Origin of the sequence: Cupriavidus sp. IDO (assembly GCF_000812465.1) — a bacterium.
In the GTDB taxonomy this organism is placed as follows: domain Bacteria; phylum Pseudomonadota; class Gammaproteobacteria; order Burkholderiales; family Burkholderiaceae; genus Cupriavidus.
This window is the reverse complement of sequence record NZ_JWMA01000005.1, coordinates 1-56,700: the sequence shown is the minus strand read 5'-3', so window position 1 is coordinate 56,700 and position 56,700 is coordinate 1. Positions and strand designations below refer to the sequence as shown.

General features: G+C 66.8%; 53 protein-coding genes (1 of these 53 only partly in view). 26 read left to right on the top strand and 27 right to left on the bottom strand.

Features of this window, described 5'->3' with window-relative positions:
- Positions 1-257, top strand: the 3' portion of a protein-coding gene (locus RM96_RS01640; RefSeq protein ID WP_238587031.1) for a VOC family protein. The gene continues 106 nt to the left of window position 1, outside the view; only the last 257 of its 363 coding nucleotides appear in the window; its start codon lies beyond the left edge, outside the window; the stop codon is at positions 255-257.
- Positions 258-306: 49 nt separating this feature from the next.
- Here RM96_RS01640 and fumC read toward each other — a convergent pair whose 3' ends face one another.
- Together fumC and RM96_RS01630 are read right to left on the bottom strand one after the other, a co-directional pair.
- Positions 307-1,716, bottom strand: coding sequence for a class II fumarate hydratase (gene fumC / locus RM96_RS01635; protein ID WP_039006989.1), 1,410 nt, complete (start codon positions 1,714-1,716; stop codon positions 307-309).
- A 218-nt stretch (positions 1,717-1,934) separates the two neighbouring features.
- On the bottom strand, positions 1,935-2,285 hold the full coding sequence (locus tag RM96_RS01630; protein WP_039006987.1) for a four-helix bundle copper-binding protein: 351 nt from the start codon (positions 2,283-2,285) through the stop codon (positions 1,935-1,937).
- Between the two features lie 309 nt (positions 2,286-2,594).
- Between RM96_RS01630 and RM96_RS01625 the strand changes: the two genes are divergently transcribed.
- Positions 2,595-2,975 (top strand): hypothetical protein, encoded by a 381-nt coding sequence (locus RM96_RS01625; RefSeq protein WP_039006985.1) that lies wholly within the window; start codon positions 2,595-2,597, stop codon positions 2,973-2,975.
- An 18-nt stretch (positions 2,976-2,993) separates the two neighbouring features.
- Here the strand turns inward: RM96_RS01625 and RM96_RS01620 are convergent, their stop codons facing one another.
- Positions 2,994-4,982: a sensor domain-containing diguanylate cyclase gene (locus RM96_RS01620; RefSeq protein WP_039006983.1), complete on the bottom strand. Its 1,989-nt coding sequence runs from the start codon at positions 4,980-4,982 to the stop codon at positions 2,994-2,996.
- 162 nt (positions 4,983-5,144) lie between these two features.
- Between RM96_RS01620 and RM96_RS38360 the strand changes: the two genes are divergently transcribed.
- The 5 genes from RM96_RS38360 (at position 5,145) to RM96_RS01600 (ending at position 13,364) form a co-directional block, all read left to right on the top strand.
- The gene (locus tag RM96_RS38360; RefSeq protein WP_152624019.1) at positions 5,145-5,453 is read left to right on the top strand and encodes a hypothetical protein; all 309 of its coding nucleotides are present in this window, start codon (positions 5,145-5,147) and stop codon (positions 5,451-5,453) included.
- Between the two features lie 679 nt (positions 5,454-6,132).
- Positions 6,133-9,333, top strand: a complete 3,201-nt coding sequence (locus tag RM96_RS01615; RefSeq protein WP_039006982.1) for a bifunctional diguanylate cyclase/phosphodiesterase — start codon at positions 6,133-6,135, stop codon at positions 9,331-9,333.
- Positions 9,334-9,453: 120 nt separating this feature from the next.
- The gene (locus tag RM96_RS01610; protein ID WP_039006981.1) at positions 9,454-10,545 is read left to right on the top strand and encodes a putative 2-aminoethylphosphonate ABC transporter ATP-binding protein; all 1,092 of its coding nucleotides are present in this window, start codon (positions 9,454-9,456) and stop codon (positions 10,543-10,545) included.
- A complete protein-coding gene (locus RM96_RS01605; protein ID WP_039006979.1) occupies positions 10,542-12,299 on the top strand; it encodes a putative 2-aminoethylphosphonate ABC transporter permease subunit in 1,758 nt (585 codons plus the stop codon). The genes RM96_RS01610 and RM96_RS01605 overlap by 4 nt, the downstream gene beginning before the upstream one ends.
- A gap of 45 nt (positions 12,300-12,344) precedes the next feature.
- Positions 12,345-13,364, top strand: coding sequence for a putative 2-aminoethylphosphonate ABC transporter substrate-binding protein (locus tag RM96_RS01600; protein ID WP_039006976.1), 1,020 nt, complete (start codon positions 12,345-12,347; stop codon positions 13,362-13,364).
- Positions 13,365-13,500: 136 nt separating this feature from the next.
- Here RM96_RS01600 and RM96_RS01595 read toward each other — a convergent pair whose 3' ends face one another.
- Positions 13,501-13,803, bottom strand: a complete 303-nt coding sequence (locus tag RM96_RS01595) for a PadR family transcriptional regulator (RefSeq protein ID WP_039006974.1) — start codon at positions 13,801-13,803, stop codon at positions 13,501-13,503.
- A gap of 503 nt (positions 13,804-14,306) precedes the next feature.
- Here RM96_RS01595 and RM96_RS01590 point away from each other — a divergent pair.
- Positions 14,307-15,218: a DMT family transporter gene (locus tag RM96_RS01590; RefSeq protein ID WP_039006972.1), complete on the top strand. Its 912-nt coding sequence runs from the start codon at positions 14,307-14,309 to the stop codon at positions 15,216-15,218.
- Between the two features lie 2 nt (positions 15,219-15,220).
- On the opposite strand, the gene RM96_RS01585 is transcribed toward RM96_RS01590, so the two are convergent.
- Entirely contained in the window at positions 15,221-15,472 is a 252-nt protein-coding gene (locus tag RM96_RS01585) for a hypothetical protein (protein WP_039006971.1), read from the bottom strand.
- 30 nt (positions 15,473-15,502) lie between these two features.
- The gene (fur, locus tag RM96_RS01580) at positions 15,503-15,949 is read right to left on the bottom strand and encodes a ferric iron uptake transcriptional regulator (RefSeq protein ID WP_039006969.1); all 447 of its coding nucleotides are present in this window, start codon (positions 15,947-15,949) and stop codon (positions 15,503-15,505) included.
- 700 nt (positions 15,950-16,649) lie between these two features.
- Between fur and RM96_RS01575 the strand changes: the two genes are divergently transcribed.
- Together RM96_RS01575 and RM96_RS01570 are read left to right on the top strand one after the other, a co-directional pair.
- Positions 16,650-17,078, top strand: a complete 429-nt coding sequence (locus RM96_RS01575) for a PRC-barrel domain-containing protein (RefSeq protein WP_039006968.1) — start codon at positions 16,650-16,652, stop codon at positions 17,076-17,078.
- A gap of 30 nt (positions 17,079-17,108) precedes the next feature.
- The gene (locus RM96_RS01570; protein ID WP_039006966.1) at positions 17,109-17,342 is read left to right on the top strand and encodes a hypothetical protein; all 234 of its coding nucleotides are present in this window, start codon (positions 17,109-17,111) and stop codon (positions 17,340-17,342) included.
- A 27-nt stretch (positions 17,343-17,369) separates the two neighbouring features.
- Here RM96_RS01570 and RM96_RS01565 read toward each other — a convergent pair whose 3' ends face one another.
- Positions 17,370-17,981, bottom strand: coding sequence for a UdgX family uracil-DNA binding protein (locus RM96_RS01565; protein WP_039006964.1), 612 nt, complete (start codon positions 17,979-17,981; stop codon positions 17,370-17,372).
- 833 nt (positions 17,982-18,814) lie between these two features.
- Between RM96_RS01565 and RM96_RS01560 the strand changes: the two genes are divergently transcribed.
- The 3 genes from RM96_RS01560 to RM96_RS01550 all read left to right on the top strand — a co-directional run bounded on the left by RM96_RS01560 (position 18,815) and on the right by RM96_RS01550 (position 20,596).
- On the top strand, positions 18,815-19,453 hold the full coding sequence (locus RM96_RS01560; protein ID WP_052279258.1) for a cytochrome b/b6 domain-containing protein: 639 nt from the start codon (positions 18,815-18,817) through the stop codon (positions 19,451-19,453).
- A 21-nt stretch (positions 19,454-19,474) separates the two neighbouring features.
- A complete protein-coding gene (locus tag RM96_RS01555) occupies positions 19,475-20,248 on the top strand; it encodes a molybdopterin-dependent oxidoreductase (protein WP_039006961.1) in 774 nt (257 codons plus the stop codon).
- 63 nt (positions 20,249-20,311) lie between these two features.
- Positions 20,312-20,596: a pentapeptide MXKDX repeat protein gene (locus tag RM96_RS01550; protein WP_039006958.1), complete on the top strand. Its 285-nt coding sequence runs from the start codon at positions 20,312-20,314 to the stop codon at positions 20,594-20,596.
- A 171-nt stretch (positions 20,597-20,767) separates the two neighbouring features.
- Here the strand turns inward: RM96_RS01550 and RM96_RS01545 are convergent, their stop codons facing one another.
- From RM96_RS01545 to RM96_RS01475, 15 genes are all read right to left on the bottom strand, one after another.
- A complete protein-coding gene (locus RM96_RS01545) occupies positions 20,768-21,814 on the bottom strand; it encodes an SGNH/GDSL hydrolase family protein (RefSeq protein WP_039006956.1) in 1,047 nt (348 codons plus the stop codon).
- Positions 21,815-22,190: 376 nt separating this feature from the next.
- A complete protein-coding gene (locus RM96_RS01540; protein ID WP_063925959.1) occupies positions 22,191-23,306 on the bottom strand; it encodes a branched-chain amino acid ABC transporter permease in 1,116 nt (371 codons plus the stop codon).
- Positions 23,307-23,334: 28 nt separating this feature from the next.
- Positions 23,335-24,201 (bottom strand): branched-chain amino acid ABC transporter permease, encoded by an 867-nt coding sequence (locus RM96_RS01535; protein WP_039006954.1) that lies wholly within the window; start codon positions 24,199-24,201, stop codon positions 23,335-23,337.
- Positions 24,198-24,905: an ABC transporter ATP-binding protein gene (locus RM96_RS01530; protein ID WP_039006948.1), complete on the bottom strand. Its 708-nt coding sequence runs from the start codon at positions 24,903-24,905 to the stop codon at positions 24,198-24,200. The genes RM96_RS01535 and RM96_RS01530 overlap by 4 nt, the downstream gene beginning before the upstream one ends.
- Positions 24,906-24,907: 2 nt before the next feature.
- Entirely contained in the window at positions 24,908-25,630 is a 723-nt protein-coding gene (locus RM96_RS01525) for an ABC transporter ATP-binding protein (RefSeq protein ID WP_039006945.1), read from the bottom strand.
- 16 nt (positions 25,631-25,646) lie between these two features.
- Entirely contained in the window at positions 25,647-26,945 is a 1,299-nt protein-coding gene (locus RM96_RS01520) for an ABC transporter substrate-binding protein (protein ID WP_039006944.1), read from the bottom strand.
- A 118-nt stretch (positions 26,946-27,063) separates the two neighbouring features.
- The gene (locus RM96_RS01515; RefSeq protein ID WP_039006942.1) at positions 27,064-27,426 is read right to left on the bottom strand and encodes a Rieske (2Fe-2S) protein; all 363 of its coding nucleotides are present in this window, start codon (positions 27,424-27,426) and stop codon (positions 27,064-27,066) included.
- Between the two features lie 3 nt (positions 27,427-27,429).
- The gene (locus RM96_RS01510) at positions 27,430-27,741 is read right to left on the bottom strand and encodes a YciI family protein (protein ID WP_039006940.1); all 312 of its coding nucleotides are present in this window, start codon (positions 27,739-27,741) and stop codon (positions 27,430-27,432) included.
- Positions 27,742-27,746: 5 nt separating this feature from the next.
- Positions 27,747-28,634: an intradiol ring-cleavage dioxygenase gene (locus RM96_RS01505; RefSeq protein WP_039006938.1), complete on the bottom strand. Its 888-nt coding sequence runs from the start codon at positions 28,632-28,634 to the stop codon at positions 27,747-27,749.
- Positions 28,635-28,676: 42 nt separating this feature from the next.
- Positions 28,677-29,744, bottom strand: coding sequence for a maleylacetate reductase (locus RM96_RS01500; protein WP_039006936.1), 1,068 nt, complete (start codon positions 29,742-29,744; stop codon positions 28,677-28,679).
- 9 nt (positions 29,745-29,753) lie between these two features.
- The gene (locus RM96_RS01495) at positions 29,754-31,217 is read right to left on the bottom strand and encodes an aldehyde dehydrogenase family protein (RefSeq protein WP_039006933.1); all 1,464 of its coding nucleotides are present in this window, start codon (positions 31,215-31,217) and stop codon (positions 29,754-29,756) included.
- Positions 31,218-31,252: 35 nt separating this feature from the next.
- Complete coding sequence (locus tag RM96_RS01490; protein WP_443112233.1) at positions 31,253-32,278, bottom strand: hydroxyquinol 1,2-dioxygenase; 1,026 nt, start codon at positions 32,276-32,278, stop codon at positions 31,253-31,255.
- Between the two features lie 63 nt (positions 32,279-32,341).
- Positions 32,342-32,833 (bottom strand): hypothetical protein, encoded by a 492-nt coding sequence (locus RM96_RS01485; RefSeq protein WP_039006930.1) that lies wholly within the window; start codon positions 32,831-32,833, stop codon positions 32,342-32,344.
- Positions 32,834-32,961: 128 nt separating this feature from the next.
- Positions 32,962-33,891 carry a LysR family transcriptional regulator gene (locus RM96_RS01480; RefSeq protein WP_039006924.1) on the bottom strand — a complete coding sequence of 310 codons (930 nt, stop codon included), beginning with the start codon at positions 33,889-33,891 and terminating at the stop codon, positions 32,962-32,964.
- A 109-nt stretch (positions 33,892-34,000) separates the two neighbouring features.
- The gene (locus RM96_RS01475; protein ID WP_238587030.1) at positions 34,001-34,921 is read right to left on the bottom strand and encodes a LysR family transcriptional regulator; all 921 of its coding nucleotides are present in this window, start codon (positions 34,919-34,921) and stop codon (positions 34,001-34,003) included.
- A gap of 184 nt (positions 34,922-35,105) precedes the next feature.
- Between RM96_RS01475 and RM96_RS01470 the strand changes: the two genes are divergently transcribed.
- On the top strand, positions 35,106-35,423 hold the full coding sequence (locus RM96_RS01470; RefSeq protein WP_039006920.1) for a high-potential iron-sulfur protein: 318 nt from the start codon (positions 35,106-35,108) through the stop codon (positions 35,421-35,423).
- A 66-nt stretch (positions 35,424-35,489) separates the two neighbouring features.
- Here RM96_RS01470 and RM96_RS01465 read toward each other — a convergent pair whose 3' ends face one another.
- Complete coding sequence (locus tag RM96_RS01465; RefSeq protein WP_039006918.1) at positions 35,490-36,380, bottom strand: LysR substrate-binding domain-containing protein; 891 nt, start codon at positions 36,378-36,380, stop codon at positions 35,490-35,492.
- Positions 36,381-36,587: 207 nt separating this feature from the next.
- On the opposite strand from RM96_RS01465, the gene RM96_RS01460 reads away from it, so the two are divergent.
- Complete coding sequence (locus RM96_RS01460) at positions 36,588-37,607, top strand: DUF1338 domain-containing protein (RefSeq protein ID WP_039006916.1); 1,020 nt, start codon at positions 36,588-36,590, stop codon at positions 37,605-37,607.
- A gap of 48 nt (positions 37,608-37,655) precedes the next feature.
- Here the strand turns inward: RM96_RS01460 and fusA are convergent, their stop codons facing one another.
- Positions 37,656-39,764, bottom strand: a complete 2,109-nt coding sequence (fusA, locus tag RM96_RS01455; RefSeq protein ID WP_039006915.1) for an elongation factor G — start codon at positions 39,762-39,764, stop codon at positions 37,656-37,658.
- 262 nt (positions 39,765-40,026) lie between these two features.
- On the opposite strand from fusA, the gene RM96_RS01450 reads away from it, so the two are divergent.
- From RM96_RS01450 to RM96_RS01400, 11 genes are all read left to right on the top strand, one after another.
- Complete coding sequence (locus tag RM96_RS01450) at positions 40,027-40,656, top strand: response regulator transcription factor (RefSeq protein ID WP_039006914.1); 630 nt, start codon at positions 40,027-40,029, stop codon at positions 40,654-40,656.
- On the top strand, positions 40,653-41,045 hold the full coding sequence (locus RM96_RS01445) for an Hpt domain-containing protein (RefSeq protein ID WP_039006912.1): 393 nt from the start codon (positions 40,653-40,655) through the stop codon (positions 41,043-41,045). The genes RM96_RS01450 and RM96_RS01445 overlap by 4 nt, the downstream gene beginning before the upstream one ends.
- Before the next feature lie 137 nt (positions 41,046-41,182).
- Positions 41,183-42,157: a DedA family protein/thiosulfate sulfurtransferase GlpE gene (locus tag RM96_RS01440; protein WP_039006910.1), complete on the top strand. Its 975-nt coding sequence runs from the start codon at positions 41,183-41,185 to the stop codon at positions 42,155-42,157.
- 167 nt (positions 42,158-42,324) lie between these two features.
- On the top strand, positions 42,325-45,057 hold the full coding sequence (locus RM96_RS01435) for a hypothetical protein (protein ID WP_039006909.1): 2,733 nt from the start codon (positions 42,325-42,327) through the stop codon (positions 45,055-45,057).
- A 176-nt stretch (positions 45,058-45,233) separates the two neighbouring features.
- The gene (locus RM96_RS01430) at positions 45,234-46,271 is read left to right on the top strand and encodes an LLM class flavin-dependent oxidoreductase (protein WP_039006908.1); all 1,038 of its coding nucleotides are present in this window, start codon (positions 45,234-45,236) and stop codon (positions 46,269-46,271) included.
- Between the two features lie 232 nt (positions 46,272-46,503).
- Positions 46,504-48,507, top strand: coding sequence for a sigma-54-dependent Fis family transcriptional regulator (locus RM96_RS01425; protein ID WP_039006906.1), 2,004 nt, complete (start codon positions 46,504-46,506; stop codon positions 48,505-48,507).
- Positions 48,508-48,729: 222 nt separating this feature from the next.
- A complete protein-coding gene (locus RM96_RS01420) occupies positions 48,730-49,809 on the top strand; it encodes an ATP-NAD kinase family protein (RefSeq protein WP_039006904.1) in 1,080 nt (359 codons plus the stop codon).
- 15 nt (positions 49,810-49,824) lie between these two features.
- Positions 49,825-50,829, top strand: coding sequence for a thiamine pyrophosphate-dependent dehydrogenase E1 component subunit alpha (locus RM96_RS01415; protein ID WP_039006903.1), 1,005 nt, complete (start codon positions 49,825-49,827; stop codon positions 50,827-50,829).
- A 40-nt stretch (positions 50,830-50,869) separates the two neighbouring features.
- Positions 50,870-51,886, top strand: a complete 1,017-nt coding sequence (locus tag RM96_RS01410; RefSeq protein WP_039006901.1) for an alpha-ketoacid dehydrogenase subunit beta — start codon at positions 50,870-50,872, stop codon at positions 51,884-51,886.
- Positions 51,886-53,010, top strand: a complete 1,125-nt coding sequence (locus tag RM96_RS01405; protein ID WP_039006899.1) for an acetoin dehydrogenase dihydrolipoyllysine-residue acetyltransferase subunit — start codon at positions 51,886-51,888, stop codon at positions 53,008-53,010. Before RM96_RS01410 ends, RM96_RS01405 begins: the two co-directional genes overlap by 1 nt.
- A gap of 82 nt (positions 53,011-53,092) precedes the next feature.
- On the top strand, positions 53,093-53,836 hold the full coding sequence (locus tag RM96_RS01400; protein ID WP_039006896.1) for a lipoyl protein ligase domain-containing protein: 744 nt from the start codon (positions 53,093-53,095) through the stop codon (positions 53,834-53,836).
- Between the two features lie 10 nt (positions 53,837-53,846).
- On the opposite strand, the gene RM96_RS01395 is transcribed toward RM96_RS01400, so the two are convergent.
- The 3 genes from RM96_RS01395 to RM96_RS01385 form a co-directional block, all read right to left on the bottom strand.
- Positions 53,847-54,617 (bottom strand): DUF3047 domain-containing protein, encoded by a 771-nt coding sequence (locus RM96_RS01395; RefSeq protein ID WP_039006894.1) that lies wholly within the window; start codon positions 54,615-54,617, stop codon positions 53,847-53,849.
- Between the two features lie 183 nt (positions 54,618-54,800).
- Complete coding sequence (locus tag RM96_RS01390) at positions 54,801-55,619, bottom strand: hypothetical protein (protein ID WP_039006892.1); 819 nt, start codon at positions 55,617-55,619, stop codon at positions 54,801-54,803.
- Positions 55,620-56,075: 456 nt separating this feature from the next.
- Positions 56,076-56,465 carry an OsmC family protein gene (locus tag RM96_RS01385; RefSeq protein WP_039006890.1) on the bottom strand — a complete coding sequence of 130 codons (390 nt, stop codon included), beginning with the start codon at positions 56,463-56,465 and terminating at the stop codon, positions 56,076-56,078.
- Positions 56,466-56,700: the final 235 nt, after the last annotated feature.

The following is a 56,700-nucleotide window of genomic DNA, read 5'->3' as shown; positions in this document are numbered from 1 at the left end:
CTGACGCGGAGTTCACCAGTTTCCACGCGGGCAAGGGATATCTCAACCTGATTGCGCAGCCTGCTACCCGGCAATGGTCATGGTGGGGGCGCGTGATTTTCCATGTCGAGGATGTCGACGCCGTCTACGATCGGGCGCTCGAACGCGGGCTGCACCCGGAGGCTGCACCGCGCGATGCCGAATGGGGGGAGCGCTATTTCCATATCAGCGATCCTGATGGCCATGAGCTGAGCTTTGCGAAGCTGTTGGTGCCCTGATCGGCAAGCGGCCGCGCAACGTCGCCATTGTCATTGGCCGTCCAGGCGCTCACACCTCCTTCGTCATCCCCTTCAGATCAATCCACGCATCGAACTGCTCCTCCGTCACATGCCCCGAGGCGATCGACGCCTCGCGCAGCGACAGGTTGCGCTTGACCGCCAGCTTGGCGATCTCGGCGGCCTTGTCGTAGCCGATGTGCGGATTGAGCGCCGTCACCGGCATCAGCGAGCGCGCCAGCAGCTCGGCAATGCGGTCCTGGTCCGCTTCCAGGCCTTCGACCATATGCTCGGCAAAGCTGGATGCCGCATCGGCCAGCAGCGTCACGGACTGCAGCAGGCTGTAGACGATCACGGGCTTGTACGCATTGAGTTCGAGCGTGCCGAGCGCATTGGCCAGCGTGACCGTGGTGTGGTTGCCGATCACGCGGCAGCACACCATCGCCAGCGCTTCGGCTTGCGTCGGATTGACCTTGCCCGGCATGATCGACGAGCCCGGCTCGTTGGCCGGCAGCTGCAGCTCGGCAAAGCCCGCGCGGGGGCCGGAGCCGAGCAGCATGAAATCGCGCGCGATCTTCAGGAAGGACGAGGCGGTGGTATTCAGCGCGCCGGACAGGTCGGCCAGGGCGTCGTGGGCGGCCTGCAGCGCATACCGGTTGGGGGCGGGCTCGAACGGCAGCCCGGTGTAGTCGGCCAGTGCGCGCGCAAAGCCGGCGGCAAAGCCGTGCGGCGCGTTCAGCCCGGTTCCCACCGCGGTACCGCCCTGCGGCACCGGCATGGCGCGCAGCATGGCCTGCTGCAGGCGCGACTGCGCATCGGCCACCTGGGTCATGTAGCCGGAGAACTCCTGGCCCAGGGTCAGCGGCACCGCGTCCTGCAGGTGGGTGCGGCCAACCTTGACGATATCGGCGAAGGCTTCCACCTTGCGCGCGAAGGTCTGCTGCAGTTGTTCAAGCGCGGGCAGCAGTTGCTGCTGGATGGCGCGCGTGGCGGCGATATGCATTGCCGTGGGAAAACTGTCGTTGGACGACTGGCTGGCGTTGACGTGGTCGTTGGGATGGACCGGCTTCTTGCTGCCCACCTCGCCGCCCAGCAGCTGGATGGCCCGGTTGGCAATCACCTCGTTGAGGTTCATGTTGGTCTGCGTGCCCGAGCCCGTCTGCCATACCGACAGCGGGAATTCTTCGGGCCAGCGCCCTTCGATCACTTCTCCGGCGGCCTGTTCGATCGCCTGCGCCAGCTCGGGCTTGAGCACGCCCAGCTCGCGGTTGGCGCGCGCCGCGCACAGCTTGAGGATGGCAAAGGCCTCGATAAGCGCGGGCGGCATCTTTTCGTTGCCGATGCGGAAATTCTGGCGGGAGCGTTCGGTCTGCGCGCCCCACAGGTGCGCGGCGGGCACCGGCACGTCGCCGAGGCTGTCTTTTTCGATGCGGGTGGTGTTGGCGGATGAAGGGTCGGACATTTGCGGACTCCGGTGCAACAAAGCGAAGGGGGAGACTTGTACGACTGGCTCCGCACGGACGGATTCGGAGCACGGCCCTTTAGAATAGCGCCTCACGACGGGCAGTTCCCGCTTTCGGCCCGCAATCCGTTCTCCCGGCATGCTCAAGTCCTGGCGGCGCCAGCGGAACCCGGCGCGCCGGCCTGACTGGAGCGGCCGGCGCGGATGCTGCACTGCGGCTACGCCGTCATCTTCAGGCACTGCTCCATGCACGCCGCGCAGGCGCGCGCGCATTCCTGGCAATGCTCGGCGTCATGCCGCTCGCATTCCTCCTTGCACCACTTGCAGACTTCGGCGCAGTCCTCGCATACCAGCGGCGCGAATTCGCTGTTGCGCAGCATATAGGACGCGGCCAGCTCGGCAATCCCGGCGCAGTCCATGTCCAGCGCGATGCAGCGCGTCATCTTGCGCACGTCGTTCTCTTCCAGGCAGGCTGCCGCGCACTTGAGCGCGGCAGCCGCGGCGGCATGGCAGGCGGCGATGCAATTGGCGTAGCGGGCGGCGTTTTCCTGCACGGTGGGGCGGATCATGAAGCGTCCTCCTTTGGGGGTGGGTGGCAAGCACGGCAAGGCATGCGCCGGGCAGTTCAAGTGCCCGGCGGGCGACTTTCGTGCGGCGCGGGAACGGCTGCCCGCCAGCGCGGCGGCTGGCGCCAGGCAACCGTTATCCACAATAGCAGGCGCGAAACCATCCTGCCGGGCGCGGTATGCGTGACATGGGGTGGTCTACAATGCCGCCTTGTGCCGGTCAGACAAGGCAGGCCGGGCACCTATTGCGGCAATCTCGCATCCAACCGGCAATGGCCGGGGCAAAACAGGCAGTACGAAAGGAAGGACATCATGGGCGAGGCAAAACGGCGCGGTACGCCGCAACAGCGCGCGGAACAGGCACGCGCGAAGATCGAGGCCCTGCGCCCCGCGCAACTGGTCTGCGGCCATTGCAAGACCACATTCAGCGAATTCGACGCCCTCGACGTTCCCGGGCTGCGCGGCATCGATGCCGTGTTTGGCGGCCAGTGCCCCAGCTGCGGCAACGACGTGGTGGTGTTCAAGGGCGAGCCCAACGCCGTGGCCGAGGCCATGATTGCGTGGGAGAAGATGCTGGGCGCCGACGCGCAGCTCGGCTACCAGTCCAGCGACGGCCGCCACGTGCCGTTCGAGCCGGGCGGCGAGGCCGAGGGTGGCGATTCGTCGCCCAAGCCTGGCGGCACCGTGCACTAGGGTCTGCTCATCCCTCAGCTACGCGCTGACTTCCCCGGCCAGCTCGGCCGGGCCGATCTCATATCGCCCGCGCCCCGCGCCCTTGGCGCGGTACAGCAGCACGTCGGCCAGCCTGATCAGCTCGCGGTCCTGCGCCGGGCCGCCGCGGTACAGCGCAATGCCGATGCTGACGTCCACGTCGGCATACACGCCCTCGAAATGAAAGCGCCGGCCGACTGATTCCAGGATCGCCTGCGCCACGTGCCGCGCGGTGTCGGCGCTGGCGATATCTTCCAGGATCACGGCGAATTCGTCGCCGCCCAGCCGGGCCACCGTGTCGTGCTCGCGCACGCAGCGGCGCACGCGCCGGGCGAAGGCCTGCAGCAGCAGGTCGCCGGCGGCGTGGCCGTGGATATCGTTGACCGCCTTGAAGCGGTCCATGTCGAGATAGAGCAGGGCCATCAGGCCGCCGTTCTCGCGGAAGCGCGTCATGGCCGCCTGCAGCTGGCTTTCGAAGGCGCTGCGGTTCATCAGCTGCGTCAGGTGGTCGGTGCGCGAGATGCGCGACAGCCGCATGGTCTCCAGCTTGCGCTGGGTGACGTCCTGCACGTGGATATGCACGCCCACCACCTCGCTGCCGTCGGCGCTCCATTCCGGCCGGTAGCTGGTCTCCATGCAGTGGTATTCGGGATCCGGGTCCTCGGTTTCAAAGGTCACCACTGCCCCGGCAAGCGCGCGCTGCAGGTAGGGGCGCGCCTTCGCGTAGCGCGCTTCGCCCAGCACCTCGCGCACGGTCTTGCCGCGCAGTTCCGACACCGTCATGCCAAAGGTGTGCTCGTAGGCGAGATTGTTGAAGACGTAGCGCTCCTGCGTATCGATAAACGCCAGCAACGACGGCAGCGTGTCGGTGACCGTGCGCAGGCGCCGCTCGCTGCGGTCCAGCTGCTGTCGGCGTTCGCGCACGTCGCGCATGAGCTTGACGAAGGCGCGCGAGAGGTCGCCGATCTCATCGGCATGATGCCGTGCCGGCAGGCGCTCGAAGGCGGAAAGGTCGGCGGTGCTGTCCTGCACCACCTCGTGCAGTCGCGTGAGCGGGGCCAGCAGCCTGCGCACGGCCAGCCAGATCAGCGCGGCCACGATCGCCAGCGCCAGCAGCGCCCACATCAGGAAGCGCTGCTGCATCTGGTGCAGCGGCGCGTAGGCTTCGCGCGCCGGCATCACGGCCACCAGTTCCCAGCCGGTGGTCGACATCAGGCGGCGCGAGATCACCGGCCGCTCGGGCATCAGGAATTCGAACGCGCCGTCGCGGTCGTCCATGCCGCAGGTGTCGCCCACGGCGTGCGCCGGCTGGCGGGCCTGGGCGTGATCGGGGTGCTGCACGTAGACCGGTTCGCGGCCGGCCGACACCAGGCAGTAGAAGCCGGTGGTGCCCAGCCGGTTGTGCAGCAACTCCACCAGGAAGTTCGAACTCGAGAGGTCCAGCCATCCGGCCACCAGACCGACGAAGGCCTTCTGCGGCGACAGCACCGGCACCGCTACCATCACCCCGGTGCCGCCGGTTGTGCGTGAGCGGATGGGCGCAGTCACGACCGGCGCCAGCGTGCGGGCTGCTTCGCGGAAATAGCCGCGATCGGCGACCTCCGAGGTCACGCCGCCGCCGTTGACAGTGGTGCCCTGCGCATCGGCGAGCATCACGGCGTTGAACGTGGCCGGCACCGGCACCGCGCGCTTGAGCGCGGCCAGCGCCTGTGCGCGCACCGCTTCGGCATTGGCGCCGCCGGACTGGGCGAGCAGGCCGCCGAGCTGCTCCGCCTGGTGCGTCAGCAGCATGATCCGGTCCTCCATCGCGGTGTCGATCTGGTCGGCAAAAAGCTTGACGATCGAATCCTGCTGCTCCTGCAGCGTGTCGTGCAGGTCGCGATGGGCACCGTGGAGGGCAGCCAGCACGATGCCGGTGCCGAACACGGCGGCGAGCACCGTGGTGATGAGCGCGATTCGCGCTTTCAGCGTAAGCGAGAAGACAGGCATGCGTGGTGCAGAGGGGCTGGAGGCGGGCCGCCGCAGGCCGGGGCGCGGCCGGTCCCGGGCGTCCACCGCTCGGGGGAGCGCAAAGCAGCGGGCGCTTGCAGCGCAACCCTACCACAGTGGGAGATGTGGTGGCAGCCGGGCAAACCGGGTTGACATGGCCGCATGCAGGGCCTGAAGCTGACCATGGTGCGACCTGTCCTTCGCCATCAGGGGGCGCTTTTTGTTTGGTTCTTCGCCGATTTGTGGGGCTGGGTTGCTGATGTGCCTGACGGTGGTGGCTGCGGTTTGACGCTGTCGAAGGTCGACGGCCCAGGTTTCGCCCTGAAGGGCGAGTCACTTTCTGTCCGAGCGACAGAAAGTAACCAAAGAACGCTTTTTTTGCCCGCCGGGCGGGAGTCTTATCGTAGTCTGCCTGCGTTTTTGTACGGGTATGGGCTTCAGGGCATAGCTACGATGCCTGCCGCGTGGTAACGAGGCGGCGCGTTGCTTGAACAGGCCGTCCTCCCGACCTCGTGAGAGCGGAGTGGCGCGCAGCTTGAGGCCCGGCGGCATCGCAGCCGAATCGCGCACCACGGTTGCCGCGCTGTGACTCTTGCCGCAGGCACGCCGCTCGATCACGGAGCCACTCCGCTCTCACGAGGTCGGGAGGACAGCGCCGTTCCCGGCGTTGCCCCTGGCGATCTGCGCGGCAGGCAGTCCAGCTATGCCCTGAAGCAAATACCCGTACAAAAACACGCGCACACTACGATAAGACTGGCCGTCCGCCGAGGACAGAAGGCGCTTTTTGCTTCCTTTTTGGCGCAGTCAAAAAGGGAGTCGCCGGCTACGCCGGCGAAACAGCCACGCATCCAAGAACCAAAAGAACCAAACCCCGCAATCCGGCGAAGAACCTTTTTTGTGGTGAAGGGGGTTCTGGGAGGCGGTGGCTCCGGTGCAGAATGCAGCGGAGGGTGCGGCCAATGTGCGCCGGCGGACGGTAAGGCGGCTGGTGGGGCTGTCCGGGGGGCCGCATGCCACGGTATAGTGCGCCCGTTGCTGCGATGGTGTGCTTGCCGGTGGTTTGCCCGCCAGTCGATGGCCGGTGGGCAGCCGCAGCCCCGGAATCCTTCACTTGCCGGAAGAAGCGCCGCCATACCCCAGACCGTTCACCATGAGACTGCCTTCGCTATCGCCCGCGTTGCTTTCGCTGCTGGTTGCCGCCGGCGGCGCGCTGCTGACGGCGGGCGCCTGGCAGTTGGCCGACGGGCTGGAGCGGCAGGCTGCCCAGCAGCGCTTTGACGCGCTGCTGGCCGAAGCGGCCGGCGCCTTGCGCGAACGCATGCACGACAACGAAAGCCTGCTGCGCGGCGTGGCGGGGCTGATCGCTGCCAACCCGGCTACCACGCGCACCCAGTGGCGCAACTATCTCTACACGGCCCAGCTCGACGAGTTGCCGGCGGGCACGCAATCGATCGGCTACGCGCCCATTGTCAGCCCTCAGGGCCTCGGGCCACTGGTGGCCTCGGCGCGCCGCGACGGCCTGCACGAATTCGAAGTGCATCCTGCCGGCACGCGCGACACCTACGTGCCGGTCTTCTACATCGAGCCGCTGGCCGGGCGCAATGTGCGGGCCGCGGGCTTCGACATGCTGTCCGAGCCGGTTCGCCGCGCCGCGCTGGAAGCGGCACGCGACAGCGGCGAGCCGCGCCTCACCAGCGGCCTGGAGCTGGTGCGCGAGTCCGAAGCACAGACCCGGCAGCGCGGCGCGCTGCTTTACCTGCCGGTGTACGGCGGCGGCGTGGCCGCCAACACCGTGCCGCAGCGCCGCGAAGCGGTGGTAGGCTATGTCTACGCATCGCTGCGCCTGGGCGACCTGATGCGCGGCGTGACCGCGCCATCCGCGGGCGACCTGGTGCTGACGCTGTTTGAAGGCGACACGGCCGCCGGCGGCACGCTGCTGTCGGGCGAGGGCACCGACGGCGAGCGCCGCAATGACGGAGGCCAGCCCTGGCTGGTGGCGGAGCGCCAGATCCGCTACGGCGGCAAGACCTGGTCCTTGCAGGCGGCCACGCGGCCCGCATTCGAATCTGCCTATGGCGTGCGGTACGGCGGCCTGCTGCTGGTCGCGGGCACGCTCGCTACGCTCCTGATGGCGTGGCTCACGTTCACGCTGGCGCGCCAGGGCCGCAACGCCATGGCCCGCGCGAGCCTGGCGACCCGTTCGCAGCAGGACGACAGCGCGCTGTTGCGCGCGTGCATGGCGCAGGCGGGCGATGGCTTCGTGGTGACCGACGCTGCCGGCACAGTGCTGAACGCCAGCGAGCGCGCGGCCCAGCTGTTTGGCACCACTGCGGCCGAACTGGCAGGCCGGCCCCTGGTGGAACGGGTGCCCGGCGCTTCCGGCATTGCGGCAGCCACCGGCACGCCGGCAGCTCCGGGCGCAGGCCCGGCGCGGCGCGAGCTGGAAGGCGTGCGCGCCGATGGCACCCGCTTTGCGCTGCGTGCCGGCGTGGCCCGGCTGGCACCGGCGGACACCGCCACCGAACCGCGCTGGATGTGGGCCATCACTGATCTCAGCGACGAACGGCGTGCCGGCCACGAGGCGTCGGTGCAGGCGATGCGCTATGCCAGCCTGCTCGATCATGCAGCCTTCTGCGTCATCACCTTCGACGCGGATGGCCGCATCACCGGCATCAACCGCGCCGGCCGGACCATGCTCTGGTACACCGAAGCCGAACTGCTTGGCAGGGCCTATGAGAGCCTGCATGTGCCCGACGAACTGGCGGCGCACGCGCAGGCCCTGACCCGCGAACTGGATGAGCCGGTCCTGCCGGGGCTGCCGGCGCTGGTCGCCAAGGCGAAGCTTGGCCTGACCGATGAACGCGAATGGACCTGGCTGCGCAAGGGCGGATCGCGCATGCCGGTGCAGCTGGCGCTGAGCGCGGTGCCGGATGCGGACCATGCCCGGCCCGCCGGCGGCGGCTTCCAGGCCATCGCCTACGACCTGACCGAGCGCCGCCGCGTGGACGAGTACATCCGCCACCTGGCGCTGCACGATCCGCTGACCGGGCTGCCCAACCGCGCGGAACTCACCGAACGCTCCGAAGCGCTGCTGCTGCACGCGCGCCGGCATGGCGAGCGGGTGGCGCTGCTGCTGCTCGACCTGGATCACTTCAAGCACATCAACGAATCGCTCGGCCACCCGGTCGGCGACGATGTGCTGCGCACTATCGCCGACCGCCTGAAGGCCGCGGTCCGCCCGGGCGATGTGGTCGCGCGCATGGGCGGCGACGAGTTCGCGGTGGTGCTCGGCGAGCTGCGCCACGACAGCGAGGCCGAGCTGGCCGCGGCCAAGATCCTGGCGCGGGTGTCGGAGGAACTCCAGATCGGCGGCCAGCGCCTGCGCGTGACGCCGTCGCTGGGCATGGCCGTGTTCCCGGCGGATGGCGAAACGCTGACCGACCTGCTCAAGTCGGCGGATGCCGCGGTGTATGCGGCCAAGCAGGGCGGGCGCGCGCAGCTGCGCCGCTTTTCCAGCGAGATGGCGGAGGCTTCGCTCGCACGCTTTACCATCGAAGGCCTGCTGCGGCGGGCGCTGGCCGAAGGGGAGTTCCGCCTGCGCTACCAGCCGATCGTCGATGCGGCCACGCTCGCCATCGTGGGCGTTGAAGCCCTGATCACATGGGAAACGCCCGAGCGCGGCCCGATGCTGCCGTCCGAGTTCATCCCCATCGCCGAACAATGCGGGCTGATCGGGCCGCTCGGCGAATGGGCGCTCGCTACCGCCTGCCGCGAGATCCAGTCCCTGCGCGACGCACTCGGCCGGGAGATCGAGGTGGCGGTCAATATCTCGCCGCTGCAGCTGCGGCACGCCGAATTCCCGGATACCGTGGCTCGCTGCCTGCAGGAGGCCGGGCTGCCGCCGGCAAGCCTCACCATCGAAGTGACCGAAGGCATCCTGGTCGACGGCGGCGAGACCACCATCGAGACCTTCCGCCGCATCCGCGACCTGGGCGTGCGCCTGTCCATCGACGATTTCGGCACCGGGTATTCCGGCCTGAACTACCTGACCCGGCTGCCCATCAACAAGCTGAAGATCGACAAGTCCTTTGTCGACGACGTGGCTACCGAGGGTCATGACCAGGCCGTGGCGGCGGCGATCATTGCGCTGGGCCACCAGCTGCAGCTGACGGTCGTCGCCGAAGGCGTGGAGACCATGGCCCAGTTCGAATTCCTGCGCGCGCAGGGCTGCGACGGCGTGCAGGGCTTCCTGTTCTGCCAGCCGGTGGGGCCCGGGGCGCTGCGCCAGGTGCTGGGCAGCGGCTTCGAAAGCATGCTGCCGGCTCCGCGAGGCCTCGAAGCCAGCGCCTGATCGCCCGATCCCCAAAATCCCCCGATGCCCCCATCGGAATAATTTGCCGTATTGCCACATCCCTGGCATATAGCCTGCCTAAGCTTGCAGCCGTTTCGATAGATTTGCGGAGATTCGGTCATGCAGGCAGGCAAGTCCGGGGAAGGCCGGGCGTTCCTGGCAGTGGAGCAGGTGAGCAAGCGCTTCGGCGGCTTCGTGGCGCTGGACGGGGTCTCGCTGTCCGTTGGCCAGGGTGAGCTGCTGTGCCTGCTGGGGCCTTCGGGGTGCGGCAAGACCACATTGCTGCGCATCATTGCCGGCCTGGAGCGTGAAGACGCCGGCCGCATCCATGCCGGCGGCCGCGAGCTGACCGGCCTGCCGCCGCAGGCGCGCGACTACGGCATCCTGTTCCAGTCCTACGCGCTGTTCCCCAACCTGACCGTAGCCGAGAACGTGGCCTACGGGCTGCATGGCCGCGGCATGGGCCGTGCCCACCGCGACGCCCGCGTGGCGGAAATGCTTGAGCTGGTCGGGCTGGCCGGGAGCGAACGCAAGTATCCGGGCCAGATGTCCGGCGGCCAGCAGCAACGCGTGGCGCTGGCCCGCGCGCTGGCGCCGGCACCGTCGCTGCTGCTGCTTGACGAGCCGATGTCCGCGCTGGACGCCCGCGTGCGCGAGCACCTGCGGATGGAGCTGCGCCAGCTCCAGCGCCGCCTGAACATCACCACCGTCATGGTCACGCACGACCAGGAAGAGGCCATGACCATGGCCGACCAGGTCGCGGTGATGGACGGTGGGCGCATCGTGCAGGCCGGCACGCCGGGCCAGATCTACGAGCAGCCCGCCTCGGCGTTCGTGGCCGGCTTTATCGGGCAGGCCAACTGGCTGCCGGGCCGGTGCAGCGGCACAGACCGCTTTATGGTGGGCGAGGGCGGCAATGCGGTGGATTTCACCGTGGATGCACCGCTGGCACCCGAAGCCAGCCGCCTGTGCTGCCGCCCGGAGGCGGTGCGCCTGCATGCGGGCGAGTCCGAGCCGAACCGCCTGCTGGCCCGCGTGGTTGACCAGACCTACCTCGGCAGCCGCTACCGGCTGGCGCTGGAAGCCGACCGCCTGCCTGGCCTGACCCTGTTTGCCGATGTGCCGCGTGAAGCGCGCCACCAGCTGCCCGAGGCCGGCAGCCACAAGTTCTGGATCTCGTTGCCGGCCTCGGCCTTGCAGGTGTTCGCATGACGCGCGCGGTGCACGAGGTGGCTGACGTGGCAACGATCGGCCAGCCGGCCGGCGCGCCGGCACTGCTGTCGCATGGCCATGGCAGCGCAAGCGGCCGCCTGGCGCACGGCGCGCCCGCGGCCATGAAATGGCTGTGGCTCGGCGGGCTGGCCGTGGCGCTGGTGCTGCCGCTGATCGCCCTGTTCGGCCAGGCCTGGTTCGACGCCGCCGGCAACTGGGCGCTGGGCGCGCGCATGGCGGCACTGGTCGCCAATCCGAACTTCCTGCCCCTGATCGGCCGCAGCCTGGCGGTATCGATGACGGTGGTGGCGCTGGTGGTGCCGCTGGCCTTCGGCTTTGCCTATGCCCTGCAGCGCTCGCGCGTGATTGCGCGGCCGTTGTGGCGCGGCATTGCGCTGCTGCCGCTGTTCGCGCCGTCGTTGCTGCCGGCGATCGCGCTGGTCTACCTGTTCGGCAACCAGGGCATCTTCAAGCATGCCTTCGGTGCGGGCGGGATCTATGGCTTCTGGGGCATTGTGCTGGGCGAAGCGTTCTACACCTTCCCGCACGCGCTGATGGTGCTGGTGGCGACGCTCTCGCTGGCCGACGCCCGGCTGTATGAAGCGGCACGCGCGATGGGCGCGAGCCCGTGGCGCACCTTCCACACTGTCACGCTGCCCGGCGCGCGCCAGGGGCTGTTTGCCGCTGCGTGCCTGGTGCTGACGCTGGTCATCACGGACTTCGGGGTGCCCAAGGTAGTGGGCGGTGGTTACCCGGTGCTGGCGCTCGAAGCCTACAAGGCGGTGGTGGGCCAGCAGCAGTTTGACCGCGGCGCGCTGATCGGCATGCTGTTGCTGCTGCCCGCCGTGCTGACCTTTGGCGTGGACATGGCGATGCAGCGCCGGCAGCGCGCGCAGATGGGCAGCCGCGCGCAGGTCTACGTGCCTGGCCCGGACCGCGTCCGTGACATTGCCTGCCTGCTGATCGTGATGCTGGTCTGCGCCGCGCTGCTGACGGTGCTGGCCACCGCGGTGGGCGCCTCGCTGGTGAAGCTGTGGCCATACAACCTGCAGCTCACGCTGGCCCACTACGATTTCGACAATATGGATGGCGGCGGCTGGCTGGCCTACCGCAACAGCCTGAAGCTGTCGGCGCTGACCGCGCTCGCCGGCGCCGTGGCGATCTTCCTCGGTGCCTGGCTGACCGAGCGCACGCGCGGCCCGGCCTGGCTGCACGGCGTGCTGCGGGCCGGCTTCCTGCTGCCAATGGCGGTGCCGGGGCTGGTGCTGGGCCTGGGCTATGTGTTCTTCTTCAACGCGCCCGGCAATCCGCTGCACTTCCTGTACGGGAGCATGGCGCTGCTGGTGCTCTGCAATGTCGCGCACTTCTACACGACCGGCCACCTGACCGCCGCCGCCGCGCTGCGCCAGCTCGATACCGAGTTCGAAGCCGCCGCGCTGTCGCTGGGCGTGGCGCCGCTGGTGACGTGCTGGCGGGTCACGGTGCCGATCTGCCTGCCGGCCATCCTCGACATCTTCCGCTACCTGTTCGTGTCGTCGATGACGACGGTGTCGGCGGTGATCTTCCTGTACAGCCCGGACACCGTGCTCGCCGCGATCTCCGTGCTGAACATGGACGACGCCGGCGATACCGCGCCCGCTGCGGCCATGTCCACGCTGATCCTGCTGACTTCCGTGCTGGCCGCGCTGCTGCTGCATGCGGCCTCGGCCGGCTGGCTGCGCCGCACGCAGGCGTGGCGCCGGCCGGCGCACTGACGCCCGACCCATTCACTACGCACGCTGCACCCCAAAGGAGAATCCATGTCCCGCACCATCCGTACCGCCACGGCCCTCGCCGCGTTCGCGCTGCTGGCCGGCGGCGCCCACGCCGCCACCGTGCTGACCGTCTACACCGCACTCGAAGCCGACCAGATCGCCGCCTACAAGGCTGCCTTCGAGAAGGCCAATCCCGACATCGAGATCAAGTGGGTGCGCGATTCCACCGGCATCGTCACCGCCAAGCTGCTGGCCGAGAAGGCCGCGCCGCGCGCCGACGCGGTGTGGGGCCTGGCCGGTTCCAGCCTGGCCATCCTCGACAAGGAAGGCATGCTTCAGCCGTATGCGCCGAAGAACCTCGGCGCCATCGACGCGCAATACCGCAGCGCGGCCAATCCGCCGGCATGGGTCGGCATGGATGTGTGGGGCGCGGCGATCTGCTTCAACACCGTGGAGGCGCAGAAGCTGGGCCTGCCCAGGCCAACCTCGTGGGCGGACCTGACCAAGCCGGTCTACGCCGGCAAGATCGTGATGCCGCACCCGGCCTCGTCGGGCACCGGCTTCCTGGACGTCAGCGCCTGGCTGCAGATGATGGGCGAGCAGAAGGGCTGGAGCTATATGGACGCCCTGCACAAGAACATCGGCCTGTACACGCATTCGGGCTCCAAGCCCTGCAAGGTGGCCGCGCAGGGTGAGTTCCCGATCGGCATTGCGTTCGAGTACCGCGCGATGAAGTCGAAGAAGGAAGGCGCGCCGATCGATATCGTGCTGCCGAGCGAAGGCCTGGGCTGGGACATCGAGGCCACCGCGATCATCAAGGGCACGAAGAACCTGGAAGCCGCGCGCAAGCTGGCCGACTTCTCGGCCTCGCATGACGCGATGGCGCTGTACGAGAAGAACTTCGCGGTGCTGGCGGTGCCGGGCATCGCCAAGCCGGATGCGCTACTGCCGGCCGACTACGAAAAACGCCTGATCAAGAACGACTTCACCTGGGCGAGCGCCAACCGCGACCGCATCCTGGCCGAGTGGAGCAAGCGTTACGAGGGCAAGGCGGAGAAGAAGTAATCACGCCCTGAAGTTGAGAAAAGCGAAGCCCCGGGCCGGAAGGCGCCGGGGTTTTTTGTTCGCAGACTTGTTCGCAGAAACGGGTACGCCCCGGACTTCCCGTCCGCCCGCTGGCAGTGGGCACGATCAGGCAGGATCACGTGCGGCCGGCGTCGGCGTGCAGCCGGCGATACAGGTCGTCGATGCGCTTGCGGTTGTTCTGCAGCTCTTCCCGGCCGCGTTCGGTGAGCAGATAGACACGGCCGATCCCGTCGCGCAGCACGCTTTCAAGATAGCCTTCCATTTGCAGCGCACGCAGCAGTGGCCGCACGGAACCGATGTCGACCTGGAAGCCGTACTCCATCAGCATATCCGCCAGCATGGCCACGGTTGCGGGCACCTCGAGGGCGAATTGCAGGACATATACGCGCGCGAGCAGGCCAAGGAACTGTTGTTTCATGTGGCAGGCAACGCGGTAGCCGGCGCGGCGGTTGACGCCAGTTTGGCGATGTGCGGAGAACGGGGTGCGGCGGCGCGGCAAATATGCCCCTGGGCAGGATGGGCAGGGCTGGCGCCGAAAAAAAAGAAGCCGCCAGGGTCCTGGCGGCTTGTCGGGAATGCGTCGGAGGGGTCAATTAACTCTGGCGCAGACCAGATTTTAGTTTAATCAAAGTCGCCTTGTCACGCGTCCGTTACACCCTCCCCTCATCCGGGGGGTGAGGTGGAAAGGTTGTAGAAAGAAATGAGACGGAAACGCGGCCTAAGTGGCGTTAAAAGCACCACAAATGTGCATTAAAAGGCGATAACGCCATGCAATCAGTATGGGTTTGTCGGCATTGGTCGGTGGCATTCCGGGGCAGGCAGAGGTCCGAAATCAGCTTGCGGACGTCTTCCGGCAGGCGTCTAATCGCCGCCATCCCCCGCAGCTTCCTCTGGCGCCACGCGCCCTCGCCAGCACCCATCATGAAACCCGCCGATCTTATCCGCCTGCTTTCGCTGGCCGCCATCTGGGGCGCCAGCTTCCTGTTCATCCGCATCGGTGCACCGGTGCTCGGCCCCTTGCCCTCGGCGTTCCTGCGGGTGCTGATCGGGGCGGTGACGCTGGCGGCCTGCCTGCCCCTGCTCGGCCTGCGCTGGGATATGCGCGGCAAATGGCGGGCGGTGATCGTGGTCGGCATCGTGAATTCGGGCATTCCCTTCGTCATGTACGCGATCGCCGCGCTGTGGCTGCCGGCTGGCTACTCGGCCGTGTTCAATGCCATGACGCCGCTGATGGGCGTGCTGATCGGATCGCTGTTCTTCGCCGAGAAGCTGACGCGGGCCAAGGCACTCGGCGTGATGCTTGGCGTGGCGGGCGTGGCGGTGCTGACCCGCACCGGGCCCGTGGCGTTTTCCGCGCAGGTGCTGCTGGGTGCGGCGGCCTGTCTGGTGGCAACCGCTTGCTACGGGTTCGCGGGCTTCCTGACGCGCCGCTGGATCACTGAGCGCGGCGGGCTCGACAGCCGGCTGGTGGCCACGGGCAGCCTAGCCGGCGCGTCATTGTTCCTGCTGCCGTTCTGCGTGGCTGCGCTGGTCCGGCACAACACGCTGGGCGATGCCGGCGCCGGTGTCTGGGGCGCGATGCTCGGGCTCGGCATGGTGTGTACGGCGATCGCGTACATCCTGTACTACCGGCTGATCGCGGACCTGGGACCGGTGCGTTCGCTCACCGTCACCTTCCTGATCCCGCCGTTCGGGATCGTCTGGGGCGCGCTCTTCCTGGGGGAGACGCTGTCGTGGGCGCACCTTGCCGGCGGCGCGCTGATCGGCATGGCGGTGTGGCTGGTATTGCGGCCCGCGCCGGTGGTGGCGGAGCCCTCCGCCGTGCGTAGCTGAAGTCAGGCGCTTGCCGCCACGTTGTAGCGCTCGCGCGCGAGCATCACCACGCGGCGCGCCTGGCGCAGGTTGCGCACCGCTTCGGCTTCGGTGCGCTCGGGAAAATCGACTTCCGCGCTCCAGTTGCAGCCGGTATGGTCGGGCCGGTGCACGCAGACCGCGCGCAGCTGGCAGTCGTGGCAGCCCGGCTCCTGGCGCAGGTAGCGGTTGAGCAGGTGTTTCAGTTCGGATAGCGGCTTGGCCAGGCGGTCCATGGTCGGCTCCAGGTTGACGGCTCCGCGCGCTCAGCTTTCATCCGGGCGCGCCCGGCATCGGGGGCAGACGCCGTACAACACGAGCATGTGTTCGCGCAGCACAAATGAGTGCTCGGTGGCCACCTGGCGCTGGCGCCGTTCGATCCCTTCATCCTGGAATTCCTCGACACGCCCGCAGGCCACGCAGATCAGGTGATCGTGGTGGCCGCCCTCGTTGAGCTCGAACACCGCATGGTCGGATTCGAAGCTGTGGCGCAGCAGGATGTTCGCCTGCACCAGCTGGTTCAGCACGCGATAGACGGTGGACAGTCCGGCGTCGTCGGTCTGCGTCAGCAGGACGCGGTATACGTCTTCGGCACTCAGATGGCGCCGCGCGCTGGTCCGGAACACCTCGAGGATGCGCATGCGCGGCGACGTGGCCTTGAGGCCGGCGCGCTTCAGGTGGATGGGATCGGAGGTCAGGGGTGGCATGGGCATGCGGCAGCTTGCGCCCGCGCGATCGGTGCGACTTGCACGAAGCGCGGGCGATGGTCAGTCATCACGGCGGGTTTGCGGAATTCAGGCTTGCGGAGCGTCCAGGGCAGCCCCTGCTGGGGCGTCCCGGACGGAGCGCCGTGCCTGGACGACGCGCGGAATAAAAAGGTGGCCTGGCTTGCCGCCGGAAGACGCGATCGGGAAAGCGGGGTCTGGATGCTTTCCCGATCTTCCGGCGACTGGCTACTGCCAAACGCTCCGCGGTACGGAGCGGTCCCCACAAAAGTCGGTAACGAACGCCGCGCGGCGGCATCCGGAATGCTTGCCGGCCGGTCCCGCAGGTCTCGCTACGTGCCGTAGCGGCGCCAGGTCTGGCCGTTCTGCCGGTCGGGCTGTGCGCCCTGTGTCAGACAGTGATGCCATGGTAAATGGGAATCGATCTCATTACAAGTGGAATTTTGCAAGCGGCCTGTTCTCTTTTGCGGCGGCACGGGCCGAGGTCCCCCGTTATGCCGCTTTTTGCAATGGCCGGCAGCAAGAATTACTGCGGCATCGTTGCCTGGCCAGCCCTCCGGGCATGGTCCCTTCCCGCTCTGCCGCCCGGCGCGGACAGCATGCCCGGCGGCACGCATAGCGCTGGCGGCGGGCACGCTCATTGCGCATGCACAAGCGTTCTGACCCGCTACCACTCAAGGAGCGCAACATGCAAACGCACACCACCACCAGCAGGCAAGGCGCGGCCATCGTCGGTTCCGGCGTGGGCGCGGGCCCCGGCCCGGAAGTCATGGCGGCATCGAGCCTGGACGGCACCAAGACGTACTCATCCGACGGCGAGCATGTCGGCAAGATCTCGGAAATCATGCTCGACGTGCCACGCGGCCGCATCGCCTATGCGGTGCTGACCACCGGCGGCTTCCTCGGTATGGGCGACACGCTGCACGCGATTCCGTGGAACGCACTTGTCATGGATACCGACGAGAAATGCTTCCGCATCGCCGCGACTGCCGAACGCATCAAGGCCGACCCGGGCTTCAACAAGGACAGCTGGCCGAGCATGGCCGACGCGACATGGGGCCGGACCGTGCACGAGTACTATGGCCGCGACCCGTATTGGGTGAACCCGCCGCTGTAAGGATGCGAATGGTCCGCCCGGAGAAGGGCCATGTCTTCGTCCCGCTACGTGGGTGCCGCGATGTGGCTGGCGGGCGCTGTGTTCCAGCTGTGGTCCGCCAACCGGCGCTCACGGCGCATCGCCGCAGCCGCGCACGCGCCCCCGCGCACGCCGGTGTCGCTGCGTGAGCTGAGCGCACGGCATCCGGCGCTGACGTGGCTGACCCTCGCGGCGCTCCTGCTGGCGCTGTCGCGCGCCAGTCTGCTCGCGGCGAGCAGGCGTTAGCGGCTGCGGATCGACGCCCAGGGCGTGTCAGGCGCCACGCTTGCGCTCAAGCCTTGCGGCGCGACGCAGGCTCGCGACGATCCGCTCGAAGGTAGCCGCGCGCGCTTCTTCCGAGGTTTGCCGCAAGGCAAAGGAGGGATGGTAAGTGGCAAGCACGAGCCTGCCGTCGTGCTCGACGGGCTCGTCCATCATCGCCGAGAGCGTCACGCTCTTGCGTCCCAGCACGGACCTGGCCGCGGTGGCGCCCAGCGCGACGATGACCAGCGGATCGATCCGCTGGATCTCCCGTTCCAGCCAGTAGCCGCAGGCCTCCATTTCCAGCTGAGACGGTGTCTTGTGCAGCCTGCGCTTGCCGCGCAGCTCGAATTTGAAATGCTTGACGGCATTGGTCATGTAGACCGTGTTGCGGTCGATACCGGCCTTGTGCAGCGCTTCATCCAGCAAATGCCCGGCGGGCCCGACAAATGGCGCGCCTTGCAAGTCTTCCTGCGATCCCGGCTGTTCACCGACCAGCATGATGCGCGCGCCACCGGGGCCCTCGCCGGGCACGCCTTGCGTGGCATCGCGCCAGAGCGTGCAGCGTCGGCAGGCATTGAGTTGAGCGCGGCTGACCGGGGGCTTGTTGGCGGGGGCTGGCATTCGGGCCTCCTGAATACTCGGGCGGATATCTTCGTGAAATGCATGAACTGCGCCATCGGCGAAGGGTTGCGGGATTGGTAACCTGAAGCGGGTTCCAAAGGCGATCAGGTTCTTGTCGGCGATTCCTTGCTTTCCTGACTATTGGTTCTATCGTCAAGGCGGGTTGTTGATGTGTCTGAGGGGGGGGCTGCGGTTGGGCGCTGTCGATGGTTTGACGGCCCCGTTTCGCCCTGCCGGGTGAGTCACTTTTGTCCGAGCGACAAAAGTAACCAAAAACGCGTTTGCTGTCCTCGGCGGACGGCCAGTCTTATCGTAGTGTTCGACGGTTTTTGTACGGGTATTGGCTTCAGGGCATAGCTACGATGCCTGCCGCGTTGTGACGAGACGGCGCGAGGCATTGACAGGCCGTCCTCCCGACCTCGTGAGAGCGGAGTGGTACGCAGCTTGAGACCCGGAGGCATGCGCAGCCGAATCGCGCACCACCGTCGTGGTCCAAAACCTCTTGCCGCAGGCACGTCGCTTGATCAGGGTGCCACTCCGCTCTCACGAGGTCGGGAGGACAGCGGTCTTCCCGGCGTTGCCCCTGGCGATCTGCGCGGCAGGCAGTCTAGTTCTGCCCTGAAGCAAATACCCGTAAACCCGCGCCGTCAAAAAGGAGGTCGCCGGCTACGCCGGCGAAACAGCAGCGCATCCAGGAACCCAGACCTGCTACCCCGCGAAGAGCTAAAAAAATTCTTTGTGAGATCCATGTAAGTTCCCGCCGCGCCGGACGACGAACGTGATGTAAGCGAAACGGCGATAGCCGCGAAACCACATCGCATCGGAGAGAGAACGTGAAGACTGCACGGCCATTGGCGGCGATCAGGCCAAAGACTCCCGCACGCCCATCCTCGACGATCCAGCCGGCCTGGCTGCGCATCACGCACTGGCTGAATGCGATCGCGGTGATCATCATGATGCTCAGCGGCTGGCGCATCTACAACTCTTCACCGCTGTTCGCCTTCCGCTTCCCCAACGACATCACGCTCGGCGGCTGGCTTGCCGGAGCGCTGCAATGGCATTTTGCAGCCATGTGGCTGCTGGTGGCCAACGGGCTGTTCTACCTGGTGATGAACGTTGTCACCGGCCGATTCCGGCGGCGCTTCATCCCGGTCTCGATCCCGTCGGCGCTGCATGACGTGGCCGCGGCCTTGCGAGGCAAGCTTTCGCACGCCAACCTCGCCGAATACAACGCCGCCCAGAAGCTGCTTTATCTCGGGGTGGTCGTCGTGATCGTGCTCACGGTGCTGTCTGGTCTTGCCATCTGGAAGTCGGTGCAGCTCCCGCTGCTGCGCATGCTGATGGGGGGCTATGACGCAGCGCGATGGGTGCATTTCATTGGCATGAGCGCGATCGCGCTGTTCATTGTCGTTCATGTGGTGATGACCGTGCTGGTGCCGCGGTCTCTCATCATCATGCTGCGCGGCCGCTAGGCTGCACCTGGAGGAACTGCCGTGAGCACGCCCGAACGAATCATCCGGCTCGACCGCGAGCTGATCCTGCACGATGCCACCCGTGAACTGAGCATGCCGTCCCGCCGGCTGTTCGGCAAGCGTGCCATCACGCTTGGCGGCCTGCTGCTGCTGACCGGCTGCAGCATCACCGACGAACCATCGGTCGAATCCTTCCTGATGGCGGTCTCGCGCTTCAACGACCGCGTGCAGGGCTGGTTGTTCGACCCGCACCGCCTGGCGCCGACCTATCCTGAGTCCATGCTGACGCGGCCGTTCCCGTTCAATGCCTACTACGGCATTGATGAAGTGCCGGAGGTGGACGCCGACGGGTTCCGGCTCGAGGTCGGCGGCCTGGTTTCGCACAAGACGCCGTGGACACTCGAGGAACTGTACGCGCTGCCGCAGACGTCGCAGGTGACGCGCCATATCTGCGTGGAGGGATGGAGCGCCATCGGCAAGTGGGGCGGGACACGCTTTTCCGACTTTCTCCAGCGCATCGGTGCGGATACGACAGCAAAGTACGTGGGCTTTCGCTGCGCCGACGACTACTACTCCAGCATCGACATGGCTACCGCATTGCATCCGCAGACGCTGCTGACGTTCACCTATGACGGCGAACGCCTGCCGCCGAAGTACGGCTTTCCGATGAAGCTGCGCATGCCCACCAAGCTCGGATACAAGAACCCGAAACATATCGTCGCGATGTTCGTGACCAACAAGTATCCGGGTGGCTATTGGGAGGACCAGGGGTACAACTGGTTCGGCGGTTCCTGAGCATCTACCTGTACCTGACCGGTATTCCGCCGGAATCTTACTTATCTGACCAAGGAGAACACTATGAACAAGCGTCTGGTTTTGCTGATTTCCGCCGGCATGCTGCTGGCCGGCAATGCACTGGCACAGGACACGATGAAGAAGGACGAGATGGGAAAGGATGCCATGGGGCAGAGTGGCAGCATGGCGAAAGACACCATGGGCAAGGACGACATGGCAAAGGACAAGATGAGCAAGAGCCACGCCAAGAAGATGCCGGAGAAGAAGGGGGGGATGAGCAAGGACTCGATGGGCAAGGACTCCATGGACAAGGACACCATGGGTAAGGAGCCCACGAAGCAGTACTGAGCGCCTTGCAGGCCGCTCACGCGCTCTCACGCTGACGCAGGACCTGTCGTCTCGATTGCCATGGCTGGTGGTTGAGGCGACAGGTCCTGCCGCATTCCATCTTTGCTACCAGGTCTTGAGGTCGCGCAGGCGGAAGCTCGGGCCTGGCACGAGCGGAGGCCATCTGGCCGCTTATTTATTCGCCGCCTGCACTGCCTGCTCTACCAGGGTCGCAAACAACGCGTGGAGATGCGTCGTCGGGTGCACCTCATCGGCAAACATGTAGGTCTGATCGGCGTCCGGCACGGTGTAGGTCTTAGGTGAGCAAAAGAGTGAGCTCACTTCGATCTCCTTCGACAGCAGCTGCAGGTTGCATCCGGTCCCGGTATTGCTGACCAGGAACCCCTTCGCCTTGAAATTGGCGAGGACATCATTGATGAAGGCGAACTGGTCGACGCTGATGACCTGGTTCTGGATGCCCATAGCCTGGAGCGCGTTCATCAACGCTGAATTGAAGGTTGACGTCAGCCCCGTGAGAACGGTGCCAAGCGCAGCGTTGTTGACGCCGCGCGGCGACATGGCGATATTTCCAACGTTCGAGACAACTATGTGCTTTGCGCCGGATGCGAGGATCTTTGCGGTGATCGCCGCCAGTTGCTGCGCGGCCACAGTCACCGCCTGATTCGCGTCAGCTGGCGCCTCGCTTCCTGCCACCACCGCCTCGGCGTGGATCAGGATGTCGCTGCCGCCTCCCTGGACAAGGACAAGCTGCCCGTCGCTGAAGTTGCCGTGCGCGGAAAGGTGGTTCTGCAGCTGCGTCACAATCGGGACCGTCAACGCGCCAAGTCCGTTCGGCTTGAAACTGATGCCGTTGGGGTCCGTGACACGGGCGCCGCCTTGGGCGTATCCCAGTCCGTCGGCGTGATTTTGCACCGACACGCCATAGCCACCGGTCTGCGCAGCGGTCAGCGTTCCGCCAAAGAAGTTCGCGACATCCTGGGCCCACACCTGTCCAGGATTGGTGGTGAAACGGCCGCCGCCGACCACTTGCGCCACGGGTGCATAGGTTCCTACATCAGAGATGCTGTCGCCAAACGACACCACCTGGAAACTGAGGGGCGGTTTGGTTGCCGGTTTGCCGTCGTCACCCGAACCGCCACAGGCGGCGAACAGCGTCACTGCGACACAAAGTAGTCCAGAGCGGACGTAGCCGGCGAGGGAGTATTGGCGTGCATTCATGGGAGCGCCCCAGGTGGTTAGAGACGCTATCAAAATGAAGCGAAGCGGTTCTGGCTAGGCGCGCGGCCGCAGACAGTACAAGTAGTACGGCAAGGCCGCGCAACGACGCCAGAATCATTTTGATAGCGTCGCTCAGTGCCCCAGCTGTTCGCGCCAATCAGGACGCCAATGAAGTGAGAAACGGTTGTATGGCGTCACGGACAACTTAACTGCCGATCGGCTGTCCGGCAACCACCACTGCACGCGCGTTTGCCCAGCTCCTCTCCGGTGCTCACAATGTCCACAGCCTTGAAACATGCCTTGCCGGTTGTGGATCAGCGAACTCCGCCTAGTAATAATCTGTAAACTATGAGGTTTCACCGGAAAGGCAAGCTGATTAACCAGCGGTGTGGTGTGGGGCAGCGCCGTCAATCAGCGCGCTCGCGGCGTGTCCGTTGCGGCCCTCTTCCTGCACGGCTGCCCCTTCAGCCGGACCATCGCCGGCAAACACCACCCGCCTCCCCACCGGGAACAACTGCAGGCCGAAGCGCTGCGACAGGTAGCCCCAGATGCCGCCGGGAAAATACATCGCCACGGCAATGGCCACGATGCCCAGCCCGATCAGGTACCACGTGCCAAAGTCCGACAGGTATTTGTTCAGCAGGAAGAACAGCAGCGCGCCGATGATGGGCCCTTCGAGCGTGCCCAGCCCGCCGATCAGCACGATGAAGATGCCGAACGCCGTCCAGTTCACCGAGAACGCAGCGTCGGGCGAAATCCGCAGGTTGCCGAGGAAGTACAGGCCGCCGGCGAACGCGGTGCCGGCGGCGGCGACGAGGTACACCGCGAGCCGCACGCGGCGCACGTCGACCCCCTGGCTGCCGGCTGCCACGGCGTTGTCGCGCATCGCGGTCAGCGCCAGTCCGGGCTTTGCGCGCAGGAACCAATAGAGCAGGGCGATGCTGCCTGCAACCGCGGCCAGCGCCAGCCAAAGCGTGAGCGACTCGCGCGTCGCGCGCGGGATACCCTGCAGCGCCGTCAGGCTGGTGCCCGACCCGCCGCCCAGTGCGGAAACATTGGCCACGCCAAGCCGGAAGACTTCCGCGATCACCCACGTTCCCACCGCGAAGTAGCCGCCATCGAGCCGGAATGCGATGCGCGATAGAGGTACGGCGATCAGCATCGCCACGCCTGCCCCCAGTGGCACCGCCAGGAACGGCGACACGCCGCAGAAGTTGGCCAGCACTAGCATCGCGTAGCCGCCGATGCCGAAGAACGCCTGCTGGCCGATCGACACCATGCCGCCGTAGCCGGCAAGCAGGTTCCACATCATCGCGAAGATCAGGTACGACGCGATCTGCGTGAAGTCGCGCAGGGTATCGCGACCGGCCCAGTAAGGTGTGCTGGCGATGACCACCGCTGCCAGCAGCAGGGCAAGCATCGCCACCTTGCTGGCACGGGTGGTGCGGTGCACTTCAAAGCCGTGCACGGGGCGGTTTGCAGGTTCTGCCATTTCAGTGCCTCTCGGGTATCGGGTATCACTACGCGGTCCTGGGCAGGAAGCCCTGGGGCCTTGCCACCAGCACCGCCAGGAACATGACGTGGCCCAGCCAGATGCCCCAGCCGGGATCGAAATAGAAGCCGGCCTGCTGCGCTACGCCCAGCGCGATGCCGCCCAGGAAGGTGCCCCAGAACGAGCCCATGCCACCGATGATCACGGCCTCGAACGCGTACAGCAGCAGGGCCGGGCCATCGGATGGCGAGACCGCGGTGCGCGTGGCGTACAGCGCTGCCGCCACGGCAATCAGCACAAAGGCCACACCCATCGCGAGCGCATAGGTGCGCCGATGCGATACGCCCATCAGCTGCACGATCTCGCGGTCGTCGGAGGTGGCGCGGAACGCCCGCCCGAGCGCCGTCCTGCCGAACAGCCACTGCAGCGCGAAGGTGATTGCAACCGTCGCCAGCAGCGTGAGCAGAGGCAGGTAGCCGACGCTGATGCCGCCGGGCAGCAGCAGGCTTTGCGACTCGAAGCCGCTGGTGCCGACCGAACGCGGATCCGCCGAGAACAGCTCCTGCAGCACGTTCTGGATCACGATCGACAGGCCGAATGTCACCATCAGCGATGGCAACGGGTCACGGCTGCTGACGCGGTTCAGCAAGCCATACTGCAGCACGTAGCCGACGCCGAACGCGATGACCACCAGCAGTGCGATCGCCACCGCCAGCGGCAGGTGCGCGATGCCTGTCAGGGCAAACAGCACGAACACCAGCAGCACGATAAAGTCGCCGTGCGCGATATTGGTCAGGCGCATGACGCCGAACACCAGCGACTGCCCCATCGCAAAGAGCGCATACAGCGCACCGAGCAGCACGCCCTGGGTCAGGATGTTGAGGAGCGTATTCATGCGTGGACTCCGAAATAGGCCTCGGTAATCGCCTCGTCGGAAGCGGCGGCCGATTCGCCCTCGAGGCTCACGCGGCCTTCCTGGAAGCAGTAGAAGCGCGACGAAACCTGGCGCGCCAGCCGCACGTCCTGCTCGACGATGACAGCGCTCATGCCGCCGGCGACGATGGCGGGCAATGCCGCGTAGATCTCGCGCACGATCACGGGCGCGAGGCCGAGGGACAGCTCGTCGCACATCAGCAGCTCGGGGTTGCTCATCAGCGCCCGGCCGATCGCCACCATCTGCTGCTGTCCGCCGGACAGCGCAGTGGCCGGATGATGGCGCCGCTCACGCAGGGCCGGGAACAGGCCTAGCACTGTGTCGAGGTCCCAGCGCCCGGGCCGGCCGCTGTAGGCGCCGAGCAGCAAGTTCTCTTCCACGCTCAGGCTGGAGAACAGGCGCCGGCCCTCCGGCACCAGGGCGATGCCCTTGCCGACGATTTTCGACGCAGGCAATCCGCCGATCGGCTCGCCCTTGTAGAGGATCTGGCCGGAAGCCGGCGGCAGCAGGCCGACGATGGTCTTCAGGAATGTCGACTTGCCGGCGCCGTTGGCGCCGATCAGCGCAACGACTTCGCCGGCGCCAACGGTGACGTCGATGCCGAACAGCGCCCGGAAGTCGCCATAGCCGGCGGCCAGGTTCCGGGTTTGCAGCAGTGTGTTCATGGTCAGGCCTCCAGGCCAAGGTAGACGCGCCGGACCTCGGGGTTGTCCATGACGGCGCCCGGCGCGCCTTCGGCCAGCTTCTTGCCGAAGTTGATCACCAGCAGGCGGTCGGCCACGGCCAGCAGCGCGTGCACGACATGCTCGATCCAGACGATGGTGACGCCTGCCGCCTTCACCTGGCGGATTTCATCAACCAGCTGGCGGGTCTCCGGCTCCGTCAGGCCGCCCGCGATCTCGTCGAGCAGCAGCAGCCGGGGTTGCGTGGCCAGCGCGCGCGCCAGTTCCAGCCGCTTGCGGTCGAGCAGCGTCAGGCTGCCGGCCAGGCTGTTGGCCCGGGGCTTCAGCCCGGTGCGCGCCAGCACGTCCACGCAGATGCCGTAGGCGTCGCGTTCCGGCTTCTGGCCGCCAAAGGTGGCCGCCACCAGCAGGTTCTCGAACACAGTCATGCCGCCAAAGGGGCGCGGCACCTGGTACGAGCGGCCGATGCCGGCCACGCAGCGCCGGTGCGGCGGCAGGTGGCCGATATCCGCGCCGTCGAAGTACACGGTGCCCTGGTCGGGGCGGATATCGCCGCTGATCAGGTTGAACAGCGTGGTCTTGCCCGCCCCGTTCGGGCCGAGGATGCCGTAGGTTTCGCCCGCTTCGACGCTGAGGCTGATGTCGTCAGTGACCTTCAGCGCGCCAAAGCTTCTGGATACCCGGTCAAGTTGCAGCACATGACTCATGATCCGGCTCCCGTGCTCAGCCAATCAGCCTGAGCGGGCCGCTCAGCGGCACCCCGGGCGCGAGCTGGTTGCTGACGATGGCCAGGTCGAACTTGTGCTTCTGGCCCTTCTGGCCCATGACCCATTGCCCGCCCGCCAGCGGTGTCTTGGCGACGTTCCTGACTGGCCCGGTTCCCCATGCGACGTTGCCGACGATGGTGTTCACGCGTGTCGCCGCCAGCGCGTCGCGCACCGCGATATTGGAGTCGATGTCCTTGGTGCGCCGGAACGTATCGACGGCCACCTCGAAGAGCGCATGGGCAAAGCCGAGCGGCTGCGTCCACTGCTTGCCGGTGGCCTTCTCGTAGTCGGCGGCGAGCTGCTGCGCCGACTGGCCCGTGACCGAAGACTTGAACGGGTGGGACGGGGACCACCAGACCTCGGTGGTCAGGCCGTCGCCCAGTTCGCCCAGCGCTTCGATGGCACTCGGGAACAGCAATGCCTTGCCGATCGATATCACCTTGGGCCGGAAGCCTTGCTGGCGTGCCTGCACCAGGAAGTTCCTGGCGTCGGGCGGAATCACCACGCCTGTGATGATCTGCGCATTGGCCTGCCGGAACGCCGCGATCTGCGCGGAGAAGTCCTGCGTCATGCTCTGGAAGCGGCCGGGAACCTTGAGCGTGAATCCCTTCTGCGCCAGTACCGGCGGAAAGCCCACCCTGGCATCGCCCCAGGCATTGCCATCGCCGTCATTCGGAAACAGCCCGCCGACCGCCTTGTTGGTCTGCACCGACTGCCACATGGCGGTGTAGACGCTGATGACATCTTCCAGCCCCCAGAAGAAGTGGTAGGTAAAGTTGAAGCCCTTCTTCGGATCGCCCTTGCGGCCGAAGAACCACGGCTGCCACGGCACCACGGTGGACACGCACGGCGTTTCGTTCAGTTCGCAGGCATCGCACACCGGGTTGGCGGTCTCGGGCGTGCCGGAGACCAGCATGATGTCGACCTTGTCCTTCAGGATCAGGTCGCTCGCCACCTCGCCCGCGCGGTTGGGGTTCGACTGGCTGTCTTTCACCACGATGCTGACCGGGTAGGTCTTGCCGCCCACGGTCGTGCCGTTCTTCAGCGCGGCCTGCATCTGCTGGATGATGAAGCGGTCGGCCTCGCCGAACGGCGCCAGCGGCCCGGTTTGCGGCGAGACGTAGCCAATCTTCAGCGTGCGGGACCCGGCCGCCCGCACCAGCGGCGAGAATATCGGGGCGGTGGCTGCGAGTGCGCCGCCCGCCGCGAGCTTCACGAGCGTGCGGCGCCTGCCGTTGAAATGATGCGCGTCCATGGTTCCTGTCTCCTGTCGTTGTAATGAGGAAAAAAGCTCCCCCTGCGGAGCCGGTTGCGCCGGCGCCGTGTTGCGAGGCGGATGGCCTCTTGCTGCGGATCGTTGCGTGTCGTGCCGCTCAGGGAACCGGCGGGATGCCCGGCGCATTACACGGTGCCAGGCGCACCTCGCCGTCCACCACGCGGATCGCGACCGGCGTCAGCGTGGCGCCGGCACAAGGCCCTTCGATGCAGCGTCCATCCTCGAAGCGGAACAGCGCGCTGTGATGGGCGCACATCAGCACTTCGCCGTCATAGGTCAGCACTTCGCCCGGCTCGTAGTCCAGGCAGACCGAGAAGTGGGGGCAGCGGTTGAGGTAAGCCCAGGCGTCATGGCCGCGGCGAACCACCACCACGCCCGTGCCGCCGGGCTGACTGGCATCGAATACGTGAGCGCCGCCGTCGGGTACGGACTCCAGGTGACAGAGCAGTGCGTCTTTCATGATCTAGACGCGCCGCTCGGGGTTGCCCAGGCTCCAGTCCCAGGGCCGGATCTCGATGCGCTCGAACAGGCCGGCGTGCGTGTAAGGGTCGCCGCGCAGGAAGCGCTCCACATCGTCGATGTGCTCGGCCTCGATCACCAGCAGCGTGCCGTTCATGGCCTCGTCCCGCGCATCCAGCGTCGGCCCGCCCAGCCGCACGAAAACGCTGTGGTCGGAGGCGGTGCGCAGGTAGGCGCGATGGGCCGGGCGGACCCGTTCGCGCACGGCGCGCATGCCTGGCTTGTCGGTGGCGAAGATGGCGTAGAAGCGTGACATGGCGCTCACCGGGGTGCCAGGACGCGGGGTTCCAGGACGAAGTCGTAGCGCGCTTCACGGAACGGCCCGTCGAAGCCGAAGCGGCTGGCCAGCGGATGGCCAGCGTCGCGTTCCTCGTAGGCGACCTGCAGGGACGGCTTGACGCCGAACACCGCATCCGAATCCAGATACGGATCGCCCTGGTTGAACAGGTGCGTCACCAGCGTACGATGGCCGGGGGCATCGATCATGAAATGCAGGTGCGCCGGCCGCCACGGATGGCGGTTGGTGGCCGCAAGCATGCGTCCGACGGGGCCATCGCTGGGAATCGGGTAGCAGACCGGCACGATGGTGCGGATCGCGTAGTAGCCGTCGGCGTCAGTGCGGTAGCGGCCGCGCAGGTTGCCGTGCGGCTGGGCGGTGTCCTGTCCGGAGTACATGCCGTTTTCCGCGGTTTGCCAGATATCGAGCACGGCGTCGCGCAATGGCGTGCCGTCGGCCGAGCAGACGCGGCCGTGCACCAGCGCCGGCGTGCCCGCCGTGGCCGCCATGTTCTCGCCAAAGGCGCGGTCCGGCATGCCGGGAATGTAGAACGGCCCGAACACCGTGGTGTCGGTGGCGCTGCTGGCGTGGCGGTGGTTGATGGCATCGACCAGCATCGACACGCCCAGCGTGTCGGACAGCAGGATGAATTCCTGCCGCACCAGTCCGTCGCACATCTTGCCGGTGTCCGTCAGGAAGCGGATCGCGGCAAACCATTCCTCCTCGGTCGGCTCCACTTCGCGGACATAGGCATGCAGGTGCCGCACGAGTGCCTGCATCAGCGTCTTCAGGCGCGGGTCGGGCGTTCCGGCAAGGCGCGCCACGACCTGTTCGGTGAGGGCGGCCTCGGCAGCGGTGTCGGGTGTCTCCATGATGTTTTTTTCCTGTGGATTCTGCGAGGTCGATGCGACTGCCTAGTCCGGCTGCTCGCCGCGCCAGGCACGGCCGAGCAGGGCGCGAATCGCTTCGCGCTCGACCGGGCGCGGGTTGTAGTACGGGTTGGTGCAGGCCAGCGTGGCGGCTTCGTCCAGCCCCGCTTCCGGCATGCCGATCGCGGCCAGGGACGGAGAAATGCCAAGGGCCTGGTTCAGCCTGAACAGCAGCGGTCCCGCATCGGCGGCCTGATCGCCGCCCAGCGCGCGCGCCGCGCGCTGCAGCGCCTGTGGCGCCGCGGCGTGGTTGTAGTGCGCGGTATGCGGCAGCATCGCGGCATGCGTTTGTGCGTGCGGCAGGTTGAAGGTCCCGCCCAGGGTATGGCAGAGCTTGTGGTGCAGCGCCATGCCCACGGTGCCGAGGCAGACGCCGGCCAGCCAGGCGCCATAGAGCGCGTCGCTGCGCGCGTCGATATCGGCGGGGTTGCGCACTACGGCGGGCAGCGCGCGGGCCAGTGCGCGGATCGATTCCTCGGCCATCAGGCTGATGATCGGGTTCGCATCCTGCGCGTACAGGGCCTCCACTGCGTGAGCCATGGCGTTCATTCCCGATGCCGCCGAGATGGCCGCGGGCAGCGTCAGCGTGAGCGCCGGATCGTAGAGCACGGTGCGTGGCAGCACGCGCGGGTCGCGGCCGGTCTTCTTCAGGCGGCCTTCGGTGAGGCCGTAGATCGGCGTGACTTCCGAGCCGGCGTAGGTGGTGGGCACGGCCAGGATCGGCTGCGCCGATTCGAGCGCGATGGCCTTGCCCAGGCCGATGGTGGAGCCGCCGCCTACGGCCACATAGCAGTCGGCGCCGAGCCGCTGCGCTTCGGCCCGCGCCGCCCGGGCGACTTCGACCGGCACGTGCATCACCGCCTGGGCATAGACACCTGCGGCGCGCGCGCCGAGCAGGGCCGCCACGCGTTCGCCCAGGCCGCGCTGCTCTGGCGTGGTCAGCACCAGCGCGCGTTGCGCGCCGAGTTGTGCCACTTCGTCGGGCAATTGCGCCAGGGCGCCCTGCCCGAAGACGACGCGCGCTGGCGCGCACTGGTAGACAAAGCCTTTCATCGCAGCCTCTCAGCGCTTGAAGTGGGGCGGCACGGCGGCATCCACGTTGACCCACACCGAACGTGCCTCAGTGTAGTCGTGCATGGCCTCGAAGCCCATCTCGCGGCCATAGCCGGACTGGCCCACGCCGCCGAAGGGGCTGCCCGGGTTGACGCGCTTGTAGCAGTTGATCCAGCACATGCCCGCATGAATGGCGCCGGCGAGCTTGTGCGCACGAGACAGGTCGCGTGTCCACAAGCCACTGCCCAGGCCGTATTCCGAGGCATTGGCAATGGCCAGCGCCTCGTCGTCGTTGCCGAAGCGCAGCACGGTGACGAAGGGGCCGAACACCTCTTCCTGCGCCACGCGGTCATGCGGGCGCGCTTCGACGATGGTTGGCTCCACGTAGTAGCCGGCTGACAGGTCGTGCGCGCCCGGGGCCTTGCCGCCGGCCAGCACGCGGGCGCCCTGCTCGCGTGCGATGTCGACGTAGGCCAGCACGCGATCACGATGCTGTGCCGACGTGAGCGGCCCCATCTCGGTTTCCGGATTGAGCGGGTTGCCTAGCCGGATCGAGCCGGCCAGCGCGGTGAAGCGCTCGAGGAATGCATCGGCGATGCGCTCGTGCAGCACCAGCCGCGAGCCCGCGATGCAGGCCTGCCCCTGGTTGTGGAAGATCGCCCAGGCGGCGCCGTTGACGGCGGCATCCAGGTCGGCATCCTCGAATACGATGTTGGCGCCCTTGCCGCCCAGCTCGAGCTGCACGCGCTTCAGGTTGCCCTTGGAGGCCTCCACGATGCGGCGGCCCGTCGCGGTGGAACCGGTAAAGGCAATCTTGCCCACGCCCGGATGCTCGGCCAGCCGCTGGCCGGCGGTATGCCCGTAGCCCGGCACCATATTGACCACGCCTTCGGGAAAGCCCACTTCGGCCATCAGCTCGGCAATCCGCAACGAAGACAGCGGCGTCAGCTCCGATGCCTTGATCACAATGGTGTTGCCTGCGGCCAGCGCCGGGCCCATCTTCCAGCTGGTGAACATCAGCGGGAAGTTCCAGGGGACGATCTGCCCCACCACGCCGATCGGCGCGCGCTGCACGTAGTTGAGGAAGCCGGTTTCCACCGGAATCACCGAGCCCTGCAGCTTGTCGGCCATGCCGCCGAAGTAGCGGAAGCAGGCGGCGGTGCGGGGCACGTCCAGCCCGCGCGAATCGCGGATCGGGTGGCCGGTGTCCAGCGATTCGAGCTGCGCCAGTTCCTCCGTGTGGGCCTCGATCTTGTCGGCCAGCTTCAGCAGCAGGCGCCCGCGTTCGGCGGCGGCCATGCGCGACCAGGCGGGAAAGGCGCGGGTGGCAGCTTCCACGGCTAGGTCGACGTCCGCCGCCTCCGCGGCGCCAATCGCGGTGATCACGCTGCCGTCGTGCGGGTTCAGCACGTCGATGGTGCCGCCGCCGATGGCATCGACAAAGCGGCCGTTGATGAATAGCTTGTTCTGCATGATGTAGTCGTCGTAATGTCGGTCGGAATGGCGCGTCAGAATTCGACCGGATGGGGCTTCAGCTCTCCGCTCTCGTACCGCTTGGGCAGGTTCGGCGTGGCGTTCTCCCACACCAGCAGCATTGAGCGCTTGGTCGAGTAGCCCTGGTGGCGGATGTCGGCCGGCATGGCGCAGATGTCGCCGGCGCGCGCCGTGACGCGGGCACGCGGGGCGCCGGTGTTCTTGTCGCCGATGTCCCAGATGATTTCGTCGGACAGCTGCACGAACCACTCGACGCGGTCGTTGCCGTGGAACACCGGCAGGATGAATTCCTCGGTGGTGGGGCAGAACAGGCTCTGGCCACAGACGGAGGTCACCGAGGGGTTCCAGGTCACGTCGGAGCGCGACAGGTACTTGAACAGGTTGAAGGCGTGCAACTGCCCTTCGAAGCCGGGCTCGGCGTGGATCTCGGGTTCGTCCTGCGGCACGTCATGGAAGGCGCGGTTGACCGGCAGGTCGTCGCGCAGCGGGGAATCGTCGGGCAGGCCCGGCATGCGGCGCGTGGCGATGCGCGTGCGCTCGATGGCGGCGCTGTTCTCGCCATGCTTGCTGCCGTACGCGGTGCCGGTTTCTTCGGGCGCGGCGAACGGGTCGAAGCCTTCATTGGTCCAGTCGTGCAGGATGGCCTTGAAGGTGGCCATGATCAGCGGGGTCTCGAAGGTCTCGGTGTAGTCGACACCGGCTTCCTTCATCACGCCGTTGAAGGCGCCCGCATACATGTCCACTTTGCCGTAATGGTTGCGCGTGCCGATCACATGGTCGAAGTTGACCCAGCCGTAGAAGAAGCCCCAGGCGACATCGCGCATCATCGCGCGCAGGAACGCGTCGGCCGGGATGGCGTGCGTGCGGGTCTGCCCCTGGGCAGGCCACTGGACAGTGGCGAAATAGGCGTCGCGCGAAAAGCGGAAGGCGCCGAGCGAGAAGGTGCGGTAGCCGGTGACGGGGTCTGGCGCGGTTGCCTGCACTTTGTCGGCAGCAAAGCCCTTGGCTTGGGTTTCCGGCTTGTCGGCGAGATCGAGCATGGCCATGAGAGGTCTCCTGAATGGTTTGCGAGGTCGTGGAATGCGGATGGCGTCAGGCGAAGATCAGTGCAGGCAGATCTCGGCCCACTTCTCCACCGAAAGCGCGCCTAGCTTTGTCTGCAACACCAGCGCGCACGCCGCGGGGGCGCGAAAGCGATAGGCACAGCCGGCGGGCAGCAGGCTCTGGTGGCCCTGGCGCAGCAGCACATAGCCCATGCTGCGGCCAGCCGGCTCCTGGCCGGCAAGTACGGCGCCGTTGGCCTCGGCAACGGGCTGCTCCAGCGCGACGAACTCGACGCGCACTTCACCATCCATGGCAACCACGAATTCGTCGTGCGCGCAGGCGAACCACGGCGAATCGCCTTCGGCGCGCAGCGTCTCGACGACGTACTCGAGGTTCTTGCCGACCACGACCCTCTCGTACGGCGCGGCCTTCGAGGCAACCTCGAAGACATTGGAAAACACGTAGTGGCGGGCATCGCCCTGGGTCACCTCGATGCCGCCTTTGCGGTAGTTGCCGAGGGAGCCGAACACGGTCTTGTATGCGGTGGTCATTGCGACTGTCTCCGTTGTCATTGCTGAGTCGTTGGATCAACGATAGGTGCCATCGCATCGCAACAACAATTGGCAAAACGGTGAACGTGGTGTTCGGGGATTCTGAAGAATGACCGCGCGGTGGCGCGTCAGGCGACCCAGCCGCGCGCGAGCAGCGGCACGTCCCAGGCCGGCTCGCCGGCCAGGCGTTCGGCCAGGAAGTCCACCAGCATCCGCACCTTGACCGCATGCCGCTGCGTAGTGGGATAGACCGCTGCGAAGGAGAACGGCGCGAGCGTGTAGTCCGTCAATACGGGCACCAGGCGCCCGCTCTGGAGATCCTCGCTGGCAACCAGCGTCGGCAGGCAGACGATGCAGCCGCCTGACGCCGCGTAATCGCGCAGCAGGTGCACGGAGTTCGAACGCACCTGTCCGGGCAGCTCCAGCGACACCGTCTCGTCGCCACGCGTGAACACCCAGCGGTTGCGCGACGGATAGCCGGCGTACAGGGCGGTCGTATGCTGCAGCAGGTCAGCCGGCACCATCGGCATGCCGTGCCGCGCGATGTAGTCCGGCGTGGCGCAGAACAGCCGCCGCACGGGAAACAGGCGCTTCTCGATCAGTGAACCGGAGATCGGCGGAAAGATCTGGAAGGCAACGTCGAAACCTTCTTCGATCGGATCGACCACGCGGTCATTGACGATGATGTCGAGCTGAATGCCGCCGTAGCGCTGTGTGAACGCATGGAGCAGTTCGCCGAAATGCCCGATCGCATAGCCGGGCAGCATCTGGATGCGCAGGCGCCCGGTGGGAGTGCCATTGAGGTCGCGCATCTGGTCGGTCAGGCTGTTGAGTTGCGAGACCGCCTCGGCGCATTCCCTGTAGTAGGCGTCGCCCAGTTCCGACAGGCGCACGTGGCGGGTGCTCCGATGGAACAGCGGCGCGCCGATGAATTTCTCGAGCTGCTGCACGCGGCTGGTCACGATGGAACCGGCGACCCCAAGTTGGCGCGCTGCTTCGGCGAAGCTGCTGGCTTCCGCCACGCGCACGAAGGCTTCGATGGCAAGAAAGTGGTTCATATTGTCTCCGTCAGAGGCGGGTCTGCATGCCCGCCTTTCTTCGCGATTTCAGAATAATAGGGCGGGCTTTGGCGCCCATTTATCTGAAATTCGGAGCGATCTGATCGGATCAGCCGATGATGGCCGGGGCGTCGTCGGCGCCTCTTGGAAAGACCGAAGTGGCCTTGATCAGTTCGTCCGCCAGCAGACGCGTGGCGGGGCCAGCGAGGTCGGGCTGGCTGTGGACCAGGTAGAGCGTCACGTGGCGGATGCGGCCTTCGCGCAATGGCAGGCGCTGCAGCGTGCTGTCGCGCAGCGGCCCGGCCACCATATGCTCGGGCAGCCAGGCAAAGCCCAGCCCGCCGGCGACCAGCAGGCGCACGGCCTGCATGCTGCTCACGGTCCAGCGCAGCGTGGCGCCAAGCCAGCCGTCGTCGCGTGGATTGGCGTGGCCCGAATCGCGCAGCACGACCTGCAATTCGCGGCTCAGGTCCTCGGCCGTCAACTCGCGGCGGAGCTGGTGAAGCGGGTGAGAGGGGTGGGCGACCGCGACAAAGGGAATATCCAGCAGCCGCTCGCCGAAGTGTCCGGTCGGGATGCGGGTGCCCACGGCCAGCTCGACCTGCCGTTGCAGCAGCGCTTCGTCGGCGCCGGACAGCACCACCTCGGTCAACTGCACGCGCGTCTGGGGCGCGAGCCCGGCGAATTCCCGCAACGCGGACAGCAGCAGCGTGGCGGGCAGGGCGGCATCCACCGCCAGCCGGACTTCGGCTTCCCAGCCTTGCTGCAGGCTGTCGGCCAGCTGTTCGATGCGGTAGGCATCGCCGAGCAGCTCGCCCGCGCGTGCCAGCAGCGCCGCGCCGCTTTCAGTGAGCCGGGCCTTGCGCCCTTCGATCGCGAACAGCTCGACGCCCAGCTGCTCCTGCAGCCGCGCCACCATGTAGCTGATCGACGACTGGCTGCGGTGCAACGCTTCGGCGGCCTGGGCATAGCCGCCGTGCTCGACAATGGCTTGCACGACTCGCCATTGCTCCAGGGTGGTTCGGGGCATTTTCATCGCGGTACGCCGGTCTGGTTGACGGGGCTCGGCAGGATACTGGCGACATTCTCGCTCAGAATGCCCGGCCGGCGACTGCGAGGTTTACCCCTTGCCGGAATCCGAAGTACTCTTGACGCGCTGCGGTCCGCCGTCGGCCGCGCCACCGTCCCCCGAAAGAAGAGCAAGGAGGCAGGACATGCCCTGCAGACGCCAATTCCTGAAAGCCGTACCGCTGGCCATGGCAGGCGGCTTCGCCGTCATCGCCCCGCTGGTTGGTGAGACCGCCCACGCCGCCACGCTTGGCGAACAGGACCCGCAAGCGCAGAAGCTTGGCTACAAGGCAGATACCGCCAGCGTCGACAGCAAGAAGTATCCCAAGCACACCAATACGCAGACCTGCGCCAACTGCCAGCTCTACCAGGGCGACAAGGGCAGCGCCGCCGGCGGCTGCGTGCTGTTCGGCGACAAGGAGGTGACTTCCGGGGGCTGGTGCAGTGCGTGGGAGCAGGGCTAGTCCGTTGAAGGTTTTTCGCGCTGATCCTTCCGGTGTGCGGTGCCGGAATCGCGCTGCAACCAATGCCTACTGCGACAGCCCGAGTATCCACGCCTGGAAGGCGTCGAGCGCTTCCGATGGCGGCCGGCCCTCCGGATAGGCGAAGTAATACCCCTGGCTCGCATCCAGTACCCGGTCTACCGGGATCACCAGCTGGCCAGTCTCCAGCTCGCGCTCGATCAGCAGGCGTGGTGCCAGGCCGATGCCCAGCCCGGCCGCCGCGGCGGCGGTCATCATCGTGAAGAGTTCATAGCGCGGGCCGCGCGATGCCGCGATGTCGTAGTCCCAGCCCTGCGCGGCATACCAGTCGCGCCAGGCATTGGCGCGCGTGCTCAGGTGCAGGTGGCGGCAGTGTGCCAGGCCGGCCGCGTCGCTGACCGGGTTCGCCGCCATGAAGCCGGGGCTGCAGACCGGCACCATGCCGCCTTCGCGGAAGATCATCCCGCCACGCGTGCCGGGCCAGAACTGGTCGCCGTAGTAGATGGCGGCGTCGTAGGCGCACTCGTGGAAAGAGAACGGCTGCGAGCGTGCGCTGAGGTTGACGGTGATGCCGGGATGCCGCTGCGCGAAGTCCGGCAGGCGCGGGATCAGCCATTGCGTGGCGAAAGTGGGCACCACGGCCAGCTCCAGCGTGTAGCCCATGGCGCGGCCGGCACTGATTTCCAGTGTGTCGCGCTGCAGGTGGTCGAGGTGGCGCCGGATGCGGGCGGCGTATTCGCGTCCGGTTTCAGTCAGCACCAGGCGCCGGCGCACGCGCGTGAACAGGGCCACGCCCAGCCGCTGCTCGAGCATCGCGACCTGGCGGCCCACGGCGCTTTGCGTCAGTGCCAGCTCATCGGCGGCGCGCGTGAAGCTGCCGAGCCGCGCCGAGGCTTCGAAGGCCTGGAGCGCGCCAAGGTTGGGAATGTCGTTTCTCATGGGAGGGCTGGGCGCGTGGCCGCTGCCGTGGCGGCGTGGGGCAGACAGTATATACAGCCCGCGGCGGCGGCACTTCCTGCGCGCCACGCACAATGTTGTGCGGAATCGGCGCTTGTCCCGGTGCTGTCCTGCCCACTATCCTGCCCCGCGGATCCGGGCCGGCACGGGGGCGTGCCCGGCCGGGTCCGGCCAAAACGACCTCCCGCCATGAATCCGAACATTTCCGCTCTCCTGACTGCCACCATCGGCGCTGCCCGCGCCAGCCACCTGCTCTCGCTGGTCACCTCGCCGGCCGGCCTTCCGGTCGATGCCGATGGCCGCGCCACCCGCGCGGAAATCGCGCAGGCGCTGAACATCGTGCTGTTCGGCGGCATCCTGGACCGGGTGCCGACCGGCCGTGCCTATACCGACGACGTGGCGGCCGCCGGCGGCAAGGTCACCTTCGACCACGGCGCGCTGCGCACCGTCAAATGGCGCGACAACGGCGCGCTGCCAGAAGGCGAGACCGCCTTTACGCGTATCCTGCGTCCGCTCGGCTACGTGCTGAACGGCACCTATCCGCTTGACCGCATCGGCATGACCGGCCGCTCGTACGCACACGCCGATGCGCCAGAGGAAATCGCGCAGTTCTTCCTGAGCGAGTTCCATCCGGAGCGCTACAGCGAAGCATTCCGCCAGGCCGTGAGCCGGATCACCGGCAGCTCAGCCGATCCGCTGACGCCGCGTGCCCAGTCGCTGCTGTGGCAGCTTGAGCGCGACGGCGCTCTGGCGGTGCAGGAGGGGGCGGAGCTGATCGGCCTGCTGGTGCCGTGCTTCGAACGCCAGCACGCCACGCCGCGCCTGGAAGACTACGAAATCCTGCTGCGCGAATCGGCCGAGATGGCCTGGATTGCCACCGAGGGCAATGCGTTCAATCACGCGACGGACCGCGTCGATGATGTATTTGCGCTAGCCGAGCAGCAGAAGCAGCTTGGGCGCCCGATGAAGGAGAAGGTGGAGGTTTCGCGCAGCGGCCGCGTCAAGCAGACAGCGTTCCGTGCCGACATGGTGAGCCGCGCGTTCGTTGGCGCGCAGGGCGAGCGGGTAGAGCGCGAAGTTCCGGGTTCGTTCTACGAGTTCATCACGCGCGACCGCTATGCCGACGAGCAGCTTGCGCAGCCGCGCTATGACCTGGGGTTTGATGCGGGCAATGCGCAGGGGATTTTCAAGATGACGGCGGCGGCCTGAGGCTGCGCCCGGGATGCCCTCTCCCCGCAGGGGAGAGGGCGTCAGTCATCAGCCGATCTTCTTCGCCGAAATCACTGCCTCCGCCACATTGGCCGGCGCCTCGGCGTAGTGCTTGAACTCCATCGTGAACGTGGCACGCCCCTGCGTCAGTGAACGCAGGGTAGTCGAGTAGCCGAACATCGTTGCCAGCGGCACCTCGGCGCGCACGACCTTGCCGCCGCCGCCGGCAATGTCCTCCATGCCATGCACCATGCCGCGCCGCGAGGAGAGGTCGCCCATCACGTTGCCGGTGAATTCCTCCGGCGTTTCCACTTCGACCGCCATCATCGGTTCCAGCAGCACCGGCTTTGCGCGGCGCATGCCCTCCTTGAAGGCCATCGAGCCGGCCATGCGGAAGGCGTTTTCGTTCGAATCCACGTCGTGGTAGGAACCGAACACCAGCGTCGCCTTGATATCCACCACCGGATAGCCGGCCAGCACGCCGGACTGCAGCGTTTCGCGGATGCCCTTGTCCACCGCCGGGATGAACTCGCGCGGCACCACGCCGCCCTTGATGGCATCGACGAACTCATAGCCGCCGCCGTGCGCCATCGGCTCGAGGTTGAGCACCACGTGGCCATACTGGCCGCGCCCGCCCGACTGCTTGATGAACTTGCCTTCCACGTCCTTGATGGATTGGCGGATGGTCTCGCGGTAGGCCACCTGCGGCTTGCCGACCGAGGCCTCCACGCCGAACTCGCGCCGCATGCGGTCCACCAGGATTTCCAGGTGCAGCTCGCCCATGCCGGAAATGATGGTCTGGCCGGATTCCTCGTCGGTCGCCACGCGGAACGACGGATCTTCCTGCGCCAGCCGGTTCAGGGCGATGCCCATCTTTTCCTGGTCGGCCTTGGTCCTGGGCTCCACCGCCTGCGAAATCACCGGCTCGGGGAAGCTCATCCGTTCCAGGATGATGACCTTGTTCGGGTCGCACAGCGTGTCGCCGGTGGTGGCCTCCTTCAGGCCGACCGCCGCCGCGATATCGCCGGCGCGCACTTCCTTGATCTCGTTGCGCACGTTGGCATGCATCTGCAGGATGCGCCCCAGCCGCTCGCGCTTGCCCTTGACCGGGTTGTAGACCGCGTCGCCGGAATTGACCACGCCGGAGTACACGCGGAAGAAGATCAGCTGGCCGACGAACGGGTCGGTCATGATCTTGAACGCCAGCGCGGAGAACGGTTCTTCGTCGTTCGGGTGGCGCTCGGCCTCGCGATCGTCCTCGGTGTGGCCGAGGATGGCCGGCACGTCGGCGGGCGAGGGCAGGTAGTCGATCACCGCGTCGAGCATGGTCTGCACGCCCTTGTTCTTGAAAGCGCTGCCGCACAGCATCGGCACGATCTCGTTGGCGATGGTGCGCTTGCGCAGGCCTTGCTTGATCTGCGCTTCCGTCAGCGGTTCGCCGGCCAGGTAGAGGTTCAGCAGGGTTTCGTCGGCCTCGGCGGCGGCCTCGATCATCTTGTCGCGCCACTCCTGCGCCGTGGCCAGCAGTTCGGGCGGGATGTCCCGGTATTCGAAGCGCACGCCCTGGCTGGCGTCGTCCCAGACGACGGCTTTCATCTTGACCAGGTCAACCACGCCCAGGAAATGGTCTTCGGTGCCCACGGGTATCTGGATCGGCACGGCGCGGCCCTTGAGCCGGTCGGCGATCTGCGTCTGCACGCGAAAGAAATCTGCACCAACCCGGTCCATCTTGTTGACGAAGGCAATGCGCGGCACAGCGTACTTGTTAGCCTGCCGCCAGACCGTCTCCGACTGCGGCTGCACGCCGCCGACGGCGTCGTACACCATGCAGGCGCCGTCCAGCACGCGCATCGAGCGTTCCACCTCGATGGTGAAGTCGACGTGCCCGGGGGTATCGATGATATTGATCCGATGCTCGGGATAATTGCCGGCCATGCCCTTCCAGAAGGCCGTGGTGGCCGCAGCCGTGATGGTGATGCCGCGCTCCTGCTCCTGCTCCATCCAGTCCATGGTGGCAGCACCGTCATGCACCTCGCCCATCTTGTGGCTGACACCCGTATAGAACAGTATCCGCTCGGTCGTGGTGGTCTTGCCGGCGTCGATATGCGCGCTGATGCCGATATTGCGGTAGCGCTCGATAGGGGTCTTGCGGGGCACGGTGATCTCCTGGATGACACCTGGGCCGATAGAGTAGCACCACTGGAGGATTGCCGCGTTGTCCCTGCGGGCGACAGGGGCAGCCAGGCCCCGTGCAGCCATGTCCGAGTCAATGCTCGGAATTTGCCCGCGCACTATGCAGAGTCCTCCCATCCTCCGCGCGACGGCGCCTCCCTATACTGGCCGCAGGTAAAAACCGCGGTTTCCCCATCCCTTGGCGCCAACCGCGCCGAAGGCGTTCCAGACCGCAACAGGAGATGCATTGACTACCATCCTGATCGTTGACGATCACCCGGCGCTGCGGCTCGTGCTGCGGTCCCAGATCTCGCAGCTGCTTGGCGTCGATGAAGTCCTCGAGGCCGACAATGGCCAGAGTGCGATCGAGCTGGTGCGCAGCCGCATGCCCGACCTGGTCATCCTGGACCTGGACATTCCGCGCATCAGCGGGCTGGATGTGGCGCCACGGCTACGCACCATCCATCCCCAGGTGCGCATCCTGGTGGTGTCGGCGCTCGATCCGGCAGTCTTTGTCGCGCGTGCGTGGCAGGCCGGCATGCAGGGGTTCATCAGCAAGACGCAGGACGTCAAGGAAATCCTGCGCGCCGTGGAGGCGGTGCTGGCGGGCTATACGGTGTTCCCCGCCATGACGCGCGACGGCGCCCCGCGCCTTGCCATGGCGAGAGACGAAGAGAACCTGCGCCGGCTGTCCGACAAGGAAGTGGTGGTCCTGCAGATGCTCGCCCGCGGCATGTCGTACAAGGCGATCAGCAACGAACTCTTTATCAGCAACAAGACCGTCAGCAGCTACAAGTCGCGCATCATGGCCAAGCTGCAGGTCGAATCGCTGGTCGAGCTGGTGGACTTTGCGCGGCGCTGCCGCCTGACGCAATGATGGCGGCCGTGCCGGCGGCGCCGTTGCTGTCCGAGGCGCAAGCGCTGGAGCTGGGCCAGGCGGTGGCCGACCTCGCGGGCGGCAATGCCAGCCTGCGCGATGCACTGCTCGACAGCCTGGTGGAGACCATCATCGCCGACGTCGCGGCCATGCAGACAGCCTGCAAGACCGGTGACCGGGGGCAGCTCCGCGCGGCCGTGCACCGGCTGAAAGGCAGCGGCGGCATTGTTCGCTGCCGGGCGCTGGTCGAATGCATCATGCACCTCGAAGCGGCGGCGGAGGCCGGCGACGCCGGGGCGGTCCCGTACCTGGTCTCGGACTGCGCGCGGGTGGGCGATGCCGTGGCCGGGGCGCTGCTGGCGCTGCGCCAGGACCCTCGGGGAATTTGAAGCTCACATGCAAGTGAGAGCGTGCAGACCGGGCCCGCGGCTGGCAAACTGACGGTCTGGCCCGGCGGCTCGTACAGCGCGGCTCGCGCACTGGCGCCGCCGGGAAACTTGATCGGCGTGCGACGCGGGAGACGGTTGTGGGCGAATTACAGGCCTTGCTGGAAAGCCACGGGCTGATGCTGGTATTCCTGAATGTGCTTGCCGAACAGGCCGGGCTGCCGGTTCCGGCATATCCGATGCTGTTCGTGGCGGGCGCCCTGGGCATGCAGGAATCGGGGCCCTCCATCGGCGCGGTGCTGGGCGCCGTGATCGTCGCCTGCCTGATTGCCGACACGGCGTGGTACTTTGCCGGGCGCCGGCTCGGCCAGCCCATGCTGCGCACGATCTGCCGCGTGTCGATCTCGCCCGACACCTGCATTCGCCAGACCCAGTCGCTCTACCTGCGCGTGGGGCCGCGCTCGCTGGTGTTTGCCAAGCTGCTGCCCGGTGCGGGCGCGTTGTCCACCGCCATGGCCGGGATGACGGCTACGCCGCTGCCGGTGTTCCTGTTCTATGACGCCCTCGGCGCACTGGTCTGGGCGGGCGGCGCCCTGCTGGTGGGTGTGGTGTTCAGCGATTTTGTCGATACCATCCTGGCCGCGTTCAGCGCCTATGGGCATATTGCGGTGCTTGTCTGCGTGGCGGCCTTCGCGCTGTTCATTGCGTGGCGCTGGTGGTGGCGCATTCGCCTGCTGCGCCGCACGCGCCGCGTGCCTCGCATGACGGTGGTCGAGCTGGAAGCCCGCCGCCAGGCCGGCAGCCTGCCGCTGGTGCTGGATGTGCGCGCGCATGGCGTGGAAGACATCGAGCGCATCCCTGGCGCCGTCGTGGTCGATATGCACGGTCCGCTCGACATGCTCGGCGATCATCCGGAATCGGTGGACATCGTCGTCTATTGCGCCTGCCCCAACGAGATTTCGGCCGCCATCCTGGCGGAGCGGCTCAAGGCCAAGGGCTACCAGAAGACCTGGGCGCTGGCCGGCGGCTTTGACGAATGGAAGCGGCTGCACGGCGGCGAGCCTGGTGAACAGCCTGCGTCGCCTCCGGCGCAGGAGAAGCTGCGGGCCGGCTGACGCGCAGGCCGACTGCAAATTGGGCCAAAAGGGAGTGACGATCACATCGCCGACCGGGTGATCGCCGAAGGTCTTTCTCCGGGCGAATTCGGGCGCCATTCCGGTGCGCGGACCGAAATGTCGGGCGACCTATACTTGGCACAGACCGTCTGTCACCGGAGGCCTGTATGCCAGGCGAAGAATACGGATTCGACGATGAAGCAGTCCGGATCGCGCACCGGCGCCGCCAGCTCGGCATCGCGGCGCGGGCCCGCGACGGCACGCGCAACTGGGCGCTGGCCTTGTCCGGCGGCGGAATCCGCAGCGCAACCTTCTGCCTTGGTGTGATGCAGGCGCTCGCCGGCGCGGCGGTGCCGCCCGGTGTGGCGCCTGGCGCCGAGGCTGGTCAGGAAGGGCAGGAGCGCACGCCCGCCACCTCGCTCCTCGGACAGTTCGACTACCTGTCCACGGTCAGCGGGGGCGGCTACCTGGGTGCGTTCTTCGTCAGCCTGTTCGTGCCTGGCCGGCTGCGGCGCGGCTCGAACCCGGCGCAGGCGGCGGGCGACGCGTATCACACGCTCCAGTGCGAACCGCCCGGCCGTATCCGTACCAGCGTCTCCTATGCGGCCGATCCCGGCCGCGGCGCGGTTGCATGGCTGCGCGAGAACGGGCGCTACCTCTCGCCCACCGGTGCGGGCGACAACCTTTATGCCGCCGCGCTCGTGGTGCGCAACTGGCTGGCCATGCACTACGTGATCGGCAGCGCCCTGCTGGTGCTGCTGGCCGCGCTGGCGCTGGGACAGCATGTCGCGGTGGGTATCTTCTACGGACTCGGCCGCCATGAGATGGACCTGCTGCACGACGCGCGGCAGGCCTTCTACCAGGGCGAATGCGCGGTCTGGTGGAGCACGCTGCTGTGGCTGCCGCTGGGCAGCGCGCTGCTGCTGGCGGTGCCGCCCGGGCTGGCCTACTGGCTGGTGTATCCGCGCGCCAGCGATCCGCAGGCCGCGGCGCGGTTCCTTAGCCCCGCCCCGGTGGTCGCTACGCTGCTTGGCCTGATGTTCCTGCTGGCGGCGCGTTGGGCCGTCTCGCTGGGGCCGAACCTGAAGACTGCCTGCCTGTTTTTCGGGCTCGGCGTGCTGACCCTGTTGGGCGTGCTCTGTTGCCTGGCGATGCTGATGCCGCAGCCGCGCACGGTGACGGTCTACCGCGTGCGCGCTACGCGCGCGCTGCGTGGCGCCGTCACCATCACGCTGTGGCTGATCGCGCTTGGCATTGCCGATACCGCCGCGCGCACGGCCTACCTCTACACGCACGTCGCCACGTATCCGTGGGGCGTGGCCGCGCCGGCGGGCCTGCTCGGTGCGCTGGTCTGGCTGGTGCGCTACGGCGCGGGGCTGTTCGATGAAGGCAGGAAGGGCACGGCGGCCTCGCCGTGGCGCGCATTGCTGTCGCGGCTGCCGGTATCGCTGCTGGCAGGATTGCTTGCCGGGCTGCTCGCCCTGCTGGTCTTCGTGCTGTGGTCGTGGCTGGTGCTGTGGGTGCGCTGGAATGGCCGCGAGCCGGTCGACTGGCTGGTCTATGGCAATGCCTATACCGGGCCGGTGCTGGCGACGCTTACGCTGGTGGCGCTGATCCTTGCGCTGGTGGCAGGGCGCTTTGCCGGCTTCCTCAATCTCTCCACGCTGCAACCGTTCTACGCGGCACGGCTGACGCGCGCCTATCTTGGTGCGTCCAATGGCGAGCGCTTTGCCCCGCCGGCCGCGGATGGCAGCGATCCGGATCGCTTCAGCGTGGCCGAGCCGGTGCCGGGCGACCAGCTCAGCCTGAATGCCTACTACGATCCGCGCGTGCTGGCGCCGCTGCACCTGATCAACGTGACGCTGAACCTGACGGTCGATCCCGCCGAACAGCTCGTACAGCGTGACCGCAAGGGCAAGCCCTTATGCCTCGCGCCCGGCCCGTGCGTGGTCCAGCCCGGACCGGCGCAGGCGATTGCGCCGGATGCCTACGCGCGCTTCAGCGTGGACGGCCGCCACTGCTGTCCGGACCTGTCGCATCCGGCGGCCGGCGAGCTGGCGCAGTCCCGCACCGTGGGCGACTGGGTGGCGATCTCGGGCGCGACGATATCGACCGGCCTGGGCCGCGCCACTACGCTCGGCACCTCTTTGCTGCTGGGGCTTGCCAACCTGCGGCTCGGCACATGGTGGCCGTCCTACCTCGCGGATGGTCCGCGCCACGCCAGTGTTCCGCCCGCCGGGCGGCTCCGGCCCGAGCGCATCACGCATCCGGTGCTGGCGCGGTTCATCGCGCTGTTTCGTACCCAGTATTACCTTGGCTGTGAACTGTCCGCGCGCTTCCACGGCACGCGCCGCGGCTGGCAGTACCTGTCCGACGGAGGGCATTTCGACAATACCGGCGTGTACGAACTGCTGCGTCCCGGCCGCAATGTCTCCCTGATCGTGCTGTGTGATTGTGGCAGTGACGGCGACTACCGTTTCGGCGATCTCGCCAACCTGATCCGGCTCGCGCGCATCGACTTCGGGCTGGAGATCGTGGTCGATACCGAGGCCGCCACCACGCACCCGGTGCTCAGCCGGGTCTTCGGCGTGCCCGACGATTTCCTGCCGGGCGCGGCGGGCGCCGACGAATGCGCGGTGCTGCTCAACGTGTTCCGCGCCGGTCCGGATGCTTCGACGACGCGGTCGCCGGTCTGCCGCATCGTACTGGTCAAGCCGCGCCTGACCAACTGGGCGCCGGCCGATGTGCGCCAGTACGGCGCCGGTCATCCCGCCTTTCCGCAGGAGCCGACTGCGGATCAGTTCTTCGATGAAGCGCAGTGGGAAAGCTACCGCGCGCTGGGCCATGCGATCGGGCAGCGCGTTTTTTGCGGTGAGGTGGGGCAGGCCTTGCTGGCCTGAGCCTCGCAGGCGCCGGCATATACCCATTCCGCCCGCAGGGCCGCATCGGCGGCGCCAGCACGTTTGGCCACGGCTCACTACCATGGCGGACATTCTCCACGTCTTAGAACCCATTTCACAATGGGTTCTTAAGCGGCGCCCGCGTGGTGTGCGCACCGCTTTACCACGGCAGACCCATGACATCGACCATTCCCGCAAACTCCCGCATCGCATATTCCCTGCTTGACCTCGCGCCAATTGCCGAAGGCAGCGACGCAGGGCAGGCCATGCGCAATTCGCTCGACCTGGCGCAGCATGCCGAGCGGCTGGGCTACCACCGCTTCTGGCTGGCCGAGCATCACAACATGCCGGGCATCGCCAGCGCCGCCACCGCCGTGCTGATCGGCTACGTGGCCAACGGCACCCGCACCATCCGCGTGGGATCAGGCGGCGTGATGCTGCCGAATCATTCGCCGCTGGTGGTGGCTGAGCAGTTCGGCACGCTGGCTTCGCTGTTTCCGGGCCGCATCGACCTCGGACTCGGCCGCGCGCCGGGCACGGACCAGGCCACGGCCCGCGCGCTGCGCCGGCAGCTTGCGCAGGACAGCGCCGATACCTTTCCGCAGGATGTGGAAGAGTTGCAGGCCTACTTCGACGATGTCCGCCCCGGGCAGCGCCTGCGCGCGGTGCCTGGCGCCGGGCTGAAGGTTCCGATCTGGCTGCTGGGATCGAGCCTGTTCAGCGCGCAGCTCTCGGCGGCCATGGGTTTGCCGTTTGCGTTTGCCTCGCACTTCGCTCCCGGTTTCATGCGCCAGGCGGTCGACCTGTACCGGCGCACGTTCCGGCCTTCCGCACAACTGGACCGGCCCTACGTGATGCTGGGCCTGAATGTGTTCGCCGCGGAGACCGGCCAGGAGGCGCGGCGCCTGTTCAGCTCGCTGCAGCAGCAGTTCCTGGCCCTGGTGCGCGGCACGCCGGGGCAGCTGCGCGCCCCGGTGGACGATATCGAGTCCCTGTGGACCGAGAGCGAGGCTGACCATATCCGGCGCTCGCTGGCCTGCTCGGTGGTGGGCGATCCCGATGCGGTCAGCGCCGGCATGCAGCGATTCGTCGATGACCTGCAGCCCGATGAGCTGATGCTGACCGGACAGATCTACGACCATGCCGCGCGCCTGCGCTCGTTCGGGATCGCGGCCGAGGCCGCCAGGACGCTGAAGTCTGCGGTCCGGGCCTGACGGCGTCTCCGTTCGCGCTGCGGCGCGGCAATATGCGGCGGGCACCACATCCGTCCTGAAATCGCGGCCAACGTGCCGCGATTGCCATTTGCGTGCCCGCGATGGCGTCGGATACATTAGAAGACCGGACAGCCGGAAGAGGCGCGGCATCCAGACCATGCGCCCGCACAGTTCGCCAGGTTCGCGGCCCGCCTTGCGCGTGGCCGCCGGCAGCGACGACAAGGAGACAACGATGGACCTGCGGCAACGCGAGCACATCGAGACGGTGGTCCAGGCCACCACCTACCTACCCCCGCCGGCCGTGCCCGCGGACCGCACCACGCATGACGCCATCATCCAGAATTCATGGCGGCGCTGTGTCCACCAGTACGGACTCGACCCTTCGCGCATGCAGGAGGCGCGCATCCTGCCGCAGACCCGGCTGCGCGAACACCAGCAGCGCATTGACGATTTCGCCCGCATCGCCCGGCACGGCCTGCAGAGCCTCTATGGGCAGGTGGCAGGCATGGGCTACGTGGTGCTGCTGACCGACGCGCAGGGTGTGACGGTGGACTATCTCGGCGATGCCAATACCGATGCCGCATTGCGCCATGCCGGCCTTTACCTCGGCGCGGAGTGGAGCGAGAGCGGCGCGGGCACCTGCGCGGTCGGCACCGCGCTGGTTACCGGGCAGGCACTGACGGTGCACCAGGCAGACCACTTCGATGCGACCCATATCCCGCTTACCTGCACGGCGGCACCGTTGTTCGATTCGCATGGCAGCCTCAATGCGATCCTCGACATTTCCGCGCTGATTTCGCCGCAGGCGAAGGAAAGCCAGGGGCTGGCGCTGCAGCTGGTGCGCATCTATGCCGCGCATATCGAGAACGCCAACTTCCTGCGCGTGCATCACCGCGACTGGATCCTGAAGCTGAATGTGGCACCGGAATTCGTCGACGTGAATCCCGAATACCTGCTGGCGCTGGACGAAACAGGGCGCATCGTCGGGCACAACCATCGCGCGCGGCTGATGCTGGAGAGCGAGCTGCAATGCGCCGGCAATGCCGGCCCGGTGCTGGGGCAATCCTTCGAAGCACTGTTCAACGCGAGGCTGGAGGATCTGGGCCGGTTCGTCTATTCGCGGCCGAGCGAACAGCGCCTGGTGGCGCTCAACCGCAGCGGCGGCCTGCTTTACCTGAGCGTGATGCCGCCTGCGCTGCGCTGGCAGCAAAGCCCGGAACGCGAGCGGCCGGCGGCGCTGCCCGAGCCGCTGGCCGCGCTTTGCGGTGGCGACGCCGCGCTGCAGCAGCAATTGCAGCGCGCCGCGCGGCTGGCCGATTCGCCCATCAACCTGCTCATCAACGGCGAGACCGGCAGCGGCAAGGAGTACTTTGCCAAGGCGCTGCATCAGGCCAGTGCGCGGCGCGGGCAGCCGTTCGTCGCGGTCAATTGCGCGGCCATTCCCGAAACGCTGATCGAAAGCGAGCTGTTCGGCCACCTGCCCAACAGCTTCTCGGGCGCGGGTTCGCGCGGCAAGCGAGGCCTGATCCAGGAAGCGGATGGCGGTACCTTGTTCCTGGACGAAATCGGCGACATGCCGCGCGAGCTGCAATCGCGGCTGCTGCGCGTGCTGGCCGAGGGCGAGGTGCTGCCGGTCGGCGCGGCGCGCCCGGTGCCGGTCAGGCTGCGCGTGATCTCCGCCACGCACCACCGGCTTGAGCAACTGGTTGCGGAAGGGCGCTTCCGCGAAGACCTCTTCTATCGCCTGAACGGCGCACGTTTCGACCTGCCACCGTTGCGCGCGCGCTCGGACCTCGACTGGCTGATCCGCAAGCTGCTGGCTGACGAACGGGGCGCCACGGTGAGCCTCTCGCCCGAGGCGCGCGAGCTGCTGCATCGCCATCGCTGGCCCGGCAACCTGCGCGAGCTGCGCAACGTGCTGGAGTACGCGCGTGCCGTGTGTGCCGATGGCTATATCGGCGCACAAGACTTGCCCGAAACTTTCGGTGCTGCGCCACAACTGCAGGCGCAGCCCGCCGCGCTTGCACCGGCCATTGCTCCGGCTGCGTTCGATCCGCACCAGCTCCCTCCGGAAGGCATGCTGCTGATGCAGTACCTGCGGGCGTCGGGCTGGAACCTGAGCGCGGTGGCGCGGCAGATCGGCGTCAGCCGCATGACGCTGTACCGCCGCATGGAGCGCTATGGCATCCGGTCTCCGAACCGTCGTGACGGTTCGCCCGGAGCAGGCGAGACCTGAGCTACCGGCGAGGCGGCGATACGCCTATACGCCTGTCTCGCCGCTGTACAGCTGTACTGTGACACCTGTCACGCGCTGAACCCTCGGCGCACCGCTTTCCTTCCGGGTTATCCCTTGCTTCCGGCCGCCTGGGCGGCCGTGTTTCGCTGCGTATCGCCATTTCCTGTACTGGCACAGCCATTGCAATAAGCCTGTCACGACAATGACAACAGGAGACAGGCAATGGGCCATGCTGCGGCCGCCGATACGCCATGGGTCGGCATCATCGCCAACCCGATCTCGGCCCGCGACATCCGTCGCGTGATTGCCAACGCCAGCAGCCTGCAGCTGGCGGACCGCGTCAACATCGTGCTGCGCCTGCTCTCGGCGCTGTCGGCCTGCGGCATCGGCCGCGTGATGATGATGCCGGACCGCGAAGGGCTGCGCGTCATGCTGGGGCGCCACCTGGCGCGCCGGCAGGGGCCGGATGCCGGACTGCCGATGGTCGAGTACGTCGACATGCCGGTCACCGCGCGCGTGGACGACACCCTGCATGCCACGCGCTGCATGGCCGACGCCGGCGCGGCCGCCATCATCGTGCTGGGGGGCGACGGCACGCATCGCGCGGTGGTGCGCGAGTGCGGAGGAGTGCCGATCGCGGGACTCTCCACCGGCACCAACAACGCCTTTCCGGAAATGCGCGAGCCCACCATCACCGGACTGGCCACCGGCCTCTACGCGGTCGGCAAGATTCCGGAGAAGAACGCACTGGCCTCCAACAAGCGGCTCGACATCGTCATCCGTGGCGCCAACGGCGAATTCCGCCGCGACATCGCGCTGGTGGATGCCGTGATCTCGCACGAGCACTTCATCGGCGCACGCGCGCTGTGGAAGACCGATACCCTTGCGGCCGTCTACGTCTCGTTCGCCGATCCGCAGGCGATTGGCCTGTCGGCCATCGCCGGCATGCTGGAACCACTGGGCCGGCGCGAATCCGGCGGCCTTGCGATCGAACTGGCGGCGGCAGGCGAAGGCGAATTCGATCTGTGCGCACCGATCGCGCCGGGCTTGCTCTGCACCGTGCCGATCGCCGGCTGGCAGCGCCTCGAGCATGGCAGGCCGCACCGCGTGCGCCAGCGCGCCGGCATCGTCGCGCTGGATGGCGAGCGCGAGCTGGCCTTCGGCTCACAGGACGAAGTCACCGTCACCCTGCACGAGCACGCATTCCGCAGCATCGATGTGGCCGCCTGCATGCGCTATGCGGCGCGTACCCGGCTGATGCGCAGTGATTCAACGCCTGACTTGACCGAGCACCACCACTAACCGAAGGAGACAGATATGACAGCCAGATCCTCGCAATCGGACCCGACCACGCTGCCACTAGACAAAGAGACGCTGCTGACGGTGTATCGCAAGATGCGCACCATCCGCGAATTTGAAGAACGCCTGCATGTGGATTTCGGACGCGGCGACATTCCGGGCTTCGTTCACCTGTATGCCGGTGAGGAAGCGACCGGCGTCGGCATCCTGCAGCACCTCGGCGACGGCGACCGTATTGCCAGCACGCATCGCGGCCATGGCCACTGCATTGCCAAGGGGGTGGACCCGGTGGCGATGATGAAGGAGATCTACGGCCGCAAGGGCGGCTCCTGCAACGGCAAGGGCGGCTCGATGCATATCGCTGACCTGTCCAAGGGCATGATGGGCGCCAACGGCATCCTGGGCGCCGGCGCACCACTGATCTGCGGCGCTGCGCTGGCGGCGAAGTTCCGTGGCAAGGGCGAGGTGGGCATTACCTTCTCCGGCGACGGCGCGTCCAACCAGGGCACCTTCCTCGAAAGCCTGAACCTGGCCGCAGTGTGGAACCTGCCGGTGATCTTCGTCATCGAGAACAACGGCTACGCGGAATCGACCTCGCGCGACTATGGCACCGCCGTGGATAGCTACGTGGATCGTGCAGCGGGCTTCGGCATTCCCGGCGTGACGGTGGACGGCACTGACTTCTTCGCCGTGTACGAGGCGGCCGGCGAGGTCATCCGGCGTGCACGCGAAGGCGGCGGCCCCTCGCTGCTCGAATGCAAGATGGTCCGCTTCTATGGCCACTTCGAGGGCGATGCGCAGACCTATCGCGCTGCCGGCGAGCTCGACGACATCCGTGCCAACAAGGATTGCCTGAAGATCTTCACGCGCAGCGTTACGCAAGGGGGCGTGATCTCGCGTGACGAGCTGGAAGCAGTCGACCGCGAAGTCGGCGCGCTGATCGAGCACGCCGTGCAGGAAGCCAAGGCCGCACCGTTGCCGGGGCCGGAAGACCTGCTGACCGATGTGTACGTGAGCTACTGAGTCGCCGCACCAAGCAATCCATCCAATCAGGAGACAAACCATGGCTCGCAAACTGAGCATCAAGCAGGCGATCAACGAGGCGATCGACCAGGAAATGACCCGCGACCCGAGCGTGATCATGCTGGGCGAAGACATTGTCGGCGGCGCCGGCGCGGACGGCGAGAAAGACGCCTGGGGCGGCGTGCTGGGCGTGACCAAGGGGCTGTACGCCAAGCATGGGGACCGGCTGCTGGATACGCCGCTGTCGGAGTCGGCCTACGTGGGCGCGGCGATCGGCGCGGCAGCCTGCGGCATGCGGCCGATTGCCGAACTCATGTTCATCGACTTCATGGGCGTGTGCTTCGACCAGATCTTCAACCAGGCGGCCAAGTTCCGCTATATGTTCGGCGGCAAGGCCGAGACGCCGGTGGTCATCCGCGCCATGGTTGGCGCGGGCTTCCGCGCGGCCGCGCAGCACAGCCAGATGCTGACGCCGCTGTTCACGCATATCCCTGGCCTGAAGGTGGTGTGCCCGTCCACGCCGTACGACACCAAGGGCCTGCTGATCCAGGCGATCCGCGACAACGACCCGGTGATCTTCTGCGAGCACAAGAACCTGTACGGGCTGGAGGGCGACGTGCCCGAGGGCGCCTACGCGATACCGTTCGGCGAGGCCAATATCGTGCGCGACGGCAAGGACGTGTCGATCGTCACCTATGGGCTGATGGTGCATCGCGCGCTGGAGGCAGCCGCGACGCTGGCCAAGGAAGGCATCGAGGCCGAGGTGGTGGACCTGCGCACGCTGTCGCCGCTGGACATGGACACCGTGCTCGAAACCGTGGAGAACACCGGCCGGCTGGTGGTGGTGGACGAAGCCAGCCCGCGCTGCAATATCGCCACCGATATCGCCGCGCAGGTCGCGCAGCAGGCGTTCGGCGCGCTCAAGGCCGGTATCGAGATGGTGTGCCCGCCGCACACGCCGGTGCCGTTCTCGCCGGCGCTGGAAGACCTGTATATCCCGAGCGCCGCGCAGATCGTGGAAGCGGCCCGCAAGACCATGAAGGGAGGCAAGCACTGATGGCTACCGCACTTTCCCCCACGATTTCCCCGATCGTGATGCCCAAATGGGGCCTGTCGATGAAGGAAGGCACGGTCAACGAGTGGCTGGTCGACGATGGCGCGGAGATTTCGGTGGGCATGCCGATCCTCGATGTGGAAACCGACAAGATCGCCAACGCGGTCGAGGCGCCGGACGCCGGCACGCTGCGCCGCAAGGTGGCGCAGGCGGGCGACGTGCTGCCGGTGAAGGCGCTGCTCGGCGTGCTGGCGCCAGCGGAGGTGAGCGATGCGGAAATCGATGCTTATGTCTCGGCCTACGAGACGCCGGCGGACGACGATGGCGAAGAAGAGGCCGCCCCTGCGTACCAATTTATCGACGTGGACGGCATCCGTGTCCGCTACGCCCGCAAGGGAGACGGCCCGCAGACGGTGCTCTTCATCCATGGCTTTGGCGGCGATCTCGACAACTGGCTGTTCAACCTCGACCCGCTTGCGGACGCGTACACCGTCGTGGCGCTTGACCTGCCCGCACACGGACAAACATCGCCGCGGCTCGCGGGAACGACGCTGGCGGAGATGGCCGGCTTTGTAGGCCGCTTCATGGACGAGGCCGGCATTGCCTCGGCACATGTGGTCGGACACTCCATGGGGGGCGGCATTGCCGCGCAGCTGGCGGTGGATGCGCCGCAGCGCGTGCTGTCGGTCGCGCTGGTGTCGCCGGCGGGGCTGGGCGAGGAGGTGAACAGCGACTACACCGGCGGCTTTGTCAGCGCGCAGTCGCGGCGCGAGCTGAAGCCGGTGATCGAATTGCTGTTTGCCAATGCGGATCTGGTCAGCCGGCAGTTGCTGGACGACCTGCTTCGCTACAAGCGCCTGGACGGCGTGCCGGAAGCGCTGGCCGCGCTTGGCGGCAGCCTATTCGCCAACGGCCGCCAGCGCGAGCAGCCCGGGCTGCGGCTGGCGGACAGCGGCAAGCGCACGCTGGTGGTATGGGGAGCCAGGGACCAGATCATCCCCAGCTCCCATGCGGCACACGCACCGGCCGGGGCCACGGTGAAGATCTTCGACGATGCCGGGCACATGAGCCAGATGGAGAAGGCCGGCGACTTCAACGCACTGTTGCGCCGGCATCTGCAAGGCTAGAACAGTGGCGTTGCAGCGCTCCTGCATGGAGAATGGTGACGGGTGGCCGGTCGGGCTGCCTGTCACTTCCCATGATCCTCATATGCCGTTCGCATTCATCGATCCAGACGCATCCGAGACGGATCCTCTGCAGGCCGAAATGGCCTTGCTCGATCTGGCTGCGCAGGGGCGGCAGGTAGCACAGTTGTGGGAAGCTCCGGTGTCGCTGGTCGTGCCGCGGAGTTATCTGCGGTACGCCGGGCTCGCGGCCGCGCGCACGGACTTCGCGCAACGCGGCTGCCCGGTGTGGCTGCGCATGTCCGGTGGTGGCCTGGTGCCGCAGGGGCCGGGCATTCTCAATCTCAGCCTGGCCTATGCCGTCGGGCGGCCGCCGGGGGCGCTCAGCGATGCCGTCTACCTGCACCTGTGCGAAGTCATCGGCAAGGGGCTGCAGTCGCTGGGTGTCGGCACGCACTGGCAGGCCGTGGCAGGCTCGTTCTGCGATGGCCGCTACAACCTGGCGTGGGGACCGCCGGAGGATGCGCGCAAGATCGCCGGCACGGCCCAATACTGGCGGCGCGCCCCGACCGACGCGCAGTCGCCGGACGGGCAGCGTCATCTGGTGCTGGCCCACGCGGTGTTGCTGGTGACCGCGGATCCGGAGGAAATCAACCAGCGTGCCAACGCTTTTGAGGCTGCGATCGAAAGCGGCCGTCGCTACGACGCAGGCAAGGTGGTCAGCGTACTGGAGGCGCTCGGCGGCGGTACGGACCATCAGCAGACGCTGATGGCACGGGTCTCGCACGCATTGCGCGAAAGCCTGGCGCAGACGCCTGCGCCGCAATAGATCCCGCGGCTCAGGGCGCGGGCAGGAACTTCATGTCCCCGTACCACGCGCGGGCCGTGGCGCCAGTGTTGTCCGTGTCCGTCAGCAGCCCGTAGGCCGTGATACGGCCGGGTTTCTCGTGGAAGACCTGCTCGTAATCCTGGGCGATGTTGCGCCGCAGGCTTTGCCATTTGCCGGCATCGCCCGGCTTGCCCGACACCACGATCATCTGTACGCGGTCCGTATGGGGATTGGGGATGACGCTGCCCGGTGCGGCAGTTTCGGACCAGATATACATCAATGTCGCGTAGGGCAATTCCTCGCCGGCAAGGGTTTTGGCCAGCTGCATGCTGGCACGGTCGCCGAAGGAGAGCTTCCGCTTGTCGCCGTCGAAGAAAAAGACCAGGCGCGCTGGCGAGTCTTCATGCGCGCCCTTGCGATTGTCGGCGCCCTCGATGGGGCTTTCGGCTTTCCAGCGCCACGCGACCACCGGCGTTTGGGCAAGGTCGATATTGCCCTCGTGCATCAGCGCGGAGGCGGAATGGCTCGCATCGGCCTCCAGCACCGTGGTGCGGCCATCTGCCACCAGGCTGTAAAGGGTCATGGCCTTGCCGTGGACCACCGGCAGGTTCTTCCAGCCTGCCGGGAGCGCTTCGCCGGGCTTTGCGGCGGAGAACGCGATGCCGGGCCTGTCAGCTTGTGCCGGCACGGAAGCGGGCGCCAGCAGCATTGCGATCCCAAGCAGGGCGCCTGCGCGTCCGGCTATCCGCTTGCGCGCGCGAGGGATCTGGGAAGGGAGCATTGCAGGCGGTACTCCGTTGCGGGGTACAGCCATTGTAGCGATGCGGATGCGCCAGGATCCGCGGAAAAAAAATCGCGGCCCACACCGGGGCCGCTAATCGGGAATGCGAGGAGGTCAGTTTCCTCAAGAGGAGTTATCGGCGCAAACGCGTGGCCTGAGACCCCACTTTGGTAGGGGCTGCGCCTATGCAATCTGCAGGTCGCCGCCGGCCCCCGGAAGGCTGGCGCGGAGCTGGCGCACGCTGGCCTCCAGCTCGGCGTGGGCGGCATCGAGCCAGCCGATGCGATGCCGGACCGGATCATTGGCGGAAAGGCTCGTTGCTGCGATCTCGCGCAGGAAATAGCGGACCATGCTGCCGGCGCGCGCCGGCACTGGCATCATGCCGAGCAACTGCTGCCTGTCCAGCAGCCGCCGGCTGACCGCGTGGCGCAGGCCAGCCCATGCCGTGCGTCCGAGCGCGATGTAGAGGGCATCGTTACGCATCTGGCGCAGGGCGCCGAGGAACTGCGCGTCGAAGGCTGCGCGCAGCATCGGCGAGGCAAGCAGTTCTTCCAGCGTGCCGTCGAATGCCAGGCCGCGGCGCGTGGTGGCGTAGGGCAGCAGCGCGAGCGGCTGGAGTTTCTCGAAACCCTCGTTCCACAGCGCGGCGGCATGCGGCAGCTCGACCAGTTCGGGTACGCGGAAATGATCGAGCATGCGGATCAGGTTCGGCCTGACCAGCCTGCCGCCCAGTTCCACGCGGCGCTTGTTCTCACGCTGGATGACGCGGCCCGGCGTGCGCGCGATCAGCAACTCTTCCGTGACGGCGGCCGCCAGTCGCACATGGGTATGCCCGGGTGTTGTACTGACCAGGACCAGGCGGGCATTTGCATTGAAATGCTCGTGCGGCACGTAGGTCATGATGTAGGTGTTGTCTTGATCGACCAGAACGGGCTTCCCGACAACGCCTGCTGCTCCCGCGCGCTTGATTCGCGCGCAATACTCTTCGATGTAGTTCGTCAAGGTACCCCCGCTCGACTGCAATTCTTCTTGGCTTGTTGCGTTCTTCTTTTTTATTCATGGTAAGCCGCGCACCGGACGCGGACAAAGCAGCCGGTGCCGTTTTGGGCCTATCGCAACAGAACCTTGGTGGGACAGCGAACAAACGACATCGAACTCCACCCGTACGAGGTACGCGATGCCGGATCTTCCTGCTTTGAACATCGGCGATACCGTACTGCGCGGCATGCGTCAGGATGATGACGTTGAGGGTACGCAGTGAGCGGGCGGTACGCGCGACTGCATCGCGGGTTTCGGATCCTTCAGGGAGGGGGCGGGCGAAGGAAAAAGCCGGACACGCGTCGTGTCCGGCAACCCATTTGCTGACTCAGGTCGTGTCGGACCCTGAGTGTTTAAATGATAACGATTATCATTTGATAGGTCAATTGCCGGGTTGGACGTCTGCCGGTCTTGGCTGGCTCAGGAGATGGTTGTCTCGATCGCCAGCTGTCCGGAAAGCGTCTTGTGGACCGGGCAGCGGTTGGCAACGCGCAGCAGATCGTCCAGGACCGCGGGCGCCAGTTCGCCGGTGACGCGGACTTCGCGCTTCAGTGTATAGGTGCCGTTCGCTTCCTCATGATTCACCGAGACGTGAATTCCGGTGACGGCATAGCCCTTGCGCTTGGCATAGAGCTGCAGGGTGAGGGTGGTACACGCCGCAAGTGCCGAGTCCAGCAGTTCGTGCGGATTCGGATAGCGGGTATCGCCGCCGGCCGACGCATCCAGGTCTGCCTGCCAGCTGGCAGATCCGGTCGTCAGGTTACAGACACTCGTACCTTGGCTTGGCAGCCACGTCGCTTGAATAGTCATCGAACGTCCTTCTCCTTATTTATAGAAGGGGGCCCGGACCGGGCCCGAATTTGGATTCTATACAGCTATTTCCGAATGACTGGTGAAGTGCCTTAAACAACTCTTCTAGTTGATTATCAGATTTTTATGACAAACCACTTGCCAGCCCGGCGTTCGTCCCTTAATATTCGCCCCCTCGCAACACAACGCGGCGCTGCAAGGCAGCACTGGCAAGGGTTGCGGGGTCGGCCGGTGA

Coding starts and splice junctions, on each gene's coding strand:
- fumC (WP_039006989.1), bottom strand. CDS start 1,716: ATGTCCGACCCTTCATCCGCCAACACCACCCGCATCGAAAAAGACAGC.
- RM96_RS01630 (WP_039006987.1), bottom strand. CDS start 2,285: ATGATCCGCCCCACCGTGCAGGAAAACGCCGCCCGCTACGCCAATTGC.
- RM96_RS01625 (WP_039006985.1), top strand. CDS start 2,595: ATGGGCGAGGCAAAACGGCGCGGTACGCCGCAACAGCGCGCGGAACAG.
- RM96_RS01620 (WP_039006983.1), bottom strand. CDS start 4,982: ATGCCTGTCTTCTCGCTTACGCTGAAAGCGCGAATCGCGCTCATCACC.
- RM96_RS38360 (WP_152624019.1), top strand. CDS start 5,145: ATGCAGGGCCTGAAGCTGACCATGGTGCGACCTGTCCTTCGCCATCAG.
- RM96_RS01615 (WP_039006982.1), top strand. CDS start 6,133: ATGAGACTGCCTTCGCTATCGCCCGCGTTGCTTTCGCTGCTGGTTGCC.
- RM96_RS01610 (WP_039006981.1), top strand. CDS start 9,454: ATGCAGGCAGGCAAGTCCGGGGAAGGCCGGGCGTTCCTGGCAGTGGAG.
- RM96_RS01605 (WP_039006979.1), top strand. CDS start 10,542: ATGACGCGCGCGGTGCACGAGGTGGCTGACGTGGCAACGATCGGCCAG.
- RM96_RS01600 (WP_039006976.1), top strand. CDS start 12,345: ATGTCCCGCACCATCCGTACCGCCACGGCCCTCGCCGCGTTCGCGCTG.
- RM96_RS01595 (WP_039006974.1), bottom strand. CDS start 13,803: ATGAAACAACAGTTCCTTGGCCTGCTCGCGCGCGTATATGTCCTGCAA.
- RM96_RS01590 (WP_039006972.1), top strand. CDS start 14,307: ATGAAACCCGCCGATCTTATCCGCCTGCTTTCGCTGGCCGCCATCTGG.
- RM96_RS01585 (WP_039006971.1), bottom strand. CDS start 15,472: ATGGACCGCCTGGCCAAGCCGCTATCCGAACTGAAACACCTGCTCAAC.
- fur (WP_039006969.1), bottom strand. CDS start 15,949: ATGCCCATGCCACCCCTGACCTCCGATCCCATCCACCTGAAGCGCGCC.
- RM96_RS01575 (WP_039006968.1), top strand. CDS start 16,650: ATGCAAACGCACACCACCACCAGCAGGCAAGGCGCGGCCATCGTCGGT.
- RM96_RS01570 (WP_039006966.1), top strand. CDS start 17,109: ATGTCTTCGTCCCGCTACGTGGGTGCCGCGATGTGGCTGGCGGGCGCT.
- RM96_RS01565 (WP_039006964.1), bottom strand. CDS start 17,981: ATGCCAGCCCCCGCCAACAAGCCCCCGGTCAGCCGCGCTCAACTCAAT.
- RM96_RS01550 (WP_039006958.1), top strand. CDS start 20,312: ATGAACAAGCGTCTGGTTTTGCTGATTTCCGCCGGCATGCTGCTGGCC.
- RM96_RS01545 (WP_039006956.1), bottom strand. CDS start 21,814: ATGAATGCACGCCAATACTCCCTCGCCGGCTACGTCCGCTCTGGACTA.
- RM96_RS01540 (WP_063925959.1), bottom strand. CDS start 23,306: ATGGCAGAACCTGCAAACCGCCCCGTGCACGGCTTTGAAGTGCACCGC.
- RM96_RS01535 (WP_039006954.1), bottom strand. CDS start 24,201: ATGAATACGCTCCTCAACATCCTGACCCAGGGCGTGCTGCTCGGTGCG.
- RM96_RS01530 (WP_039006948.1), bottom strand. CDS start 24,905: ATGAACACACTGCTGCAAACCCGGAACCTGGCCGCCGGCTATGGCGAC.
- RM96_RS01525 (WP_039006945.1), bottom strand. CDS start 25,630: ATGAGTCATGTGCTGCAACTTGACCGGGTATCCAGAAGCTTTGGCGCG.
- RM96_RS01520 (WP_039006944.1), bottom strand. CDS start 26,945: ATGGACGCGCATCATTTCAACGGCAGGCGCCGCACGCTCGTGAAGCTC.
- RM96_RS01515 (WP_039006942.1), bottom strand. CDS start 27,426: ATGAAAGACGCACTGCTCTGTCACCTGGAGTCCGTACCCGACGGCGGC.
- RM96_RS01510 (WP_039006940.1), bottom strand. CDS start 27,741: ATGTCACGCTTCTACGCCATCTTCGCCACCGACAAGCCAGGCATGCGC.
- RM96_RS01505 (WP_039006938.1), bottom strand. CDS start 28,634: ATGGAGACACCCGACACCGCTGCCGAGGCCGCCCTCACCGAACAGGTC.
- RM96_RS01500 (WP_039006936.1), bottom strand. CDS start 29,744: ATGAAAGGCTTTGTCTACCAGTGCGCGCCAGCGCGCGTCGTCTTCGGG.
- RM96_RS01495 (WP_039006933.1), bottom strand. CDS start 31,217: ATGCAGAACAAGCTATTCATCAACGGCCGCTTTGTCGATGCCATCGGC.
- RM96_RS01490 (WP_443112233.1), bottom strand. CDS start 32,278: ATGCTCGATCTCGCCGACAAGCCGGAAACCCAAGCCAAGGGCTTTGCT.
- RM96_RS01485 (WP_039006930.1), bottom strand. CDS start 32,833: ATGACCACCGCATACAAGACCGTGTTCGGCTCCCTCGGCAACTACCGC.
- RM96_RS01480 (WP_039006924.1), bottom strand. CDS start 33,891: ATGAACCACTTTCTTGCCATCGAAGCCTTCGTGCGCGTGGCGGAAGCC.
- RM96_RS01475 (WP_238587030.1), bottom strand. CDS start 34,921: ATGCCCCGAACCACCCTGGAGCAATGGCGAGTCGTGCAAGCCATTGTC.
- RM96_RS01470 (WP_039006920.1), top strand. CDS start 35,106: ATGCCCTGCAGACGCCAATTCCTGAAAGCCGTACCGCTGGCCATGGCA.
- RM96_RS01465 (WP_039006918.1), bottom strand. CDS start 36,380: ATGAGAAACGACATTCCCAACCTTGGCGCGCTCCAGGCCTTCGAAGCC.
- RM96_RS01460 (WP_039006916.1), top strand. CDS start 36,588: ATGAATCCGAACATTTCCGCTCTCCTGACTGCCACCATCGGCGCTGCC.
- RM96_RS01445 (WP_039006912.1), top strand. CDS start 40,653: ATGATGGCGGCCGTGCCGGCGGCGCCGTTGCTGTCCGAGGCGCAAGCG.
- RM96_RS01435 (WP_039006909.1), top strand. CDS start 42,325: ATGCCAGGCGAAGAATACGGATTCGACGATGAAGCAGTCCGGATCGCG.
- RM96_RS01430 (WP_039006908.1), top strand. CDS start 45,234: ATGACATCGACCATTCCCGCAAACTCCCGCATCGCATATTCCCTGCTT.
- RM96_RS01425 (WP_039006906.1), top strand. CDS start 46,504: ATGGACCTGCGGCAACGCGAGCACATCGAGACGGTGGTCCAGGCCACC.
- RM96_RS01420 (WP_039006904.1), top strand. CDS start 48,730: ATGGGCCATGCTGCGGCCGCCGATACGCCATGGGTCGGCATCATCGCC.
- RM96_RS01415 (WP_039006903.1), top strand. CDS start 49,825: ATGACAGCCAGATCCTCGCAATCGGACCCGACCACGCTGCCACTAGAC.
- RM96_RS01410 (WP_039006901.1), top strand. CDS start 50,870: ATGGCTCGCAAACTGAGCATCAAGCAGGCGATCAACGAGGCGATCGAC.
- RM96_RS01405 (WP_039006899.1), top strand. CDS start 51,886: ATGGCTACCGCACTTTCCCCCACGATTTCCCCGATCGTGATGCCCAAA.
- RM96_RS01400 (WP_039006896.1), top strand. CDS start 53,093: ATGCCGTTCGCATTCATCGATCCAGACGCATCCGAGACGGATCCTCTG.
- RM96_RS01395 (WP_039006894.1), bottom strand. CDS start 54,617: ATGCTCCCTTCCCAGATCCCTCGCGCGCGCAAGCGGATAGCCGGACGC.
- RM96_RS01385 (WP_039006890.1), bottom strand. CDS start 56,465: ATGACTATTCAAGCGACGTGGCTGCCAAGCCAAGGTACGAGTGTCTGT.